The 57,671-nt window shown below is 38.9% G+C and carries 46 protein-coding genes, 1 tRNA gene and 2 pseudogenes (2 of these 49 only partly in view); 31 read left to right on the top strand and 18 right to left on the bottom strand.

Annotated features, from left to right (window positions below; translation table 11 throughout):
• From ABN099_RS12975 to aspA, 8 genes are all read right to left on the bottom strand, one after another.
• Positions 1-4,717 carry the 5' portion of a DNA repair ATPase gene (locus tag ABN099_RS12975; RefSeq protein WP_349464252.1) on the bottom strand. 218 nt of this gene lie to the left of the window's left edge, so the window shows 4,717 of its 4,935 coding nt (coding positions 1-4,717); the start codon lies at positions 4,715-4,717; its stop codon lies beyond the left edge, outside the window.
• 89 nt (positions 4,718-4,806) lie between these two features.
• Positions 4,807-7,002, bottom strand: a complete 2,196-nt coding sequence (locus ABN099_RS12980; protein ID WP_349464253.1) for a hypothetical protein — start codon at positions 7,000-7,002, stop codon at positions 4,807-4,809.
• Between the two features lie 85 nt (positions 7,003-7,087).
• Positions 7,088-7,723 carry a ubiquinone biosynthesis protein UbiH gene (locus tag ABN099_RS12985; RefSeq protein WP_349464255.1) on the bottom strand — a complete coding sequence of 212 codons (636 nt, stop codon included), beginning with the start codon at positions 7,721-7,723 and terminating at the stop codon, positions 7,088-7,090.
• A 306-nt stretch (positions 7,724-8,029) separates the two neighbouring features.
• Complete coding sequence (locus ABN099_RS12990; protein WP_349464257.1) at positions 8,030-8,674, bottom strand: CPBP family intramembrane glutamic endopeptidase; 645 nt, start codon at positions 8,672-8,674, stop codon at positions 8,030-8,032.
• A 241-nt stretch (positions 8,675-8,915) separates the two neighbouring features.
• Positions 8,916-8,991 (bottom strand) — tRNA-Phe (locus ABN099_RS12995).
• A gap of 296 nt (positions 8,992-9,287) precedes the next feature.
• Complete coding sequence (gene dicD, locus ABN099_RS13000) at positions 9,288-9,860, bottom strand: division control transcriptional repressor DicD (RefSeq protein ID WP_349464258.1); 573 nt, start codon at positions 9,858-9,860, stop codon at positions 9,288-9,290.
• A 233-nt stretch (positions 9,861-10,093) separates the two neighbouring features.
• The gene (locus tag ABN099_RS13005; RefSeq protein ID WP_349464259.1) at positions 10,094-11,419 is read right to left on the bottom strand and encodes an anaerobic C4-dicarboxylate transporter; all 1,326 of its coding nucleotides are present in this window, start codon (positions 11,417-11,419) and stop codon (positions 10,094-10,096) included.
• Positions 11,420-11,577: 158 nt separating this feature from the next.
• Entirely contained in the window at positions 11,578-13,002 is a 1,425-nt protein-coding gene (gene aspA / locus ABN099_RS13010; protein WP_349464260.1) for an aspartate ammonia-lyase, read from the bottom strand.
• A gap of 372 nt (positions 13,003-13,374) precedes the next feature.
• Between aspA and ABN099_RS13015 the strand changes: the two genes are divergently transcribed.
• The 7 genes from ABN099_RS13015 to ABN099_RS13045 all read left to right on the top strand — a co-directional run bounded on the left by ABN099_RS13015 (position 13,375) and on the right by ABN099_RS13045 (position 20,350).
• The gene (locus ABN099_RS13015) at positions 13,375-13,881 is read left to right on the top strand and encodes an FxsA family protein (protein WP_349464262.1); all 507 of its coding nucleotides are present in this window, start codon (positions 13,375-13,377) and stop codon (positions 13,879-13,881) included.
• Positions 13,882-14,050: 169 nt separating this feature from the next.
• A complete protein-coding gene (locus ABN099_RS13020; RefSeq protein ID WP_349464263.1) occupies positions 14,051-14,344 on the top strand; it encodes a co-chaperone GroES in 294 nt (97 codons plus the stop codon).
• Positions 14,345-14,396: 52 nt separating this feature from the next.
• On the top strand, positions 14,397-16,043 hold the full coding sequence (gene groL, locus ABN099_RS13025; RefSeq protein ID WP_349464264.1) for a chaperonin GroEL: 1,647 nt from the start codon (positions 14,397-14,399) through the stop codon (positions 16,041-16,043).
• Between the two features lie 335 nt (positions 16,044-16,378).
• The gene (abiEi, locus tag ABN099_RS13030) at positions 16,379-16,912 is read left to right on the top strand and encodes a type IV toxin-antitoxin system AbiEi family antitoxin (RefSeq protein WP_349464266.1); all 534 of its coding nucleotides are present in this window, start codon (positions 16,379-16,381) and stop codon (positions 16,910-16,912) included.
• On the top strand, positions 16,905-17,834 hold the full coding sequence (locus ABN099_RS13035) for a nucleotidyl transferase AbiEii/AbiGii toxin family protein (RefSeq protein ID WP_349464267.1): 930 nt from the start codon (positions 16,905-16,907) through the stop codon (positions 17,832-17,834). The genes abiEi and ABN099_RS13035 overlap by 8 nt, the downstream gene beginning before the upstream one ends.
• Positions 17,835-18,044: 210 nt before the next feature.
• A complete protein-coding gene (locus tag ABN099_RS13040) occupies positions 18,045-19,676 on the top strand; it encodes a Na+/H+ antiporter (RefSeq protein WP_349464268.1) in 1,632 nt (543 codons plus the stop codon).
• Between the two features lie 329 nt (positions 19,677-20,005).
• Entirely contained in the window at positions 20,006-20,350 is a 345-nt protein-coding gene (locus ABN099_RS13045; RefSeq protein WP_349464269.1) for a DUF4156 domain-containing protein, read from the top strand.
• A gap of 108 nt (positions 20,351-20,458) precedes the next feature.
• Here the strand turns inward: ABN099_RS13045 and epmB are convergent, their stop codons facing one another.
• Positions 20,459-21,487 carry an EF-P beta-lysylation protein EpmB gene (gene epmB / locus ABN099_RS13050; RefSeq protein WP_349464271.1) on the bottom strand — a complete coding sequence of 343 codons (1,029 nt, stop codon included), beginning with the start codon at positions 21,485-21,487 and terminating at the stop codon, positions 20,459-20,461.
• 44 nt (positions 21,488-21,531) lie between these two features.
• Here epmB and efp point away from each other — a divergent pair, with 44 nt between their 5' ends.
• From efp to hycI, 13 genes are all read left to right on the top strand, one after another.
• Positions 21,532-22,098, top strand: a complete 567-nt coding sequence (efp, locus tag ABN099_RS13055; RefSeq protein ID WP_349464272.1) for an elongation factor P — start codon at positions 21,532-21,534, stop codon at positions 22,096-22,098.
• A 730-nt stretch (positions 22,099-22,828) separates the two neighbouring features.
• Complete coding sequence (locus ABN099_RS13060) at positions 22,829-23,233, top strand: Spy/CpxP family protein refolding chaperone (RefSeq protein ID WP_349464274.1); 405 nt, start codon at positions 22,829-22,831, stop codon at positions 23,231-23,233.
• 516 nt (positions 23,234-23,749) lie between these two features.
• Positions 23,750-24,370 (top strand): 4Fe-4S dicluster domain-containing protein, encoded by a 621-nt coding sequence (locus ABN099_RS13065; protein WP_349464276.1) that lies wholly within the window; start codon positions 23,750-23,752, stop codon positions 24,368-24,370.
• A 1-nt stretch (position 24,371) separates the two neighbouring features.
• Positions 24,372-26,387, top strand: coding sequence for a hydrogenase 4 subunit B (gene hyfB, locus ABN099_RS13070; RefSeq protein ID WP_349464277.1), 2,016 nt, complete (start codon positions 24,372-24,374; stop codon positions 26,385-26,387).
• Positions 26,388-26,399: 12 nt separating this feature from the next.
• On the top strand, positions 26,400-27,350 hold the full coding sequence (locus tag ABN099_RS13075) for a respiratory chain complex I subunit 1 family protein (protein WP_349464279.1): 951 nt from the start codon (positions 26,400-26,402) through the stop codon (positions 27,348-27,350).
• A gap of 6 nt (positions 27,351-27,356) precedes the next feature.
• Positions 27,357-28,805, top strand: coding sequence for a hydrogenase 4 subunit D (locus ABN099_RS13080; RefSeq protein ID WP_349464280.1), 1,449 nt, complete (start codon positions 27,357-27,359; stop codon positions 28,803-28,805).
• A gap of 12 nt (positions 28,806-28,817) precedes the next feature.
• Positions 28,818-29,468: a hydrogenase 4 membrane subunit gene (hyfE, locus tag ABN099_RS13085; RefSeq protein ID WP_064721143.1), complete on the top strand. Its 651-nt coding sequence runs from the start codon at positions 28,818-28,820 to the stop codon at positions 29,466-29,468.
• A gap of 4 nt (positions 29,469-29,472) precedes the next feature.
• Positions 29,473-31,041, top strand: coding sequence for a hydrogenase 4 subunit F (locus tag ABN099_RS13090; RefSeq protein ID WP_349464281.1), 1,569 nt, complete (start codon positions 29,473-29,475; stop codon positions 31,039-31,041).
• Position 31,042: 1 nt separating this feature from the next.
• Positions 31,043-32,776, top strand: coding sequence for a hydrogenase large subunit (locus ABN099_RS13095; protein WP_349464282.1), 1,734 nt, complete (start codon positions 31,043-31,045; stop codon positions 32,774-32,776).
• Positions 32,777-32,787: 11 nt separating this feature from the next.
• Positions 32,788-33,342, top strand: coding sequence for a hydrogenase 4 subunit H (gene hyfH, locus ABN099_RS13100; RefSeq protein ID WP_349464283.1), 555 nt, complete (start codon positions 32,788-32,790; stop codon positions 33,340-33,342).
• Positions 33,339-34,121: an NADH-quinone oxidoreductase subunit B family protein gene (locus ABN099_RS13105; protein WP_349464284.1), complete on the top strand. Its 783-nt coding sequence runs from the start codon at positions 33,339-33,341 to the stop codon at positions 34,119-34,121. The genes hyfH and ABN099_RS13105 overlap by 4 nt, the downstream gene beginning before the upstream one ends.
• A complete protein-coding gene (locus ABN099_RS13110; protein ID WP_349464286.1) occupies positions 34,114-34,524 on the top strand; it encodes a formate hydrogenlyase maturation HycH family protein in 411 nt (136 codons plus the stop codon). The genes ABN099_RS13105 and ABN099_RS13110 overlap by 8 nt, the downstream gene beginning before the upstream one ends.
• Complete coding sequence (gene hycI / locus ABN099_RS13115; RefSeq protein WP_349464287.1) at positions 34,521-35,018, top strand: hydrogenase maturation peptidase HycI; 498 nt, start codon at positions 34,521-34,523, stop codon at positions 35,016-35,018. Before ABN099_RS13110 ends, hycI begins: the two co-directional genes overlap by 4 nt.
• Before the next feature lie 119 nt (positions 35,019-35,137).
• Here the strand turns inward: hycI and ABN099_RS13120 are convergent, their stop codons facing one another.
• Positions 35,138-35,503 carry a helix-turn-helix transcriptional regulator gene (locus tag ABN099_RS13120; RefSeq protein WP_349464288.1) on the bottom strand — a complete coding sequence of 122 codons (366 nt, stop codon included), beginning with the start codon at positions 35,501-35,503 and terminating at the stop codon, positions 35,138-35,140.
• On the bottom strand, positions 35,500-36,054 hold the full coding sequence (locus ABN099_RS13125; protein ID WP_349464289.1) for a hypothetical protein: 555 nt from the start codon (positions 36,052-36,054) through the stop codon (positions 35,500-35,502). Before ABN099_RS13125 ends, ABN099_RS13120 begins: the two co-directional genes overlap by 4 nt.
• Positions 36,055-36,453: 399 nt before the next feature.
• On the opposite strand from ABN099_RS13125, the gene ABN099_RS13130 reads away from it, so the two are divergent.
• The 6 genes from ABN099_RS13130 (at position 36,454) to ABN099_RS13155 (ending at position 42,677) form a co-directional block, all read left to right on the top strand.
• Positions 36,454-37,446 (top strand): glycosyltransferase, encoded by a 993-nt coding sequence (locus ABN099_RS13130; RefSeq protein ID WP_349464290.1) that lies wholly within the window; start codon positions 36,454-36,456, stop codon positions 37,444-37,446.
• A gap of 395 nt (positions 37,447-37,841) precedes the next feature.
• Positions 37,842-39,425, top strand: coding sequence for an ABC transporter substrate-binding protein (locus ABN099_RS13135; protein ID WP_349464292.1), 1,584 nt, complete (start codon positions 37,842-37,844; stop codon positions 39,423-39,425).
• Positions 39,410-40,393: an ABC transporter permease gene (locus ABN099_RS13140; protein WP_349464294.1), complete on the top strand. Its 984-nt coding sequence runs from the start codon at positions 39,410-39,412 to the stop codon at positions 40,391-40,393. Before ABN099_RS13135 ends, ABN099_RS13140 begins: the two co-directional genes overlap by 16 nt.
• Positions 40,390-41,202, top strand: a complete 813-nt coding sequence (locus ABN099_RS13145) for an ABC transporter permease (protein WP_349464295.1) — start codon at positions 40,390-40,392, stop codon at positions 41,200-41,202. Before ABN099_RS13140 ends, ABN099_RS13145 begins: the two co-directional genes overlap by 4 nt.
• Entirely contained in the window at positions 41,196-41,987 is a 792-nt protein-coding gene (locus tag ABN099_RS13150; RefSeq protein ID WP_349464296.1) for an ATP-binding cassette domain-containing protein, read from the top strand. Before ABN099_RS13145 ends, ABN099_RS13150 begins: the two co-directional genes overlap by 7 nt.
• 60 nt (positions 41,988-42,047) lie before the next feature.
• Positions 42,048-42,677, top strand: coding sequence for an ATP-binding cassette domain-containing protein (locus tag ABN099_RS13155; protein WP_349464297.1), 630 nt, complete (start codon positions 42,048-42,050; stop codon positions 42,675-42,677).
• Positions 42,678-42,816: 139 nt separating this feature from the next.
• Here the strand turns inward: ABN099_RS13155 and ABN099_RS13160 are convergent, their stop codons facing one another.
• The 4 genes and pseudogenes from ABN099_RS13160 to ABN099_RS13175 form a co-directional block, all read right to left on the bottom strand.
• The gene (locus ABN099_RS13160; protein ID WP_349464298.1) at positions 42,817-46,221 is read right to left on the bottom strand and encodes an autotransporter domain-containing protein; all 3,405 of its coding nucleotides are present in this window, start codon (positions 46,219-46,221) and stop codon (positions 42,817-42,819) included.
• Positions 46,222-46,371: 150 nt separating this feature from the next.
• On the bottom strand, positions 46,372-47,238 hold the full coding sequence (locus tag ABN099_RS13165; protein WP_349464300.1) for a YjjW family glycine radical enzyme activase: 867 nt from the start codon (positions 47,236-47,238) through the stop codon (positions 46,372-46,374).
• Positions 47,210-48,751, bottom strand: coding sequence for a YjjI family glycine radical enzyme (locus tag ABN099_RS13170; protein WP_349464302.1), 1,542 nt, complete (start codon positions 48,749-48,751; stop codon positions 47,210-47,212). The genes ABN099_RS13165 and ABN099_RS13170 overlap by 29 nt, the downstream gene beginning before the upstream one ends.
• Before the next feature lie 370 nt (positions 48,752-49,121).
• Positions 49,122-49,802 (bottom strand): annotated as a pseudogene (locus ABN099_RS13175) (YtjB family periplasmic protein); the annotation flags it as partial.
• Positions 49,803-49,911: 109 nt separating this feature from the next.
• Between ABN099_RS13175 and serB the strand changes: the two are divergent.
• From serB to ABN099_RS13195, 4 genes are all read left to right on the top strand, one after another.
• The gene (gene serB, locus ABN099_RS13180; RefSeq protein WP_349464303.1) at positions 49,912-50,889 is read left to right on the top strand and encodes a phosphoserine phosphatase; all 978 of its coding nucleotides are present in this window, start codon (positions 49,912-49,914) and stop codon (positions 50,887-50,889) included.
• A 42-nt stretch (positions 50,890-50,931) separates the two neighbouring features.
• Positions 50,932-52,323: a DNA repair protein RadA gene (gene radA / locus ABN099_RS13185; RefSeq protein WP_349464305.1), complete on the top strand. Its 1,392-nt coding sequence runs from the start codon at positions 50,932-50,934 to the stop codon at positions 52,321-52,323.
• A gap of 11 nt (positions 52,324-52,334) precedes the next feature.
• Positions 52,335-53,579, top strand: a complete 1,245-nt coding sequence (gene nadR, locus ABN099_RS13190) for a multifunctional transcriptional regulator/nicotinamide-nucleotide adenylyltransferase/ribosylnicotinamide kinase NadR (RefSeq protein ID WP_349464306.1) — start codon at positions 52,335-52,337, stop codon at positions 53,577-53,579.
• 315 nt (positions 53,580-53,894) lie between these two features.
• Positions 53,895-55,034 (top strand): YdcF family protein, encoded by a 1,140-nt coding sequence (locus ABN099_RS13195; protein WP_349464307.1) that lies wholly within the window; start codon positions 53,895-53,897, stop codon positions 55,032-55,034.
• An 87-nt stretch (positions 55,035-55,121) separates the two neighbouring features.
• On the opposite strand, the gene ABN099_RS13200 is transcribed toward ABN099_RS13195, so the two are convergent.
• The 3 genes and pseudogenes from ABN099_RS13200 to ABN099_RS13210 form a co-directional block, all read right to left on the bottom strand.
• A complete protein-coding gene (locus tag ABN099_RS13200; RefSeq protein WP_349464308.1) occupies positions 55,122-55,619 on the bottom strand; it encodes a type II toxin-antitoxin system YhaV family toxin in 498 nt (165 codons plus the stop codon).
• Between the two features lie 10 nt (positions 55,620-55,629).
• A complete protein-coding gene (locus tag ABN099_RS13205; RefSeq protein WP_349464309.1) occupies positions 55,630-55,965 on the bottom strand; it encodes a type II toxin-antitoxin system PrlF family antitoxin in 336 nt (111 codons plus the stop codon).
• Between the two features lie 239 nt (positions 55,966-56,204).
• Positions 56,205-56,384: pseudogene (locus tag ABN099_RS13210) on the bottom strand (hypothetical protein); the annotation flags it as partial.
• A gap of 239 nt (positions 56,385-56,623) precedes the next feature.
• On the opposite strand from ABN099_RS13210, the gene ABN099_RS13215 reads away from it, so the two are divergent.
• On the top strand, positions 56,624-57,671 hold the 5' portion of the coding sequence (locus ABN099_RS13215) for an alpha/beta hydrolase-fold protein (protein ID WP_349464310.1). It continues 515 nt past the right edge of the window; the window shows 1,048 of its 1,563 coding nt (coding positions 1-1,048); the start codon lies at positions 56,624-56,626; the stop codon falls past the right edge of the window.

The following is a 57,671-nucleotide window of genomic DNA, read 5'->3' on the forward strand; positions in this document are numbered from 1 at the left end:
GATAGTGATCGTCAAGCAGCCTTTCTAGCTCGTCATCATTCATAACGGAAGAGACTTTTTCACTTAACTTGTTCATATTACGGTAACTACCTTGTAAGCGAAATGCAGGCTCGGTACGATATTTATCTGATTGCGCAGCGCTGGCAATATATTGCTGATTCACTTTTAAGATAACATTGCGTAATGTAATTAAATGTTTAAGTACTAAAACAATCTCACTGATCTCTGCATCTGAATAAGGATAACTTAATGCATTTGTAGAAACAGACTTGCCCATGGCTTTATCAACTAAAAGATAGAGATCGTTTAAATCACGTAGTGCCAATGGTGCGAGAACGGGATTAGACGTTAAGCTATTTTCGATATAACTCAGCGCAAATGCGTCATCCATTCCACCTAATACTTCACCTAAATTATAGATATCCGCTCGGTTTGCTAACATATCTGGGATACGGAATACTTCACCAGATTCGGTATAAGGGTTACCCGCCATTACCACACAGAATTTTTTTCCACGCATATCATAGGTTTTGGTTTTTCCACGCCAAACCCCCTCAATACGTCTTGTACCATCGCATAATGAGATAAATTTTTGCAAAAATTCAGGGTGAGTATGTTGAATATCATCCACATACAGCATGACGTTATTACCCATTTCAAGTGCTAGATTGAGCTTCTCTAACTCTTGTCTTGCTGTCGCATTGGGGGCTTGTTCAGGATCAAGTGATAATACATTGTGCCCTAAAGCCGGCGCATTGATTTTCATAAAGATCAGCCCTAAACGTGCGGCGGCATACTCCATTAATGTGGTTTTACCGTAACCGGGTGGGGATATCATCAATAATAAACCCATTAAATCGGTACGTTTGCCTTCACCTAAGGCACCAATTTGTTTTGCCATATTGTCACCAATAATTGGCAAGTAAACATCATTAATCAGCTTGTTACGAACAAAAGAGCTTAATGGTTTGGCTTTAAATTCATGAAGTTTTAAACGAGCGCGTTGGTCAACAACGATTTTTTGGCGCAAAGTTTGATATTGACGAAATGCGGGAATAAAGGTTTTTCTCTGTCCCCGCATACGACTAAAGTAGTCATCTAAACTTAATGATAAAGATTGGTTTTTAATGGTTGGATGCTCACCTAATAGTCCATTTACGGTGAAATAGAGATCGGCTTCGCTATAACGTGCCGATGCCACTTTATCTAAAATAATAATGGCAATGGCACCCGGAATATAAGGGGTAAGGTGTGAGTATTGCGCTATTGAGCATAATCCTTGCAGCCAATTTTGGATTAATGCCCAACGTTGAGCATAACGAGTCGCTAAGTTCTGTTGTGAACGATTAAAATCAATCCACATATGAGCTTCTTCTAATCGACTTTGTAGTGCAATAACCAACTCTTTTGCATACTTACTGTAAACCAGCTCGATGGGGGTTCTTGCTAGAATAAAGCTAAGATATTCAGCTGCTTGAATTGGTGTATAAGGTTGGCATGATATAGGATTATCAATTAAAAATAAGCGAATATCCGCTTCTATTTCTGCTTGTAAATCAATTAACGCATCATCGTTATGGAAAAGCTGTTGGATATTTAGCGCTGTTCTGGCGCGTTCAGGCCAAAGTGCGGGATATTCATTATGTTGTGCATTTTCCCAGAAAATAGCCGCAATAGCGCGAGCTGCGGGGTTATAACGCAGAAGATCAGCGCTTTCTCCTGTTGGGATCAATTTTTTTAAGATAGCAATCGCATCGTGATCGTGGATCCCCTTTTCATAACCTTCTTTATAGCGTGGTGTAGCAAAATCACGTACCAGTTTTTCAAGCTTATCAGGCACAGCAAGTGCACTTTTTAAGATGTCATAAGTCAGAGAGTCTTGGCGTTTTGCTGCGGCATAAATAATGGAGTAAGCCAGATATTCTGCACGATAAACCGTATCCGATTCAGATTCGAGAGATGCATTCCAATAGGGTTTCAGTTGCTCTAGTTCAGCATTTTCTATTGGTTCTTGAAAATCAGTTCCTGTGAGATATAACCAAAGTTTTTCGTCTTTAGGTAAAATCGTAAGATCAAGCTCTTGTGTATTAACACTAAAGCGGTGGCGAGGTCCTAATTTAATGACATTTCCGTTATCTTCAAAGATATCGGTTTTATCACGTAATATGCGAATGGCTTGATCACGAGAAGATTTTAGTCGAGCATCAATATCATCTGCTTTTACGTTGTCATTGATTTCTCTTAATTTTTCAATGATCTCTCTTGTTTTTAATGCCAAAGGATCAGAGGCAAAAAAGGCGTTTAATTCATCTTGAGATTGAAGCCTTGCGGTTCTGCGTTGTAAATTTTCTAATAGACGATCCGCGGCGGTTAATAGGTTTTGAGCGCGGCGTTGACGTTCGTCGATCAACGTCTGTTTATGTGACTCGAAGGTCTCAACAAGTTCTTCGCGTTTAGTGAGAATATCATCTAAAAATTCATCGTAGTGACTAAACTGACTTTCAAGCTCTTCCAATTGAACCAGTAAGCGCGAAAGTTGATCATCACAGCGTTCAGGATCCGTTGCAAGAGAGAGCGCATTGGTGATCCCTTGGCTAAATAAGCGAAATTGCGCACCAAATTGTGCCACCGTTTCACCGCTACTTTGTGATTTTCTTTTTTGTTGTAAGCGTGCGCGTGATTGGTTTAATTGTGCATAAATTTGCGAAATCGCATCAATGATCTGAGTTTGCTGAGTCACATCATTAAAGGTTAGCGAAGTCATTAAGTTAGATAACATATCCAAATCAGCTGACATTTTTTCCATGTCATTCATTGGGGTATCTAATTGTGCACTGTTTTGCGCTTTCTCTATTAATTCTTCAAAAGAGACAAGTAGCGCTTTAAAGGGGTGTAACGCTTTTTCACTAGCAAGAAAAACGGCTGTGGCTTGTGAAACTCGTTGCTGTGCATCGGTAGTTTCCTGTTCCATTTCACTGAGTTTGGTTAAATCCATATAACGGAACTCACGTAGTGAAATCAGATGACCACGATGTGCATTTAATTGATTTAATCCTTCAACAAATTGTTGGATATCATTCCAACTATCAGGATGCGTTAAAGAAATTAACGATTTTTGCCGGCTAATGGCTTCGTTAATTGATTTTGCTGATTGCTGACGAATACTTTCAACTTTTTCATATTCATCAAGGACTAATTCGCTGGTTTGGGTTATCTCTTTAAGTAATTTTCCAATACCTAAACAGTGCTCATCGTTAAACCAGTAATAGAGATCTAACAGGCTTTTAGATTGTTGACTAAGTTGTTCATAGCGAGAGATAGAGACTTGGTTACCTTCTATCTCTTTTGCTACATGCAGTATTTCAGAGATCCCACGCACTAAATCCGCATTACCGATGCGCCCATAAAAACCATTACGAGGCGGCTGTTTATCTGCAAATTCTTCAGAATAAAACGGAGTTTGCCAAACTTGCATCGGATGAACGCGAGTTGCTTCTTCGCCTTCACCTTCAAATAGCACCATTTTTCCATCTTCAAACATGGCGTAACCATGTCCAACTAAAGGTACAGCTAGCTTGCGTTCAATCATATTGTAATTAAACAGTGCAAGACGACCTTGTGTTGGTGAATAGAAAACATATAGCACGTCTTCGCCATTAGGCGAGCGGCGTAAACGGCGAAAATACATACCTTCCATTGGTTGATCGAAGGTTTTATATTCACCATTTTGTAGGTAATAACCACCCGGAAAAATAATCCCATGATCTTCGGGTAGCTGTACACAAGCTTGCCCAATCGCATCAATGCGTTGGACGCTTTGCGTTAAGGTGTTATAAACCAAATAACGCCAGTTCTCTTCTCGATAAGGCAAGATTTTTAATAAAATTAAGCTGCCTGTTTGTGCATATTCAATCAGTGCATCATCAAGAGATTGGTTTTTATCAAGTACTGCTTCACGATAAATACCTAAACCGTCTTCAGTATTATTTTCACATTTAACGGTGAGATCGCCACCCGTGGTTTCAACAAAAACGGTATCAAGAATATTAATATGAGGAAAACGACCATTAACCGTATTTTCCCTTTGTGTTCTAAGCCAAGTGAAATCGTAAGCAGGTGGAAGGGCGATATCGCGTTCACCACGATTATCAATATATTCAATACGCTGCTTATCACTGGAAATAGCCCAACGAAAAACACGCACATCAGTAATACGAGCACCAATTTGAAAACTGGCAAGTAGCTTGCCATCTCGTTCTACTAATTGCAGTAACTGTGTATCTTTATAATAGGTGTAGAGCTCAGTGAAATCTTGAACAAAGCGGTTGTCACTTAAGAATGTGCCTTCATAAGCAACCGCTTCAACATCAAATTCACCCTCTGTTTCTATTAAACGATACAGTGAAAATACATCTTCAAGATGCGTTTCTCGTTTTAAACCAAGAAATACGTTATAACCAAAAAGCAGCCAATCGCCAACACGAACAATATCTCTTGCTTGGCAGTTATTTTCAGTACGAATACGAATGCGCCCAATGATATCCATCTGGCTTTGACCAAATTCATCTAAGCGATGTTGGTTTAATAACGCTGCCTGTTGATGAAGTTGCTGACCTTGCTCTGTTAGACGTTTGCGTAATATTTCATACGCACCACCTTGTGCAACGGCGCTGTCGAGTATTTCCTGTTCGCGATTCGTATCCTGAATATCAGACATGGTATAACGGATTTCCTTGGCTTAATCGATAAATATAATTAAAAGGCATATAACTAAGCCATATGCCTTTTGTATTCCTTTATTTAGAATTAGTCATCTGCTGATGGTTCAGGTTTTTCCGTCACATTTTTAGCAAGTTGACTGGCTCCTTTTGTTGCCATAAATCCATTAATCAAATCTTGAACTTCTGGATTATTTAACAGAGAAGCGATATCCATTTTCTTATCTTGTTTGGTGCGATTAATTAGCTTTTCAACATTCTCTTTGGCAAAGCTGCTTTTATCCATAAAGCCATCAACCGCTTTACCTAAACTGAGTGCTTTAGAGAAAGTATTAAAGAAACTGCCATCACCACCGACAATTTCAATATTAGTTTTGCTTAGTGCCGCCGCTAATACATCGGCTTGTTCACGAGCAATCTCTTTATTCGCGTCAATTGAAGCCATGGCTTGTTCAAATTCTTTCTCAAGACGCATACGGAACTCTTCATGAGAACGTGCGGTATCACTGAGGTGATCCATCGATTTGAATTTGTCAGTTAAACCATCGGCTTCGGCTTTCAGACGTTGGCGAATGACTTCTGCTTGCGCGGCACCTAATTGACCTTCACCTCGAGCTTGAGCGGCAAGTTTCTCTTCAAGAATTTTCGCATCCGCTAAACCTAATTTTTCTTTAGCGTTAGCTTGTTGTTCTTCACCACGCGCTTGAGCCATCAGTTTTTCTTCTAAAATTCTAGCTTCAGCAAAGCCTTGTTGTTGCTCTGCTTGGGCTTTAGCTTCCATTACTTGTGCTTCGGTTAAACCTTTCTCTTTTAAGCCACGCGCTTCTGCTAACAGTTTTTCAGCAGTAATATTGGCTAATACTAAACCTTCTTTCTCTTCGGCTTCAGCGGTTGCTTGGCGAACACGCGCTTGTGCTAAACCTAATGCAGCATGTTCCGCTTCGATACCTTCAGCTAGGCGTTTTTTCGCTTCGGCTTGTTTTGCTGAGGCTTCTAACTCTGCTTTTGCCATTGTGCTTATTTCTTCTGCTTTATGCTTGGCACTTGCTTCATCGGCTTCGGCTTTTTTCACTTGACGTACTAAAGATTCTTCTGCTTCAGCTTGCGCATTAATCACAGTGACCTGTTTCATACGTTCAGCTTCTGATATTTCACGTACTTCTTTAATGCGCTCTTCTTCTTGAGCAACCGTTTTTTCAACCGCAACACGTTCACGGATCACACTTGAAATATTTTTGCGCTCTTCTTCTAATGCTTTTTCTTTTTCAATACGTTGTAACTCTACTTCGCGCTCACGAGCGACAATCTCTAATTCACGTGCACGGCTTACTCGTTCTTCTTCAATAGCGACTGCTCGTGTGCGGTTTTGTTGTGCGACTTCCACTTCACGCATACGATTTTCTTCACGAATTTCAATTTCTTGCTGAGTCTGAATTCTTGCTTGTTCTGATTTCAAACGTTCTTCTTCTTGAACTCGTAACGTTTCAGATGTTTCACGAGCACGAATATTATCAATTTCACGTTTTTGGCGAGCTTCAGCATCCGCTTGTTGGCGTTCTAATGCCAAGCTCGCTTCGCGAGTTTCAACATTTTTTTTCTGAATTGCCAACTCTTGATCACGCTCTTTTTGGTTGGTTTCAATGTTATGAATCGCAGTGATTTCGGTTATTTTACGAATACCTTCAGAGTCAAAGATATTATTTGGATCAAGTGCCGATTTTGGTGTTTGTTCTAAATAGTCAATGGCGACATCTTCTAATGCATAGCCGTTTAGATCTTTACCAATCACATCAACAATGCGATCACGGAAATTTTGTCTGTCTTCGAAAAGTTTTGCTAAATCAAACTGTTTGCCCACAGTTTTGAGTGCTTCAGAAAATTTTGCGCTAAAGAGGGCGCTTACCGCTTGGTGATCTGAGGCGCGCTCAACACCAATGGCTTTGGCTACTTTTAACACATCCTCTGTGGTTTCATTAACCCGTAAATAGAAGGCGACCGTAATATCAGCACGTAAGTTATCCTGACAAATAAGGCCATCTTTACCTCGACGATCCACTTCTAAGGTTAAAAGAGAGATACGCATAAACTCTTTTTTATAGATAACCGGATAGACAAGCGCACCCGTAAAATGCACTTTGGGTTGTGATGACATGTCATTGACAATTAATGCCGTACCTTGTGGAACCTTAATATAAAATGCCTTAAACAGCCCAAATAACCCCAAAATGATGAGGATGATGCAGCCAATAATCGTTAAGAAAGGCATTATAAAAGCCAAATCCATACTTTGTTCTCCATAGGTTCAGACGATACCGTCATTTTTAATAGTGTTTGTCTGTTAGCTAAATATTATTTCATCGATATTGAGATCAACGACGAAATTCATCTTCCGTAACGACTTGATAACTGTGAGTTGCTGCGTCATAACTGATAATAATAACGCTATCACCTCGTTTAATATTTTCTGTTGCAGATGCTCTAATTTGTAAAATTAACCCTGCACCACCATCCTCTAGAATTGCTTCACCTCTGTTTTCTGTGACATATTCTGATCGCACTCGCGCTAATTTACCCACAAGCTGGTGAACCGATTTAGGTTTATTGCGAGAAATCAGTTTTTTACGAATCGGTTTTAAACATACCGCAGTAAGATTAAGAGAAATAAAAGAGATAATGATTAAGGCGATAAAACCAATTAAATAACGAATTAAATCAGTTTCAATAAAACGAATAACCCAATAGTTAGTGAAGTAACTGATAAACCAGCCAAATAGCGTAAAGAACGTTAAGATTATCGTAACAGGAATGCCGGCAAGACCTAATTTAGTTAACCAGCCTGCAACGCCAGTTGCATCTACATTGATATCTAACTCACTATCAATATTAAATAAATCGATATCTAATAATCCAAAAGCAGCACATAGCCAATAAAAAAGGATAATAATAAGTAAGGCACTAAAAATAATACTGGGAAAGGTTAGGCTGTTTTGAAAAAATAAATTCATACAAGGTGTTCCCTCAATGTAAAAATAGCGATTTCATTATCACATTAATAATATTTATCATATCTTAAGTTATTGATAAAACGTGTAGTTGGCGTCACGTTCTAGGGTTTATCGATATATTTTTATTCGCGCTAAACGTTAATATAAGTTATTTTGTGATGATTGAATAATATTACTTATTATCTTTTATAGTATCGGATCATTCCCTAAAGGTTAAAGACAAAATATTTAACTATTAGTTAGCCATAAATTAAAAGCTAATAAATATTTTCTATAAAGATAAATCTTTTTGTTATGTATAAAATTCTAAATTGTGCTAATGAGGGCAATGCTGTTGTATAGGCTGTGTAATACCATTGGCGCTATCAAAGACTGAGTATTTATTCTTACCTGACAAAAAATAATACCCACAATAAAAATAAGAATAAAGGTACTAATAGCGTGGTATTGCGTATGGATAGATGAAAACAGCAGTGATGAGACGATAATAGCAATCCACTTGCCTCTATTTCCATACCACATACCGGCATTAAGCAAGAAACCTCTAAATATTATCTCTTCAGTAATAGGTGCAAGGAAAATAAGCGAGAGGATAAAGAGAAAAAAAGCGAACCCTGAGATGTTATTGGTTAAATCTATCCACTCTTTTTCTTCTGCACCAAAAAATCCATTAATAAAGATTAGAGCAATAAGTGCGAGTAGCGGTGCGATTAACTTATTCCAATGAAAACAACCTAGTGGCATTAATTTGATATTTTTTTGATAAGCAAACCAAATGATAAGGCAGTAGGGGAGATAAATAAGAAAACTTATTAATGAAATCGCATAACTGGATTGTATAAAACCCATCACATTAGGAATAAATAAGATAATAAAAGGCGAAAGGAAATAGGCAATAAATGCCAATGCGCAGAGAAGAGAGTGAAAAGCGCGGTCTTTAGGAAATTCCATTTACACAACTCCTTTTGTGATAATTCGTGTTTCTTAGAGAAGATAATTGATATCTACGATTATAAACGGATATTTATCTACTTACTGAAAAATGACTAAGAATTTTATAATTACTGCCAGGGAATGTGTTATTGAGAGAAAAAGGAAGAGGTAAAAACAGAAGAGGGAGAAAACCGTTAAGCCAAGAATTTGTTGACTCAGAAAGCAAAAAACCAGCCATAAGGCTGGTTTTTCTAAATAGTGGTGCCCGGACTCGGAATCGAACCAAGGACACGGGGATTTTCAATCCCCTGCTCTACCGACTGAGCTATCCGGGCAACGAGGCGCATTAAACCGTATTCAGCGTGATGCGTCAACGTCTTTTTTATAAAAAATGCAAAAATGTGTTCGTTTGCTTTCTTTTTATTCTATCTGAGTTTAAATTTTCGTCATGCGTACTTTTTTACTGAAAAAAGTTTAAAAAACAATCAGTAACATTATTTGTTTTTTTTATCATTCCAACGAAGATTTTCTCTTTTTATGATATTCAAGATTCTCTTTTGGGCAGAAAATAGCAGAAAATAGGTGAATGAGAAAAAACAGTCACCTTTACTTTTTCTAGCGCGTTCTACTATTAGCTTAATGCCCCATTCTTGCGACATTGGGCAATCTTAAGAATATCTTCCGCTAATAATTTAGCAGTCTTAATGTCGTCAGCATGATGATTCACCATTAAACGACTTAGGCACCCTTCTAAGATGAGTTCCATCTGTTTGGCAACTAACTCATCATCTTCAATATCAAGTTGGCGCAGCAGCGTTCTGGAGTAATCAAAGGAGCTTTGCTTTTGTCGTTGGCTAAGTTGGTGGATTTGAGAGTGTTCATCAGGATATGCGCTACATGCTGCGACAAATAAACAGCCAGGAAATCGAGCCTTCTCAAGACGCATTGCTAATTGGTCATAACGAGCTAGCAGTTTTTGCTCTATTGTCAGATTTTCATCTAACATCACTTGGCGTTGCCAAATATCGATTTGTTGTCCGTGGTGGCGCAAGCAATCGAAAATTAGCGCGTCTCTATCTGGCCAGAAAGGGTGCAGTTGCTGTGGTGATAAATCCAACTCTTGAAGAAGTTCGGTTAAAGTTGCCGCCAAACCCAGCTGTTCGAGTTTGATAAGCACATGGTCTAATAACGCTTCACGTTGCACGAAAATCTCCTTAAATCACGTTATAGCAGAAACACCATAATTAGCAGATTTAACAGCAAAATGAAAGGCAGGCAAGTAAAAGATAAGGGAAGGTTGAAATCGTGCTCATCAGCAAATTTTATGGCGCTAAAATGAAAATACCCCATTCAATGAATGAGGTATTCTCTTTTTATTTTTGTGCGCTAAGCAATGAGCTGCCTAGCGCTTTTGCAATGTTTTATTTTTATATCAAACTACAAAATCATGCTGCCGAAGAGGAAACCAAAACCAACGGCTAATACCACACCAATAGTACCTGGGATAAAGAATGGGTGGTTGAAGACTAATTTACCAATACGAGTTGTACCTGTGTCATCCATTTGAACTGCCGCAACCAGTGTTGGGTAAGTTGGCAGAATGAACAGACCAGAAACTGCAGAGAAAGATGCGATAGCTGTTAATGGAGTAACACCTAAAGCCAGTGCCATTGGCATTAATGCTTTTGCTGTTGCAGCTTGTGAATATAACAGAGCAGAACAGAAGAAGAAGATAACCGCTAATAACCAAGGGTGACCAGTGATTAAATCACCAGCAGTCAGTTTGATCCAGTCAATGTTGCTTGAAACGAAAGTATCACCTAACCATGCAACACCCAGAATACAGATACATGCACTCATACCTGCTTTAAAGGTACTTGAGTTAAGGATGGTGTCAGTTTTTACTTTACAGAACACAGTAATCAGCGTTGCAACACTCAGCATGATGATAAGAATCGCGTTAGTGGTGTTCATTAACGGTTCTTTCACGATACCTAAGCTTGGGCTGTTGATGATGGCATAAGAAACAACACAAACAACACCCAGTAAGAATAACATTACAGATGCTTTAGCGCCTGGTAATGTTTCTCTACGCGCTTGGCTACCACGTAATTCAACCAGACCTTGTTCTAAACGCTCACGATAGACTGCATCATCAGACAGTTTTGAGTTAAATACCCAAGAGACGATGAATGACATCAGGACGATAGCAAGGAAAGTTGCTGGTAATAAGATAGACAGCAGCGTGATATAACTGACAGTGTGACCTTCGCCAACCATTGCTGGGTTTTCCATGACAGATGCCATGTAAACAACTGCAGCAGAGATAGGTGACGCAGTAATACCGATTTGAGCAGCAACAACACCTGTTGATAAAGGACGGCAAGGCTTGATACCTTGTTCTTTTGCAACTTCAGCGATAACTGGTAGTGTTGCTAAAGAAATATTACCTGTACCTGCAAATAGCGTTAAGAAATAAGTCACAATAGGCGCAAGAATTGTGATGTATTTTGGATTACGTCTTAACAGTTTTTCAGTTTGGCCAACTAAGTAATCCAAACCACCAGCAACCTGCATCGCAGAGATTGCGGCAATAACAGCCATAATGATGGAGATAACATCAAAAGGGATCGAACCAGGTTTAACACCAATGGCAGCTAAGACTAATACCCCTAAACCACCGGCAAACCCGATACCAATTCCCCCAAGTCTCGCACCGAGGAAAATGGCCAGCAGAACGATAATCAATTCTACGGCTAACATAGCGTTTACTCCTTGAGATAATTAAAAAAATGAGAAAGATAAGTTAAATTTTTGTTTTTACAATCAAGTAAAAAGGCACGTCCCTTAAAGAGTTCGTGCCTTACATTTTTAAGAGCTCATTCTTATGTTTAACAGTGTCATGTTATAAAACACAATTATTAATCATCGAAGCGTTTTGCTTTGTAAGCCGGGTTTTTTAAGTTCTCAACAGAGAAGATATCATCCAGTTGTTCTTCGGTTAATAAACCACGTTCTAGAACAACTTCACGTACACTCTTACCTGTTTCTGCACAAATCTTACCAACGATGTCGCCGTTATGGTGACCAATGAATGGGTTCAGATAAGTAACGATACCGATTGAGTTGAATACGAAGTGTTCACAGATTTCTTTATTCGCAGTGATACCATCAACACATTTTTCTACTAAGTTACGACATGCGTTGCTTAACAGAGAAATTGATTCGAACATTGCTTGACCAATTGCTGGTTCCATTACGTTTAATTGTAATTGACCTGCTTCAGCAGCCATTGTTACGCAAATGTCGTTACCAATGACTTTAAAGCAAGCTTGGTTAACAACTTCTGGAATTACTGGGTTTACTTTAGCTGGCATGATAGAAGAACCTGCTTGTAATTCTGGCAGATTGATTTCTTTCAGACCTGCACGAGGACCAGAAGAGAGTAAACGTAAGTCGTTACAGATTTTAGACATTTTCACAGCTAAACGTTTTAACGCGCCGTGAACCATGACATATGCACCACAGTCAGAAGTTGCTTCAATTAAGTCTTCTGCTGGAACACAAGCTAAACCAGTAACTTCTGCTAATTTTTCAACAGACAGTTTTTGGTAACCAGGTGCAGTATTCAGACCAGTACCGATAGCAGTTGCACCTAAGTTCATTTCTAACAGTAACTCAGCAGTGCGTTTTAGGTTTTTGACTTCTTCTTTCATTAATACAGAGAAAGCATGGAATTCTTGACCTAAAGTCATTGGTACAGCATCTTGTAATTGAGTACGACCCATTTTCAGGATGTCTTTGAACTCAACTGCTTTTCTATCGAAGCCTGCTTTCAGCAGTTCAATAGATTCAGTTAATTTAATAACAGAGTTATAAACAGCAACACGGAAGCCACAAGGATAAGCGTCGTTTGTTGATTGGCTCTTATTCACGTGGTCATTTGGATTCAGGTATTGGTATTCACCTTTTTGATGACCCATTAATTCCAGACCGATGTTTGCGATAACTTCATTGGTGTTCATATTTAATGAAGTACCAGCACCGCCTTGGAATACATCAACTGGGAATTGATCCATGTGTTTACCTGTTTCTAATACTACGTCACAGGCTTTGATAATCGTATCAGCGATTTCACGAGGAATAGTGTGAAGCTCTTTGTTTGCTAATGCAGCGGCTTTTTTCACCATTACCATACCACGAATGAATTCTGGAACATCATTGATTGTACGATCACTGATGTAGAAGTTTTCGATAGCACGTAAGGTGTGAACACCGTAGTAAGCATCAGCTGGAACTTCTCTTTTACCTAACAGGTCTTCTTCGATACGAGTTTTATTTGACATGAGAACCTTCTTATTAAAATTTTAACTGTCTAGTTATGCGCTTGTTAATAAAATATATCGTTAACGGTTAATAATGTAATATAACTTACCGTTTTGCTTGGTACTGGCACGATCATATTCGGGTTGTAAGCAAATACCTTTAAGCTGGATCACTTTATAAGTAAATAACGTTTAATTATTTTCTTTTTGTGATCTATCTCATGGATCCTGCTGTTATCGCTCTCTTTTTTATGCCCCTTGAAAAGGAGTATTATGCTCCCCATTATTATGTAGATAAACTGAGAAAAAGCGAGTCTGTGAATTACTACCTTAGAGATAGTTCACACTCCTTTCTATTAATAATATGAATCTTTTTTATAAAAGGAGAACCAAGTGCGTTGGCTCCCATTGATTGTTATTTGTCTTCTTATTTATGTAGAAGCGGTGATTTTTGTGCATGTCGCTTCATCGATTGGCGTACTCACAACATTATTCCTTGTGGTACTGACTTCTTGTGTCGGTATCTCGTTGGTTAAAAACCAAGGCGTAAAAAATATTGCCTCTATGCAACAAAAATTGGCGATGGGCGAAGTGCCTGCTGCTGAAATGGTAAAGAGTGTTTCGTTAGTATTAGCGGGTATTTTGTTGTTGATACCCGGCTTTTTTACTGACTTCCTTGGCTTACTTTTATTACTTCCACCGCTTCAATCGGTGTTGGTCACAAAGCTGATTTCGCGTTTCAAAATTTATACCCCAGGAACTGGGCAGAGTGGGTTCTCTTCAAGTCAGGGCGGAAGTACTTTTGAAGGGGAATTTCAGCGTAAAGAAGATAGCCCTAGTAACCAGCTGAATAATAAGGCTGATCAGCCGGATAACGACCATTATTCTGACAAAAAATAGTTGGCTTAAAGCATAATCGACTAAAAAGGGGAAAATTTGAAAAAAAAATACACTTCTCCCCTTGAAGTTTTACCGGATGCCCCCACCTGTATCGTCATGGTACTGGTTCATTTTAGGCACTGGTATCAACCTTAATCCTGATATGGACTTTTTTATAGGAGATCTATTAATGAAGATTCGTCCATTACATGACCGTGTTATTGTTAAACGTAAAGAAGTCGAAGCTAAATCAGCTGGTGGTATTGTTCTGACAGGCTCTGCGGCGGGTAAATCTACTCGTGGCGAAATCTTAGCTGTCGGCCACGGCCGTATTATGGAAAACGGCGACGTTAAACCACTGGATGTTAAAGTTGGCGATATCGTAATTTTTAACGACGGTTATGGCGTTAAAACAGAAAAAATTGATAACGAAGACGTGCTTATCATGTCTGAGAGTGACATTTTAGCAATTGTAGAAGAATAATTTTTCTCTTTTAAGATCTTCTTAAACTGAACAAATTCAAAGGAAATATACGATGGCAGCTAAAGACGTCAAATTCGGTGTAGATGCTCGTAATAAAATGTTACGTGGTGTTAATGTTCTTGCAGATGCAGTTAAAGTAACTTTAGGCCCTAAAGGTCGTAACGTTGTTTTAGATAAATCTTTCGGCTCACCAGTTATTACTAAAGATGGTGTTTCTGTCGCGCGTGAAATTGAACTCGAAGATAAATTCGAGAACATGGGCGCACAGATGGTGAAAGAAGTTGCTTCTAAAGCCAATGATGCGGCTGGTGATGGTACTACAACTGCAACAGTGTTAGCACAATCAATTATTGCCGAAGGTTTAAAAGCAGTTGCTGCTGGCATGAACCCGATGGATCTGAAACGCGGTATCGATAAAGCCGTTATTGCAGCAGTTGAAGAACTGAAAAACCTATCTGTTCCATGTTCAGATACTAAAGCTATCGCTCAAGTAGGTACAATTTCTGCAAATGCTGATGAAACCGTAGGTTCTTTAATCGCTCAAGCGATGGAGAAAGTAGGTAAAGAAGGCGTTATCACTGTTGAAGAAGGCACTGGTTTAGAAGATGAACTGGATGTCGTTGAAGGTATGCAATTCGACCGTGGTTATCTGTCTCCTTACTTCATCAATAAACCAGAAACAGGTACAGCAGAATTAGAAAACCCATTCATTCTGTTAGTTGATAAAAAAGTTTCTAATATCCGTGAATTGCTGCCTGTTTTAGAGGGTGTTGCTAAGGCAAACAAACCGCTACTTATTATTGCAGAAGATGTTGAAGGCGAAGCGCTGGCAACATTAGTTGTCAATAACATGCGTGGTATCGTAAAAGTTGCAGCGGTTAAAGCACCAGGTTTTGGTGATCGCCGTAAAGCAATGTTACAAGATATCGCAACCTTAACTAACGGTGCTGTGATTTCAGAAGAAATCGGCATGGAATTAGAAAAAGCAACGTTAGAAGATTTAGGTCAAGCAAAACGCGTTGTTATCAACAAAGACACCACAACCATTATCGATGGTTTAGGTGATCAAGTTGCAATCAGCGGCCGTGTGTCTCAAATTCGTCAACAAATCGAAGACGCAACTTCAGATTACGACCGTGAGAAATTACAAGAACGCGTAGCTAAATTAGCTGGCGGTGTTGCAGTTATTAAAGTGGGTGCTGCAACAGAAGTTGAAATGAAAGAAAAACGCGCTCGTGTTGATGATGCTCTGCATGCAACTCGTGCAGCAGTTGAAGAAGGCGTTGTTGCTGGTGGTGGTACTGCACTGGTACGTGTTGCTAACGCACTGCGTGAAATGACTGGCGATAACGAAGAACAAACTGTTGGTATTCGTGTTGCTCTGCGTGCTATGGAATCACCAATGCGCCAAATCGTTGCTAACGCAGGTGAAGAACCTTCTGTTGTTGTTAACAACGTGAAAGCGGGTAAAGGCAACTATGGCTATAACGCGGCAACAGATGCTTATGGCGATATGATTGACATGGGTATCTTGGATCCAACTAAAGTAACTCGTTCAGCACTGCAATTTGCTGCATCTATCGCAGGTCTGATGATCACGACAGAAGCGATGATCACTGATTCACCTAGAGACGACAAAATGGATTTAGGTGGCGCTGGTGGTATGGGCGGCATGGGTGGAATGGGCGGTATGATGTAATTCATCATATTTACCGTTTTACTAAAGAACCCGAGCTTAGGCTCGGGTTTTTTTGTGTCTAAATACAGTCAAGATTTAAAAATCACTATTGCAAATCAATGCTTAGCAGGTGAAGCTTCTCTAAAATTTATTAAAAAATAATTGATATATTCTCGTTAAATCTGATATCGGGTACGAGTTATTGCTTCTTGAACTTAAACCAGACCCTGCACACTATATCATTAGTATACATAACAACCCCTTTTTGGGGGTTTATTTGTAGATATAATTCACATATCATATCTTTAATGTACAAAACCATCCCTTATAAAGGGTGATTTCGTTAAGGTGATATTATGAATTTAATGACCGCTGTTAATACTTTTGAAAAATTTGCTAATCAAGGTAGAGATATTTTTCTTACCAGAGATTTAGAAATGCTCTTCCCTGATGAGTCCCAAAAGACACTGCAAAAATCGGTTAATCGGCTGATCTCGGCTAATGTGTTAAAGCGAGCATCAAAAGGTGTATACATCTATTCGCATGGCTCGTTAGGATCTTATCCTTTAGAGCGCTTAGCCGAAAATATTCGACGAGGCGATTACAACTACATCAGTCTTGAATCAGCATTGTCTCAGTATGGTGTTATTTCACAAATTCCCATCGATAGGTTAACCATTATGTCAACGGGGCGTTCAGGTGAATTTAAAACACCTTGGGGAGTTATTGAAGTTACTCATACGAAAAAGAAACCATCCGAAATTATCAATGCAACCATAAAAGGAAGAGGGCCGATGAGGATCGCGACGAAGGAAACTGCCGTCAAAGACTTGATAAGGGTTGGTAGAAACACACACCTCATTCAGCCAGAGGAACTTTACAATGACTGATCTCGTTGATTTTAACAAATTGGTTGATGATATTGTCATGCAAAAAGGCTATGTCTCCAATAGAGCTGTCGTAGAAAAGGAATTATTTCACTATGACATTATTTTTGCTTTGTCTTCGGCAGGTCTTTTAAGGAGCCTTACATTTCAAGGCGGTACATCACTCAGGCTTTGCTATAACTCAAACAGGTTTAGTGAAGATCTGGATTTTGCGGGTGGCCGTGATTTTTGTTCAGAGCAGATGCTTGAAATTAAAGGCTGCATTGAAAAGTATGTTGGTGAACGCTATGGATTAGAGGTTGTTGTTAAAGAACCTAAAGAACTGAGAAAGGAGCCCGAATACGCTGATGTTAAAATTGATAAATGGCAAATCTCAGTGACGACCAATCAGGGTAAAAATGATTTGCCGAAACAGAAAATCAAAATAGAAATAGCCAATATCCCAGCGTACACACAAAGTATAAAAACACTTGTTTCAAACTATGAGCAGCTACCAAGTGGATACTCTGATCTCATTCTTCGCGTGGAAGAACTCACTGAAATTATGGCTGATAAATTGGTATCTTTCCCAGCAACGACAAATCATATTCGATACCGAGATATGTGGGATTTGGTATGGTTACATCAGCAAGGTGCAAAACCTGATGCTGAATTGGTAATGAAAAAGATTGCTGATTATAAACTCAATGATGAATTTGAAGGGGCGTTACAGGAAAGGATTGGCGCTTTACCCTCTCTGGTGAAAAGCGCCAGATTTGAAGGTGAAATGAAACGCTTTTTACCTGTATCCGTAGTAGAGAGAACTATCAATCAGCCTGATTTTCTGATATTTCTACAAACAACTCTTCACGAATTGCTAACCGCTATCCAAACAGATATCTATGGTAGCAAAGATTCGAAATCAGAGAAAAAATTTGAAATGTAGATACTAATTTAAGCCTAGAGAATGAAGTGATCCCAATTACTGTGGTCACTTCGTAGGCTCGGTTTTTTTTATGCCATTTTCACTTCAGAATTATCAGATAATTCATTTTTTATATAATTAGATACAACTTATTTCTTTACAACTAGATCACAGATGGTTTTTACTGCACCCAATTAAAAATAAAATATTATATAAATTGGGGTATTCGCCATGTCCGTCGTCGCCATCGTGCTAATTTTCTTATTTGCAGTAATCGTGAGTGTGTTTATCTCTCGATTACTGTCAGAAAAAATTCCTTTGCCTATCATTCAGATAGCATTGGGTGCTGCGCTTTCTATTTTTGGTTTTGAGGTTGATTTTGATCCTCATCTCTTCCTACTTCTCTTTATTCCTCCTTTGCTATTTTTAGATGGCTGGCGGATCCCAAAAGAGGCACTATTCCAAGAAATTAAACCGATTATGTCTTTAGCAATAGGTTTAGTTGTGGTGACTGTTATCGGTATGGGCTTTTTTATTCACTGGCTTATTCCTTCTATTTCATTAGCCGTCGCCTTTGCATTAGCTGCAATTTTATCTCCGACAGATCCTGTTTCTGTCTCGGCAATGACCGTCAATTCACCACTGCCTTCACGTATGACGCATATTTTAGAAGGTGAATCGCTACTTAACGATGCCACAGGGTTAGTCTGCTTTAGTTTTGCTGTTGTGGCTGCATTAACAGGCTCGTTCTCTATTGTTTCTGCGGCTGGGCAATTCTTGTTAGTCGCATTAGGTGGTGTGGTAATTGGTTTGATTGTGGCTGGATTGATTGGGCGTTTAAATCAGTTTTTAGTTAAACGTACTGGTGAAGATCCGGCTATTCAGATCTTAATTAGTTTATTAATGCCGTTCTTTGCTTATTTAGTTGCTGAACATTTTCATGTATCAGGCATTTTAGCCGCAGTAGTTGCTGGTATTGCCATGCACTATGAAAAAATTGTCGGTCGTATGCAAGCGGCAACGCGAATGCAAAGTAAAGCGGTATGGGATACGGTTCAAGTCTCATTAAACGGTATGATTTTTATTTTGCTTGGTGAGCAATTACCGGGTATGTGGCGTTCTTTACCTGAAGTTACCGCATCAGCAGGTTCTACCAGCCCTTGGGGTGTTTTAGGTTATGTTGTAATCATCACTATTGGGCTTGCTATACTGCGTTTTGCGTGGGTATGGATCTCAATGTCATTAACGGTATTCCATAATCCAGAAAGGCGCTTGTCACGCCATCACATTCGTTTAATGGCAGTAATGGCAACCGCAGGTGTAAGAGGTGCTATCACTTTAGCGGGTATCTTAACGTTGCCATTATTAATGTCTGATGGTTCACCTTTCCCTAATCGACAATTGGCTATTTTTATCGCCATGGGTGTCATTCTCTGTTCATTGCTGATTGCCACTTTTGCATTGCCTATCTTAACCAAAGGGTTATCAGAAGATTTACCTTATGAAGATGATGAGATCCGCACGCGTTTGGCATTAAATGAAGCCGCGATTGCGCATATTAATGAGCTAATGAATCAACCTTGTGAAGACTTAGACGAGATGTCACTGCGTATAGAAGCAGGTACACATCTGCTCGAAATTTATAATCGTCGTCTTGATAATGAAGATGATGCACAAGTCGGGGCGCTTGATCTAAAAAGATTGTTTAGCATGGAACGCCAATTATCACGTAGTGCATTAAAAACAGAGCGAGAGGCATTGCAGCAATTGCGCAAATCCAGACATATTAATGAGCATGTTTATCATCGCTTACGCCATGAGCTCGATTTAAAAGAAGAAGCATTAAACCATCATTTAAAGTAGTGTTTTTTTAACGCCGTTAATGCCTTCAGAGAGGGAAAACTTACCTGAAGGCTTTTATAAAATGCACAAATAATGTGCTCATACTCGCACTGTATAGCTTGATAAGCTATCTGGGCATTTTAAAAGTATAAAAGCGGTGTAGAATACCAGCAATATTGCTTTGTCTATCTCAAAGCTGAATCTGTAAGTTTAAATAAGCTTAAAGCAAAAATATTTTACTCAGACTGCTGACTAAGGTTAGATGGTGATGATTTATTTTTGCGCACTAGAGGGATGACAAGGTATATTGTTGTCATTACTGAATTGACACTCAAATAAATGAGGGAATCATGCGAATTAAATTGTTATTGGGAGCCACTGCCGCTTTATTGTTAGCAGGGTGTTCTGCGACAAATACGTTGACCACTGCGGGCTCACAGGTACAAATCACTGATACGCAACCAGGCAGTGAATGCCAGTTATTAGGAACGGTTACCGGTGTTCAAAATAACTGGTTATCAGGTTCCCGCTCTGAAAGCCAATCTCTGCGTGGTGCTGCTAACGATTTACGTAACAGAGCTGCTGAGATGGGTGGTAATGTTATTTTTAATGCTGGCACTGGTGCTGGAAGCATTGTTGATAGTTTTGCGCCATTAGATAGCAAAATGAGTGGACAAGTTTATAAGTGCCAGTAATGGGCATTAACGAATTGCCTATTTGCTCATTCGCAAATAAAAATAAAAAGCTGTAGCATAATAATTGCTACAGCTTTTTTTGTTTCTGTTAGCGCTAAGCGATAAACGTTATTGCTGACGCAAGCCTAAATCTAATAGTGTTTTACTTGGCTCTCCGCCAATTTCACGGGTTAACTTGGGCACCATATAACCTGAAACCAAGCTCATTAGCGTTTTGATTATCTCTCTGGCTTCTATATCAGATACCATAAAATGAGCCGCGCCCTGTACTTTATCTAATACATGAAGGTAATAGGGCATAACACCCGCATCAAATAGTGCGCGACTTAAATCAGCAAGAGTATGTGCATTATCGTTAACGCCACGCAATAAAACACCTTGGTTTAAGAGTGTCACGTTGGCATTTTTTAGCTTTAAGCAGGCATCTCTTAATGCATCATCAATTTCATTGGCGTGATTAATATGCAATACCATCAATGCTTGTAATCGCGAACTCTGCAATCTATCGCATAGTGTTTGAGTTATACGAGAAGGGATAACGACAGGCAAACGAGAATGAATGCGCAGGCGTTTTATATGAGGTATTGCTTCTAATTGTGTTATTAACCAATCTAACTCGTCATCTTTTGCCATAAGAGGATCGCCTCCTGAGAAGATGATTTCATCGAGTTTTACGTTATTTTTGATATACTCTATTGCCTTTTGCCAGTTTGCTTTGTTTCCTTTGTTATCTTCATAAGGAAAATGACGTCGAAAACAGTAGCGGCAATTAACAGCGCAGCCACCTTTGACCAGAAGCAATGCACGATTCTGATATTTATGTAATAAACCCGGTACCGCATTTTGTTGCTCATCTAACGGATCTGTAGAAAATCCCGGTGTTAGGGTAAATTCAGCATTTGCAGTTAATACTTGTAAAAGTAGTGGATCGTTAGGATCACCTTTTTTCATGCGTGCAACGAATTCACGGGGAACCCGTAAAGGAAAAAGCCGTCGCGCTTGAGCTCCTTTTTGGAGATCATCGTGATGTTCCAACGCTAAAAGTTGGAGTAATTCAACAGGATCACTGATTGCCTGCGCGAGTTGAGTTAACCAGACTTCTCTGGTGGGGTGATTATGAGTTACAATGTGTGCCATTTTTTGGCTATGCCATTTTAAATTAAAAAAGTTAGAGGATATTCATGGCTTCTTATAATACCAACGATTTTCGTTCAGGTCTTAAAATCATGTTAGATGGCGAGCCTGCTGTCATTACTGAATGTGAATTTGTTAAACCAGGTAAAGGTCAGGCATTTGCTCGTGTGCGTCTGCGTAAACTGATTTCTAACAAATTACTGGAAAAAACATTTAAATCTACTGACTCTGCTGACGGTGCAGATGTCATGGATATCAACTTAACTTACCTGTACAACGACGGTGAGTTCTGGCATTTCATGAACAACGAAACTTTCGAGCAGTTAGCTGCAGACGAAAAAGCAGTTGGCGAAAATGCTAAATGGCTGATCGACCAAGCAGAGTGTATCGTAACACTGTGGGATAATCGCCCAATTTCTGTTACTCCACCAAACTTTGTTGAGTTAGAAATTGTTGATACCGATCCGGGTCTGAAAGGTGATACCGCAGGTACTGGTGGTAAACCAGCAACCTTAAGCACAGGCGCTGTGGTTAAAGTTCCCCTGTTTGTACAAATCGGTGAAGTGATTAAAGTTGATACTCGTTCAGGCGAATATGTATCACGCGTAAAATAATCAAATTATTATTTTACCGAACGCAGAACTGATGCGTAATAAATAAATTACCGCAAATAAAAAAGAAATATTTGCGGTTTTTTTATTTTCTTAATCATATATATTGATGTAATAAACGATTTTTCTTTCTAAAATATTGAGTAATTTGTATTACCACGACATATTATTTTTGTTATATTATTTACCTCTTAAATATCTCTGTTTTATTCCCGCTTAATGCCAAAATAGAATGAATGATGCCAGATTGGAATTGGCAAAAAATAACCATTTTTCTAAAATGTAGTGGTAGGTTGTTTTGGTAAAGATAGCCCACAGCAATATTTATTTTATGAGTTATTTTGATTTCCTTTAAGAGATATTTATAGAGTATAGATAAAACTGTAATCCTGTAATATTATTGATATTTATTTTATATTTTGTTGTACTAGGGAAACCCTTTCCAATATAAACATTTACTCTGAAATATCTCTTTTATTTTTTATTTTGTTTTATTTTTAATTAGAAAAATCAGCATTTAGCTCTACGTCTTTTATTCTGTTTTTATCCATAACTAAATATTAATTAAAATACTTTTTATATTCTTTATTATTAAGTAGTATTTTTTCATTAATGTATTTTCCGCATTTTTAGATAACAAAAAAAAGCGATACTTATAAATAATTTATGACTCGTATTTAATTGGCAATAGCGCCTTTATTTCGATGTCAAAAAAAATTTATAAGGTTATATAATGAAAAAATTATCACTCATCGCACTTGTTGTGACTTCATTCCTCGGTTTTTCAATGTCAGCTCAAGCGGTTGATTCAGCACCTCAACCCTCTCAAGATCCTGTTGTTCAACACTTAAAACTTAGCCCTGAACAAGTAACTAAAATTAACTCGCTTCATTCACAAATGACCGAAAACCTTGGGAAAATTAGCTTCCAAGAGGTTAAAAAAGGGGCATTAGTGGATGCTGTTCGTGCAGATAAATGGGATGAGAAAGCAATTAATGAGCAATTAACAGCGGTAAGTAAAGTTGAAACTCAAGTGCGTTATTATCGTGTGAAATATTATTTTGACCTTAACCAAGTGCTGACTGCTGAGCAGCGTGAAATCATTCGTAATGATTTAATTCAAGCTATTAGTGAGTAATTAATCTTTAACTTTACCTCCAAAAGGCACTTCCGCTGACGCACTTGTGCGCGATCCAGCAATTTGTTACATATACGGCGGGATGTCACTGCTGGGGATCCTTCACCTGAATCACAAAGTGCGAAGGTGAGGGAGGATGTCAAAATATTTGATTTATTTCTCTCTTATCAAAAATCGAAATATCGCTAAATTACCTATATTTTATAATGTGTAATTTAGCTTTTTTTGTTTATTTTTCCTTATTTTTTTATCTGCTGTTGTGCTGTTTTTTTACGTCACTGTTGTGTCATTTCTCGTGACGACACTTTTTTATACCCCTTGTTGCTGTCAACGTCATAACTGTCGATTCGTCATTCATCGCTATTCTTTTTATTTATAACGAATATCTATTGAATTATAACTACATGATTTTAATGGGAAATAAATTCAATCCTCTTTTGGCACGAAAAATGCTTTATTTAAAGAAAAATTGACGACAGCGTTGCTGTTAACCGTTTTTCTCGGAGGATGTGGCGAATGAATCGCTTTGTAATTGCAGAGCCACAACGATGCATAGGGTGTAATACCTGTATGGCAGCTTGTTCAGAAGTTCACCAAGCTGTGGGTTTACAGGCGCATCCGCGTCTTACAGTGGTAAAAGTGGAGGATCAAACAGCCCCGATGCTTTGTCGGCACTGTGAGGATGCTCCTTGTGCTCGCGTGTGCCCAGTCAATGCCATCACTCATGAAGATAATGCCATCTTTCTTAATGAGAGTCTGTGTATTGGCTGTAAGTTATGTGGTCTTGTTTGTCCATTTGGTGCAATTACGCCATCGGGCAGTAAACCCGTTAATTTACCGGCTGTTTTTGATCATTATGTACCGGAAGAGATGCTGGCAGATGTCCCCGCTAGCTTACCAACAGCAAATCCATTTCTTGCATGGAATGTCGGTGTTCGCGCTATCGCTGTGAAATGTGATTTATGTAGTTTCTCTGATGATGGCCCTGCTTGTGTAAAAGTCTGTCCAACAGATGCTCTGCATTTAGTTGAAGAAGATAGCCTAGAAGAGCAGGTGAAAGCACGTCGTTTAGGAACCGCAATGGCACCTATGGCGAGCCTCGACTCTTTATCTACTTTGACACAGGAGCGGAAGTAATATGGAACCTCTTCAGTTACTGCTGTGGTCAGTCATCCTGTATGTTGTTGGTGGCGTTATTGCACTGTTTCTAAAAAAACAGGAAGGGTTGGCAATCCTTATTTCAGGTATCAGCGCGATAATCGGTGGTGTACTGGGTATCTTCAGTGCGTTACCTGTTATTTTAAACGGTGAAACCGTAAGTTTTACTGCTGCTGGTCCTTTTGAATTTGCAGCATTTGTTGTGCGTATGGATATGCTTGGCGCCTTTATGGTGTTTGTCATTTCTCTACTTGTCAGCGTGTGTGCGCTTTATTCACTTGCTTATGTGCAAGAATATAAAGGTCGTGGCGCTTGGAGCATGGGATTCTTTATGAATCTGTTTATTGCTTCAATGGTTGGCTTAGTGGTGATGGATAATGCCTTCTACTTTATTATTCTGTTTGAAATGATGTCACTGGCATCTTGGTTCTTAGTTATTGCTGACCAAGATGATGAATCTATTCATGCGGGTCTACTCTACTTCTTTATCGCTCACGCAGGCTCCGTGCTTATCATGATAGCCTTCTTCTTGATGTGGCGTGAAAGTGGTAGCCTCGATTTCGATTCATTCCGTCAACTCTCGCTTTCTCCTGCAATGGCTTCTGTGGTGTTCTTACTGGCTTTCTTTGGTTTCGGTGCCAAAGCCGGTATGTTGCCATTACATAGCTGGTTACCAAAAGCTCACCCCGCAGCACCTTCTCATGCATCGGCATTAATGTCAGGTGTGATGGTGAAAATTGGTATCTTCGGGATAATCAAAGTAGGTATCGATTTACTGGGTGCTACTGAGATGTGGTGGGGAATTGTCGTCCTTGCATTTGGTGCAGTTTCTTCTGTACTGGGCGTTATGTACGCGTTAGCAGAGCACGATTTAAAACGCTTACTTGCATGGCACACCGTTGAAAATATCGGCATCATCTTAATGGGTGTCGGCGTTGGTATGGTGGGTATTGCGACTAATCATCCTGTTATTGCGGCACTTGGTCTATTAGGTGCGTTATACCACTTATTGAACCACGCCGTATTTAAAGGCTTATTGTTCCTTGGTGCTGGTGCAATTATTAACCAAATTCATACCCGTGATATGGATAAAATGGGTGGTTTGGCAAAACTGATGCCTTATACCGCAACTGCCTTCTTAATTGGTTGTATGGCAATTTCTGCGCTACCGCCGTTGAATGGTTTTGTCAGTGAATGGTATACCTATCAATCACTCTTCTCGATGAGTTACGAAGGTAACTTCGTTATGCGCTTAAGTGGTCCTATCGCTATTATCATGTTAGCAATCACTGGTGCGCTTGCTGCGATGTGTTTCGTGAAAGTGTATGGCGTAAGCTTCTGTGGTGGTCCTCGTAGTGAACAAGCGACCAAAGCAAAAGAAGTGCCTCTGCCAATGACTATTGCGATGGGATTATTAGCACTCTTTTGTATCGTGCTAGGTGTGGGTGCTTCATTTATTGCACCGATTATTGCCAATATCGCCATGTCATTAAGTGAAACCAGTGCATTAACTGTAACTCAAGGCGCACTGCTTGTTCCTGATGCGGCATCTCAAGCCATGTTCTCTCCTGCATTAACATTTATTTTATTAATTGCCTTACCACTTATTCCATTCCTGATTTACCTCGGCATAAAAGGCGGTCAGCCTGCATTTCGCCGTAAAGGTAACCCTTGGGCTTGTGGTTATAACTGGGAAAAAGACATGGCAGTGTCAGCAGGTGGCTTTACTCAAGCATTACGTAGCATGTTCGCACCACTTTATCGCATGCGTAAACAGCTTGATCCATCTCCATTGCTGTCTCGTGGTTTTAATAAAACACAGCTCGGTGCTGAAAAGGTCGAACCATTCTGGGATGAACGCATTATTTATCCTTTGGTTCGTGGTATCCAACGTTTTGCTAAACGTATCCAATGCCTTCAAGGCGGGGATTTCAGACTCTATTGTCTGTACGTTGTGGCGGCGCTGGTCATCTTGCTTTTAGTCATCGCAGCGTAAGGAGAGGGACTTATGACTTTCCAAGAAGCACCAACGTTCATGATGGGGATTTTTGCTCTTATTCAAGCACTATTTTTGCTCGCAATAACCCCGTTATGTACAGGTATATCTCGCCAAATTCGCGCCAAGATGCACTCTCGTCAAGGCCCTGGCGTTTTGCAAGATTATCGAGATATCTTTAAGTTACTTAAACGTCAATCTGTGGCTCCGGAGCAATCTGGCGTTATTTTCCAAATAATGCCTTATGTGTTGCTAGGTAGCATGCTGGTGGTAGCTATGGCACTGCCAGTGTTTACCTCCACTTCACTGTTTGGTGGCGCTGCTGACTTAATCGCCCTGATCTATCTGTTTGCTCTGTTTCGCTTCTTCTTCTCTTTATCTGGATTGGATTCAGGAAGTCCATTTGCAGGTATTGGTGCAAGTCGTGAATTAACACTGGGTGTATTAGTAGAACCTATCCTAGTGCTGTCACTAATTGTTGTTGCCTTAATCGTTGGGTCAACCAACGTAGGCACAATTAGTGCGACATTAGCGCAAGGGTGGATATCACCAACAGCAACATTATTAGCGCTATTAGCTTGTGCTTTCGCTTCATTTATTGAAATGGGCAAAATGCCATTTGATGTAGCAGAAGCTGAACAAGAGTTACAAGAAGGACCATTAACTGAATATTCAGGTTCTGGTTTCGCCTTGGTTAAACTCGGTATTGGCTTAAAACAAGTGGTTATTGCAGAGCTTTTCCTTGCTGTCTTTATTCCTTTTGGTAAAGCGAGTGAGTTTACTTTTATTGCAATAATTATTGCGCTGGTTCTGATGGCAGTGAAATTGTTGGTTGTGTTTGTATTGGCGTCATTGGTGGAAAACAGTTTAGCGCGTGGTCGCTTCTTACTGACTCACCATGTGACTTGGCTAGGATTCGGTGTTGCGGCACTGGCTCTTGTTTTCTATTTAACCGGTCTATAAGGAGCGATGATTACAATGGAAAATATAGCTCTTGCGACCTTACTCATCCCATTTGCGGGGGCGTTGATTACGTCCTTAATGCCAAATCGGATGGCGAAGTGGTTATGTACACTGTTCGCACTGCTCGCAACACTCGGTACGGTTTTCCTTGGCTGGCAGTTTCTTGCTGAAGGTAAAGTTGATACCACAATTACGCTAGTACAGTATGGTGATGTTGCGCTCTTTGGTTTCACCATCGACCGTGTGAGTACCTTAATTGCGTTTGCCGTTGTGTTCTTAGGATTACTGGTGAGTTTCTACTCAACAGGCTATCTGACTAGCGGTAACCGTGAACATCCACATGATGGTACTCGTCGCTATTACGCATTCTTATTAATCTTTATCGGTGCAATGGCGGGATTAGTGCTTTCTTCGACTATTCTTGGTCAACTCCTGTTTTTTGAAATCACAGGGGGATGTTCTTGGGGATTAATCGGTTACTACCAATCTGATAAATCACTGCGTTCAGCAATGAAAGCGCTGTTGATTACCCATGTTGCTTCTATCGGGCTTTATCTTGCTGCCGCAACTCTGTTTGTTAGCACAGGAAGCTTTGAATTAACCGCAATTGCAACACTTGATGAACCAACAAAATTGATTGTTTTTGGTGGCATCCTGTTTGCTGCTTGGGGTAAATCAGCACAGTTACCATTACAAGCATGGTTACCTGATGCAATGGAAGCACCTACTCCTGTGAGTGCTTACTTACACGCAGCATCAATGGTGAAAGTTGGGGTATATATCTTTGCTCGTGCCATTCTTTCTGGCGGTGAGGTGCCTCATATCATTGGTTGGGTCGGTATTACCATGGCAGTCATTACGCTGATTTATGGCTTTATGATGTATCTGCCACAAAAAGATATGAAACGTCTGCTGGCGTGGTCAACCATTACACAGCTCTCTTATATCTTCCTTGCTTTATCTATCTCTATCTTTGGACCTCGTGAAGCATTTGATGGTGGTGTTGCTTATATCTTCAACCATGCCTTTGCAAAAAGCTTGTTCTTCTTAGTTGCTGGTGCACTGAGTTATAGCTGTGGTACGCGTATGTTGCCGCGCTTAAGAGGGTTAATTAATAAGTATCCATTACTGGGCGTCGGCTTTTGTGTCGCTGCATTAGCGATAGCAGGTGTTCCACCTCTTAATGGTTTCTTTAGTAAATTCCCAATCTTTGCTGCTGGTTTTGAATTATCGAGCGTTTTCTGGGTAATGACACCAATTATGGTGCTGGTACTGATTGAATCTGTTGCGAGTTTCACTTGGTTTATCTACTGGTTTGGTCGTGTTGTTCCTGGCAAACCAAGTAATGAAGTGGCAGAAGGACAACCTGTTCCTATCGCGATGCAAATTGTGATTGGTGTGCTGATTGTGATGTCTTTCTGTTCCAGTGTTATCGCAGTCACTTGGCTAGGATAAGGGAGATAAATCATGACTGGAGCACTTATCGTAAATAATTTGGCGGGGTTAATGATGATAACCTCGCTGTTGGTCATCGGCGCGAAAAAGCCGATAGCCTCCTGTTGGTTTTATGCACTGCAATCTTTTGTTTTGGTAATGATTTTTGTCACCTTAGCAAACACGTTAGATGCACATCAACTAACACTCTGGGCAATTACTGCCTTCTTTACCAAAGTTCTGCTAGTACCACTGATTATGGGATTTGCATTTCGTAAATTGTCAGATCCTAGTGCAAACGTCAGCGTGATTAGCCCTGCGTTGTTGATGTTACTGGCAGCGGTTATCGTTATTTTATGCTGGTTTGTGGTTGAGCCAATTCAAATCCCAATGGTTGTTGATTTGAAACCTGCGTTAGCAGTTTCATTAGGACACTTTATGTTAGGTCTGCTGTGTATCGTGACTCAACGTAATATCCTAAAACAAGCCTTTGGTTACTGTTTGATGGAAAACGGCTCTCACTTAACGTTGGCACTATTAGCGTGGCGAGCACCTGAACTTGTGGAAATCGGTATCGCAACAGACGCAATTTTTGCGGTGATTGTGATGGCAGTACTGGCTCGTAAGATTTACCGCACGCTCAACACACTGAACGTGGATCAACTGACCGCGCTGAAGGGGTGAGGAGATGAACCAAACAACCATGTTAACAATTTTAATGTTTGCACCGCTGGTATTTTCGATACTGGCATTTCTAAGCCCGTTATTAAAAGCTGGCGCTCGTCCTGTCGTGACTGGCATTCATGCGATAGGTATTACAGTGCTGTTAATTGCAGCACTGGGTACTGTGGCTGATGTAATGACTCATGGCGAGATATTGACGGCGGCAAATTGGGTTCATGTTGATAGCTTAGGTGCATTGTTCCTTGTCATTTTGGGCGTCATCGGCTTTTTAACTGGGCTTTATTCAATTGGCTATATGAATCATGAAGTCGATGAGGGTGAAATCTCTGTTCGTACTTTGTGTAACTATTATGGTTTCTTCCACCTCTTTTTATTCACAATGTTATTAGCTATCACGAGTAATAACTTGATCCTGATGTGGGCAGCGATTGAAGCAACAACATTAAGTTCTGCATTCTTAGTGGGAATTTATGGTCAACGCTCTTCTTTAGAAGCTGCATGGAAATATATCATTATCTGTAGTGTGGGTGTGGCATTCGGTCTTTTTGGTACTATTTTGGTTTATGCTAATGCCGCAAGCTTTATGCCAGATCCTGATCAGGCTATCTTCTGGACTGAAGTACTGAAATATACTGATCAACTTGATCCAACATTAATGCATTTAGCCTTTGTCTTTATCTTAATCGGATTTGGTACAAAAACAGGTCTATTCCCAATGCATGCATGGTTACCAGATGCACACAGTGAAGCGCCAAGTCCGGTGAGTGCGCTGTTATCTGCTGTTTTACTTAACTGTGCTCTGCTCATTATCATTCGTTACTACATCATTATTGATGCTGCAATTGGTACTGATTTCACCCGTAATTTACTGCTGATTTTCGGTTTCCTTTCTGTGGCTATCGCGGCGTTCTTTATTCTTATTCAGCGCGATATGAAACGTCTTTTAGCCTACTCCAGTGTGGAAAATATGGGGTTAATTGCCGTGGCGTTAGGTATTGGTGGACCAATTGGTATTCTTGCTGCTTTATTCCATACTTTAAATCATAGCTTAGCGAAAGCATTACTGTTTTGCGGCTCAGGTAACGTGCTACTGAAATACGGCACAAGAGACTTAGATGTCGTTAAAGGTATGTTTAAAGTGATGCCATTTAGTGCCGCATTATTTGCTGGTGGTGCGTTAGCGTTAGGAGGCATGCCGCCTTTCAACGTCTTTATCAGTGAATTTATGGTGGTGGTTGCGGGCTTAGCCGCAGGGCATATTGGTTTAACTATCCTATTATTATTGTTATTAACCGTGGTATTAGGTGGATTAGTTCGCATGGTCGCAAAAACGGTATTTGGTAAAAAACCTGATGCTGTTGCGAAAGGTGAGCTGGGTATTTTAACCACATTACCGATGGTCATTCTGATTGCACTCATGTTGTTAATGGGTACACACATTCCTAAGCCAGTCAGTGAATTACTGGAAAACGCGGCCAATATAGTGATGAATATCGATAAAAGCGAATCACCAACTTATACCTGGCCACAGGCTTTAATCAGCAATCAATCAACATCGGTTCAGGAGATGTAACGTGAGCTATCAAAATTATGTCAGTAGAAAAGAAGGAAAAGAACTCGGAGCGGGTTATGTTGCTAAAGTCCGAGAGAAATTTCCATCCGCCGTTCTTGATGAAGAGCGCCAAACCGCTGATCAATTGACGATAACAGTAAAAACGGAATCACTACCTGAAGTGGTGGAGTACCTGTATTACGGTTTAGGTGGTTGGTTACCTGTACTATTTGGTAACGATGAACGTAGTTTAAATGGTGATTATGCTGTTTATTATGCGTTATCAATGGAAGAGGGTGAAAAATGTTGGGTGGTAGTAAAAGCCCATGTTAGCCCGATAACCTTAGAATTTCCGTCTGTTACACCACGCGTTCCTGCTGCGGTTTGGGGCGAGCGCGAAATTCGTGATATGTATGGTCTTATTCCTGTTGGCTTACCGGATGAACGTCGTTTAGTTCTGCCGGATGATTGGCCTGATGAAATGTATCCACTGCGTAAAGATGCGATGGATTATCGTCAGCGCCCAGCACCGACAACAGAAATAGAAACTTATCCATTTATTAATGATGGTAAGAAAGATGCGCGTGTTGTGCCTATTGGACCTATGCACATCACTTCTGACGAACCAGGACACTTCCGCTTATTTGTTGATGGTGAAAACATTGTCGATGCGGATTACCGTATGTTCTATGTTCACCGTGGTATGGAAAAACTGGCTGAAACCCGCATGGGTTATAACGAAGTGACTTTCTTATCTGACCGTGTTTGTGGTATTTGCGGCTTTACTCACAGCGTGGCATATGTCACATCTGTTGAGAATGCACTAGGCATTGAAGTGCCTCGCCGTGCTCATACCATTAGAACCATCTTATTAGAAGTTGAACGTCTTCACAGCCACTTACTTAATATTGGGTTAGCAAGCCACTTCACTGGTTTTGATACCGGTTTTATGCAGTTTTTCCGCATCCGTGAAAAATCAATGCAAATTGCAGAAATGCTAACAGGTGCACGTAAAACCTATGGCCTGAATTTAATTGGTGGTATTCGCCGCGATATCTTAAAAGATCAACGCCTTAAAACCATCATGTTAATCAGAGAGATGCGTCGCGAAGTGACGGAACTAGTCGATATTCTTTTATCTACCCCAAATATGGAACAGCGTACAGTGGGTGTGGGTATTTTAGATAGAAAAGTTGCTCGTGACTTTAGCCCAGTAGGTCCAATGATAAGAGCCAGTGGTTTTAAACGCGACGTTCGTTTTGACCACCCATTTGCCGATTATGGCAACCTTCCATTAACGCTCTTTAGTTATGAAGGTGGTGATGTATTCTCACGTGTTATGGTTCGTATTAAAGAAGTACTTGATTCATTATCAATGATTGAATACGCGTTAGATAACTTGCCTGAAGGACCATTATTAACGGAAGGCTTTACTTATCAACCTTATAAATTTGCGCTTGGCTTTACTGAAGCACCACGTGGTGAAGATGTGCACTGGAGTATGTTGGGTGATAACCAAAAACTCTTCCGCTGGCGTTGTCGTGCTGCGACTTATGCTAACTGGCCAGTATTACGTTATATGCTGCAAGGAAATACCGTTTCTGATGCGCCATTAATTATTGGTAGCCTCGACCCTTGCTATTCCTGTACTGACAGGGTAACGCTCGTTGATGTGAAAAAACGTAAATCAAAAACAGTTTCTTATAAAGAAATTGAACGTTATAGCATCGAACGTAAAAATTCGCCGCTCAAGTGAGGGAATGAACGATGTTAAAATTGTTTAAAACCATTATTAAAACAGGCGAAGCAACGACAAAATATCCATTTAAGCCGCTGGATTTACCTGATGGTTTCAGAGGAAAGCCTGAGTACGATGCTCAGCAGTGTATTGTTTGTGGTGCATGCACCGCAGCCTGTCCTGCTAATGCATTAACGATGGAAAATAATCTGGAAACAGGTGAGCGTTACTGGCAACTGTTTATCGGTCGGTGTATCTACTGTGGTCGCTGTGAAGAAGTTTGCCCAACAAGAGCGATTGTTTTATCAGATATGTTTGAAACGGCAGTGACTCAAAAATCGGATCTCTATATTAAAGGGACCTTTAAATTATTGAGTTGTCGTGAATGTCATCAGCCATTTACGCCAAAAAAATCTGTCGATTATGCTATGGCGCTATTAGTGCACTCTGGCTGGGATGAAAAAACGGTGGAATCTATGCGTCCACAATTTGAAACCTGTCCTGACTGTAAGCGTAAACATAATCTGTTATCCGATGGCCAAGAGAATCTAAGTATGGGCAATATCGGGGGTGCAAAAAAATGAGTCTTCCAGAAATTCCCGTTAATCATCATGTTAGTCAACCCATCACATTAAGTGATCAGGTGAAGAAGCTAAAACAGACACTGTTGAAAGATATTCAACGTTCAGCTTATGTATACCGTGTTGACTGTGGCGGCTGTAATGGTTGTGAAATTGAAATTTTCTCAGCGATTACCCCTGTTTTTGATGCTGAACGTTTTGGTATCAAAGTCGTCGCCTCGCCTCGTCATGCTGATATTTTATTATTTACAGGTGCGGTAACACGTCAAATGCGTGTTCCTGCATTACGTGCTTATGAATCAGCACCCGATCCAAAAATTTGTATCTCTTATGGTGCATGTGGTTGTGGTGGCGGTATTTTCCATGATCTTTACTGCGTATGGGGTGGTAGTGAATCTATCGTTCCTATCGATGTTTGGATCCCAGGTTGTCCTCCAACACCCGCTGCAACTATCTATGGTTTTGCAGTTGCATTAGGTTTGCTTGATCAAAAACTAAAAGGTGTTTCACACACTGAAATAGAAAATGAGCAAGCATCACTTATTCTGCCTTCAATTCCATTAGATGCACGAGTGATGATTGAACGCGAAGCGCGTCGTCTTGCCGGTTATTATCAAGGAAGACAAATAAGCGACCATTTCCTCACGCTACTTGATGGCGCGACAGTACAGGAAGTGAGTGGTAGAGTGGATGAATGGTTACGCCAAGCTAACGATCCTCGGTTATCTGAGATTGTGAAACGGCTTGTTCATTCATTAAGTCAAGGAGGTGTTCATGTCTGATGACGCGAATGTCTATTTTTGGTCATTAAGACAAAAGTTTGTTGATAGCGACGATGATGTACCAGCAGAAGCACAGCAAGTTATGTATTACTCGCTGGCGATAGGTCACCACGTTGGCATGATTGACTGCTTAAAGACAGAGTTAGTGTGCCCACTTGAAAAATATAAAGCATGGATTGCGCTTCTTCCTGAAGGCGAAGCAAAACGAAAAATGCAAGGATTGCTGACTTTTGGTGAGATAAATATTAACTCTGAGCACACCCATTTATTGGCACTGGCATTTGATCCTATCACTAAAAATGAAGATCCAATTTTTAGCGAATGGAGCCAAAAGTTAATTAATTTGTTGGGTGAAATTGTTGTTGAACCTGCTATTTATTTAATTGTGAAGAGAAAACCATGAGTAAACAGATGACAGCACCCAAGGTGGTATTAACCGTTGGAAATAGCATGATGGGAGACGATGGTGCAGGTCCATTATTAGCGGAGTTAATGGAAGCTAATCCTATTGAAGGATGGATCGTTATTAATGGCGGAAGTGCACCAGAGAATGTCTCTTATCAAGTGCGGGAGCTACAACCCCAGTGTGTTGTCATTGTTGATGCGGCTGATATTGGTTTAAAACCGGGCGAAATCAGAGTAATAGACCCTGATTATATTGCGGAGATGTTCATTATGAGCACCCACAATATGCCGCTAAATTTTCTGATTGATCAATTAAAAGATGATATTCCAGATATTACTTTTCTAGGAATACAGCCTGATTTAGTTGGATTTTATTATCCAATGAGTGAAGCCGTAAAAAATGCGGTAGATGAAGTTTATCAAGGCATCAAATCATGGCGAGTAGATTACTTTCCAGAACTTGAAGTTTGTGATGAAGAAGATAGTGAATAAATAAAAGCAGTACAGGTATCCACCTATAAAAATAGAAACATCCGCTTTTGCGGATGTTTTGCTTTAATGAGTAATATAAGTGTCATTAACTGTGAAAATGGATAATAACGTAACTTATATTACTCATTATTGAGATTGTGTTCTTTTAGTAATGAAAATAAAATATGAGGAGAGGACGGAACTAACCCAACTTTTAAACCAAATGGTTTGAATATTTTATTAATGATATCTGTAGAACAATTACCTTTATCATTCTCAATTTCAGATAATGTTTTACGTGAAACATTAATGAGTTTTGCATAACTATCTTGATTTAATCCTAATATTCTTATTCTTAGCGTTTTTAATGCTTCTCCTTGAGTTATTTCTCCAAACAATAAACGAGTCATAATTTGATTAATAACTTTTTTTCTCTCGGTCGTTGCAACGAATTGATGCGTTTTAGATGCCCTTACAGGGGGAGTAGTGATTTGAATTTTATTCATGACAATATTCCCCAGCGTTCTAACTTATTAGGTATAAAATCAAAACCAAATGTAGGCATGGTTAGAATTTGTTCTGGTACACCTCTAACCTTTAACCTCTCTTTTAAAGTGAGCAGTTGTAATGCTGTTTCTTTTAAAGCTGGTGGTTCAGGTAATGATTCTTTTACACGTAAATTCCCAATAGGTGAAATAGTACCAGAACGAAGTAATTTATAATTTTGTTGTTCGACAGTGAGTCCAGCAAGATCAAGATATTGGATCCAATATCTTCGGCTGGCTCCACTAGGAACAATATCATCTAGAAATTTAAGCCAACCGGGTGAACCATAATCATCAAAATAGAGTTCTACAGGATGATTTAAAGAAACAGCATAATGGTCGTCTCGGAATAGGTAATCTATTGCGTAATCTGCTTCATAGACTAATTCGGTGATCGGATAGGTAATATCATACTTGCTTGCATATAATGCGCGATCATGATCAGGAAAATGAATAATAGCAATATCTCTCCACTCCTGGTTAATAAATGCTTGTAATGTTATTTTCTCCATAATAATTACCCCACTAGCTAATGAGTGATATTTTACTCATTAAACCATAAAAATGGATAATAACGTAACTTATATTACTCATTTCTAAATGCACCTATCGCTAATAACCGCTTTTTCCCACGCTAACCTTAATTTTTCCTTTCGTCATTTCCCTAACTGTTTTTACTACTTAATCCTTCTTTGATTATTCTACTGAATGAATTAACTATAGTTATTGATATTTGTAGCGTTTTTTATTGTTATTTAACAGAAAAGTGTGTTTTTTGTCTGAAGATAAAATTAAGACATAGCAAGATTAGCTTCATTATCTAAGCCGTAAGTTTGCTATCCTTATCGCAAATAATTTAATAACGGTGTTTATTTATCCGGATTATACAAAAAAGAATAAAAAGGTTGGTTATGTCTTCTTCTATGCCTCAATTAAGTATTGTTGTTGCTGTTTATAATGGCGAAAAATTTTTACACCAATTTTTCAGCTGCTTACAAGCACAAAAGCTAGAATATTGGGAGCTAATACTTGTTGATGATGGCTCTACAGACCGTTCCCTTGAAATACTTTATAAATGGAAAGATAAATTTCCCGCTGTTACTATTTTAACTCAAAAAAATCAGGGCGTTTCCGTTGCGCGTAATACAGGGTTTGATATTGCTAAAGGGGAATATGTTGCATTTCCTGATATCGACGATGTTATTAATGAGAAAATGTATCCTCGGTTGCTTGAAATTGCTCAACATGGAAACTTAGATGTAGCAACCTGTAATGGAAATTATATATACGATAATGGACGTCCTTCTCGACCTATTTTCCCTTCTAATCGACTGAGTTCTACAGGTATAGTCACAGGGCCTCAATGGCTTAAAATTGCGTTAGAATCTAAAAAATTCCTACATGTCACTTGGTTAAATATTTATCGTCGAGAATTTTTATTAGCGCATGGTTACCGATTTGAACCCGGCTTACATCATCAAGATATTCCATGGACAACAGAAGTGTTACTCACCGCGGAGCGTGTCGAATATATTGATGAACGTTATTATGACTATTTGATTCATGCAAACTCTGTTTCACATACAACGCCTGATGACCATATTCATGCTAGAACAATATATAACTACATGAAAATTTTAGAGATGTTAAACGACATTAATCAAAAACATAAAGATATCGCTAAAAATATTAATGCATGTTACTGGCAAATTGCGAAAGAAGGTTTAGGTATTATTCATTCTATTGATTGTATTCAATCCATTGAAATAAAAAGGCAAATGGTACAAGAGTTATTTGAGCGTGGTATTTGGGCACTAATTTGGCAGAACGCGAAGGATTTTAGATTACGTTGGCGCTTAGGGCGGCGCTATTTTAAATTAAAAAAGATCCTCAATGATAAATAGAAATAGGTGCATTTAGCACCTGTTTTTTTATTTTAAAATAAGCAGAAAGGAAATATATTAATTGAGTTGCGTAAAAATAACATTTTATTCTCTTTTCTGCTCACTAATAAGAAGCAGTGTGAATTATATAACTTATTTACGAGAAAAATAATGTGCCCTAGTTAGAAGTTTGCCATAATGAGGTGTGTTGCTTAATAAAAGTTTATGTAAAATCAATAAAGTGCCTAATATTATTCGAGTCTTTGAATGAAAAACTTTATGATGTTGGCGAATAATTCCTTAGTCTGCACTCGTTGTTGCAGTACGTCATAATAACAATCATTATCTTATTTCAGCCTCTTCTTTTATTGATAGAGACTGGTGGTAAGTCGTATCTAAAAAATCGGAGAATATTTATGTCTATTCGGTTTGGTTGGCGGCAATCATTAGTTGCATTAACTTGCTTAGCCGCTTTTAGCACACCTTTTGCAGTATCTGCACAAACATTAAAATTAGCAATTGGTGAAGAGCCAACAGAAGGATTTGATCCAATGTTAGGCTGGAGTCATGGCAGCTATTTATTACTTCATAGCCCATTGTTAAAACAAAATGCGGATCTGACTTGGTATAGCAATATGCTAAGTGACTATCAGCCAAGTGAAGATGGTAAAACGTGGAAACTTACCCTAAAACCAGATTTAAAATTTTCTGATGGATTGCCATTAACGGCAAAAGACATTGTTTTCACTTATAACAATGCAGCGGCAAGTGGCGGTAAAGTTGATATGGGTAATTTCCTCACTGCAAAAGCAGATGATGATTTACACGTTACCATCACACTAAAAGCACCACAAAGTACCTTTGTTAACGTATTAGGTTCACTGGGTATTGTTTCTGCTGATAAATATGATGAAAAAACCTATGCACAAAAACCAATAGGTGCAGGTCCTTATCGCATGGTGAGTTTCCAACCAGGGCAGCAACTTATTGTAGAAGCTAACCCTTATTATGCTGGACAGAAAAACGATTTTGAAAAGCTGGTTTTTGTCTTCCTTGATGAAGATGCTGCTTTTGCCGCAGCGCAAAGTGGACAACTAGGTATTGTTCGTATTCCTCCTGCAACCGCAGCAATAGCGAAAAATTTACCTAACATCAAATTATGGGAACGTCCTAGTGTTGAAAATCGTGGGATTGTTTTTCCAATGGTGAAATCCGGTGAAAAAAATGAATTAGGCTATGATATTGGTAATGATATCACCGCAGATGTTGCTATTCGTAAAGCGATTAACTATGCCCTTGATCGTAAATTATTAGCAGAACAAGTTCTTGATGGTTATGCGATCCCTGCTTATACCGGTGTAAAAGGGTTGCCTTGGGATCAAACTGAAGCGGCATTTAAAGACGGTGATGTTGAAAAGGCAAAACAAATTCTTGAAGATGCCGGTTGGAAGTTAAATAAAAACGGTATCCGTGAAAAAGAGGGTTTAGAAGCTAAATTGACCCTGTGGTATACCAGTGGTGATGCGACTCGCCGTGATTTAGCCGAATCTATCCGTGCTTTAGTCCAGCCATTAGGCATTCAGATGGACCTTAAATCAGGGAGTTGGGATACCGTAGAGCGCTATATGCACTCAAATCCTACTCTATTTGGTTGGGGTAGCCTTGATCCTATGGAGCTATATCACCACTACAGCACCAATGCAGCGGGTGTCGGTTATTACAATCCGGGTTATTATAAAAACCCTGAGGTTGAAAAACATCTTCAAGCCGCACTCGATGCTCATACATGGCAAGAAGCCGTTCCGCATTGGAAAGCTGTAGAGTGGGATGGTAAAAACGGTGTTGGTGTAAAAGGTGATGCTGCTTGGGCTTGGTTAATGAATGTCCAACATACTTATCTCACTAACCCTTGCGTAGATTTAGGCACTGGTACACCTGAAATTCATGGTTCATGGTCATTATTAAATAGTGTAGATACTTGGAAGTGGACTTGTCAGTAATACGTCAAAGTGCAGGATTTTTCCTGCGACTCTTATGCCTGCTGTTGGTGACAACAGCGGGTGTTTTTATTTTATTAAGTTTTTCACCTATCGATCCAATTAAGGCGTATATCGGGAGTGATTTGCTCAATGTACCGCCAGAGCAATATCCCCTGATTGCAGCGCGTTGGGGATTAGACCAACCCTTATGGATGCGATTTTGGTTTTGGTTTAGCCAAATTATTCAGGGAGATTTTGGTTACTCGATGCTTTATAACACACCCGTTATTGATGTTATAAAAGAGCGTGCTGGACCTTCCTTTATTTTGTTATTTTCAGCATGGATTTTTTCTGGTGTGGTGGGTGTGTTTATGGGATTAGTTGCTGGGCGTTATCTTAATCGTCTGCCAGATAAAATAATCTCAACTCTCTCTTACCTTTTAGCGTCATTACCCACGTTTTGGGTCGGCTTATTACTATTATCACTATTTTCTGTCACCTTACATTGGGCACCGATTTGCTGTGCTTGGCCCATGGGCAGTAGCTCAGAAGCTGCAACCTTTAGCCAGCGCTTCTCTCACCTTATTTTACCGATGATAGCGCTTGGACTATTAGGAACCGGAAATATTGCACTTCATACTCGCGCTAAAGTTGCTGAGGTGATGGGCAGTGAATTTATTCATTTTGCTAAAGCACAAGGTGATAAAGGTTGGGCTATGATGATATTTCATGTTCTACGTCATGCCATTACACCTGCACTTTGCTTACAGTTTGCATCAATTGGTGAACTTCTTGGTGGTTCATTACTCGCTGAAAAAGTATTTGCTTATCCCGGCTTAGGACAAGCAACTGTTGATGCTGGGTTACGGGGTGATATTCCACTGTTAATGGGCATTGTGGTTTTCAGTACTATCTTGATTTTTATTGGTAATAGTATTTCTAACTCGCTATTACGACGTATTAATAAAGGAATTTTGCGAGACTCATGATTTACGATCCTAATAAGCCTCTATTGCGACTTTTATTGGTAACCCTCGCCTTGATTGGGTTAGTTGCTTATGGATTTTCTGTTTCTCATACTGATATCGCAATGGATTTTTTGGCAAGAAATCAGGCTCCTTCTGATCAATATTGGTTTGGTACTGATAATCTTGGTCGTTCGCTTTGGTTACGTTGTTTTCAGGGCATGCTAAGTAGTTTAAATATTGGTGTCACCAGTGCCGTTGTGAGTGGCACTATCGCACTGATTTTTGCCGGTATCTCTTCCATCAATCGCTATTGTGATTTTCTGGTTAGAGGCGTTGTTGATGCACTGTTAGCACTACCTCACTTATTACTGCTGATATTGATCTGTTTTACATTAGGTGGTGGGCAACAAGGGGTAATATGGGCTGTGGCGTTAACACATTGGCCTAAGCTTGCACTGATTTTACGTGGCGAAATCCAACGTGTTCGTGAAGCCGATTACGTTATGTTATCGCGTCGTATTGGTAACACTCCTTTTGAATGTATAAAAAAACACTATATTCCAATGTTATTGCCACAGTGGATTGTGGGTACTTTGCTGATGTTTCCACATGCTGTATTACATAGTGCTGCACTGAGTTTTTTAGGTTTCGGGCAAGCGGCTCATGAACCTTCTTTGGGTCTGTTACTTGCGGATGCGCTGCGCTATTTAAGTACTGGCTCTTGGTGGATGGTGGTATTCCCGGGGTTAATTTTAATGTGTCTAGTACTGATATTTGATCAATTTGCTAAGGCTATGCAACAGCTTTGGTTAAGAGGTGCAGGATGTTAAGTTTTGAACAGCTTTCCATTGATATTGCACAATTTCGTTGGTTAGGAAAACGAAGTTGGCAGCCATTGCTAAAATCAATATCACTCGATATTAAACCCGGAAAAATGCTGGCATTAGTGGGAGGGAGTGGTGAAGGGAAAAGCTTGTTGCTACAAAGTGCATTAGGGCTTTTACCTGCTAATATGCGTGTTCGTGGCGCAATTAAATTAAATGGTCACACCTTAACAGAGAGAGAGCTTATTGCTTATCGTGGCAATACCTTTTGCTATATTCCACAAGGTGTATCAGCATTAAACCCATTGATTTGTATTGGTGAGCAACTCAGTCGTTCTGCGCGTTTAAGTGGTGCTGATGTGACTACTGACGATATTGCCGAGCAGCTGGGTCTTTATCATCTCTCTAGCTCATTAGTAACAACGTATCCTGCAAAACTTTCAGGCGGCATGGCAAAGCGTATTTTGGCATGTAATGCGACATTATCTAATGCACAATATATTTTGGCAGATGAGATAACATCATGGCTTGATGATGAACATGCAAGTTTGCTTTTAGGTCATTTGCGCGAATTATGTAACCAAGGTAAATCCGTGTTATGGGTAACTCATGATCTCGCTTTAGCTGCACGCTTTGCTGATACAATTGCGGTGTTAAATCAAGGTGAATTAAATGAGATTGTTCCTGCTGTCTCACTTCACCATTATGAGGGAAGCGAGTGGCTTAAAACCTTGTGGAATGCTTTACCGGAGCAACAATTTTTGCAGCAGCATGAAACATCATTAAGTTAGTTGTTGATCTGCCTTATTTTTGAACATACCAAGAAATACGTTATTACTGGAGTTATTCCTATGGCACTTTTAGAGCTACAACAATTATCTGTGAAGCAAGCAGGTAAGCTGTTATGGCAAGATCTCTCGTTCTCGTTAGAAGCAGGAGAGAGACTAGGAATATCAGCACCTAGTGGTACAGGAAAAACCACATTAGGTCGAGTATTAGCGCAGTGGCAAGCACCAACAAGTGGCACTATTCTTTTTAATCAACAACCGTTACCCAGTAAAGGTTATTGCCCAATTCAATTAGTCCCTCAACATCCTGACAAATGTTTTAATCCTTTTCGTTCAACAGGGGATAGTGTACGTGATGCGTGGTGTCCTGATAAAAGTTGGCTTGAAAAACTTAAAATAAAATCAGAGTGGTTATCACGTAGACCTAATGAATTATCGGGTGGAGAATTAGCTCGAATTGCATTATTACGGGCATTAGATCCACGTACCCAAATTTTAATCGCTGATGAAGTTACCGCGCAATTAGATGCCAAAATTCAAGCTGAGATTTGGCAAGTATTAATAGATGAAAGCCAGCAGCGTCCGTTAAGTTTGATTATTTTTAGTCACAATAAAGCACTATTAGAAAAAGTGTCCACTACAGTTTGGTGGGTTGATAAAGACAAAGATATTTCTAAAATAATCAATCAATAGAATTCTTATTGTATTAATTGAAGCTGTAGTAGTTAAAACTGTAGTAGTTAAAAAGATCGTAAAAAAAAGCCTCCTATATGTTTAATATAGGAAGCCGAATATTACATCCATATCATGCCCTACACATGATAATAAGGAATTAAAAACGATAGGTGTAGTTGATGCCTAATTGTATATCGTGATAACGATAAGTTGTCATTTCCCAATTTGCTGATGTTGATAATGAGGACTGTTTATCAAGTTGATAAGTTAATCCCATATTTGCAAATGGTCGTAGTTTTAACTGTTTTTTATCTCCTGCATACTCAATATTTTGCTGACCTAAATAATCAATCTGACTACGAAAATCGCGCTGTTTTTGCGATAACTGCCAGAACATACCTGCTTTTGTATTAAGAGTAAGTGATGGATTTAATAAATAGTCCATGCCTATACCTAATTTAGCGGAAAGAGCCTGTTGTTTTAATTTGTCATAATGAGCAATAAATTCAGCACCTTGGGTTTCACTATAAGCAGAGCGAGAAACCTCATTAAAGGTGATACCAGCAAAAGGTGTTAGTGTTAAATGTTTTGTCGCTGAATAGGGATAATAACCTTGTAGTTCAACATAATAACCAGAAAGTTTAGCTTTGCCTTTACCTGCTTCTGTATTTTCTAATCGCTCACGTTCAATAGAGACTTTGCGATTTAAATAAGCGCCTTTTAGCGATAAATGTAATGCGTTGGTATTTAACTCTTTATTTAAAGAGGGAATTAAATCAAGACTAAAACCAATTAAAGGTAATGGATATCCTTGGTGTTTATAGCCTTTAGGTAGTGATGAATAAACATCAGTATCAATAGCTAAACCAACAACCAGTGGAATATGATTAATATCAAAACGATAAGCGCCACTTAAACCAGTTTGTGTCGCATTCGCTTTATTTAGGTGCTGATAGTGAGTAAATCCGCTAATACAGGCTTTTTCTGACCCTACATTACAGGTTGCTGAAGCAAGATAACGTAACTGACCTTGTTGTTGATTGATAAGTTTATAACCATTTTCAGCGGCTAATTGCATAGAACGGTAAGTATTTTCGATATCAATTGGTTTGCTGATAGTGACTGACGGTTTATTTTTTTCTTTCTCTTTTGCTCGTAGTTCCAATTCATCGTCTACAGGGATCAGCTCTTTGGCTTTTGCATCGGCTTCTGCTTTAGCTTTGGCATCAGCTTCTGCTTTAGCTTTTTCTTCAGCTATACGCTGAGCTTCTTTGGCTTCTGCTTTAGCTTTTGCATCGGCTTCTGCTTTAGCTTTCTCTTCTGCTATACGCTGAGCTTCTTTGGCTTCAGCTTTGGCTTTTGCATCGGCTTCTGCTTTAGCTTTGGCATCCGCTTCTGCTTTGGCTTTCTCTTCAGCTATACGCTGAGCTTCTTTGGCATCTGCTTTGGCTTTTGCATCGGCTTCTGCTTTGGCTTTCTCTTCAGCTATACGCTGAGCTTCTTTTGCATCCGCTTCTGCTTTGGCTTTCTCTTCAGCTATACGCTGAGCTTCTTTGGCATCTGCTTTAACTTTTGCATCGGCTTCTGCTTTGGCTTTCTCTTCAGCTATACGCTGAGCTTCTTTGGCATCTGCTTTAGCTTTTGCATCGGCTTCTGCTTTGGCTTTCTCTTCAGCTATACGCTGAGCTTCTTTGGCATCTGCTTTAACTTTTGCATCGGCTTCTGCTTTGGCTTTCTCTTCTGCTAAACGTTGTTTCTCTTTGGCTTCTTCTTGCTTAGAGGCAGCTTGTAGTTCTGTAAGTGCCTTTTGTACTTCGCCGTATTGAGCCTCAATAAATTTTAAGTTTTGACTTTCTTGCATATTATCAAAGTTTGTAAGGCTTTGTTTTATTTTATTATTTTCGTTTGTATAACGAGTTATGTCATCTTTATATTGCTCATAAATATGCGCGTTTTTACTGTAATAACCATCTTCGTCTTTATCTAAAAGAGGCTCCATTACCTCTTGTTTCTGTGTTATTTCCCTTATTTTTTCTTCATTTCCTTGTTGTTGCGTTATTAAACTCTCTTTTAATTTTTCGAGATTATTTTTTTCTTTATCGAATTGAATTTTTAATCTATTAGATAACTCTGTGGTTAAACCAATATCATTTTTAGCAATAGTTAGCGCATTTTCTATATTTATTTTTTCATTATTTCTATCTTGATTTAGATTATCATCACTATTTAACTTCCAAGCGACAAGCTTCCAGTTGTTCTTTTTATCATTTGCAGAACCAAAAATGACCTGTCCATCGGCAGAAATAGATAATGCCTCTGATTCATCACCATCTTGCATATTATCAAGAGCAGATATCTGATCTTGATCTCTATAGTAAATAAATGCTTGTCTTAAATAATAAGAGTTTGAATATTTATTATCTATATATTTATTTCTTTTCGCTTGGTTTTCTGACCAACCAACAATAATGTTACCGTCATCAGAAATATCAGTTGCCTCTGAATTTGTTTTAAACTCAAATGATGCGCTAGGTTGATATAATGGTTTAATATCCGTAATTCTAGTATCTGACGGGTGATAGAAAAATGCCTGACGATTAAGTATTTTTTTATTATTATCCCAAGAGTCGTACCAACCAACAAAAATATTATTTTTTGAAATTTTATTTATTTTTGATGAACCATATAATGAATTATTTATTGAGATTAATTTTTCATTTTCGTTATCATAAATAAATGCAAGCGTCGTGTTCTGTAAATCTTTATCTCTATAATAAGTACCGTATAAGTACTTGCCATCGAAAGAGCTACTTACAATTGTTGGTTTTTTATCTATGATGTCGTTAATGAAATCTAATTTTTTAAATGTATTAAATCTCTCTTTTTCTTTATGATTATTTAATTCACTATTTTCAATATTACCTAATAATATTGTTTTTTTTGTTTTATGGTCATATAGGGTATATGCCATTCTATTATATGGTGTATATCCACCATGCTTAACTCTTAATGCAGGGTAAGTCTCTGGATCATAATCAGAATAAAGGCTAAATCTTCCGTCTTGTGTCGTAAAAAAATAGTCATCTCTGTCATAGGTGATATCATCGTTGTGATCGAACTTATATGCTTTTTTTGTAATGGTATCATAAATAAAAAATACGTTATTCTTAGCTTTGCTATCAGAATGGACACCTAGTGCTACAGCATAACGACCATTATCTGATAATGAAATAAAGTTAACTTTATTAAAATCTTTAACTGCTAATGCACTAAAACTTACTCCGGAATTATAGCTTATTGTATGGTTGTTATTATTTGAAGTAATAACAATAGTTGAATGTTTTGATGTTAGTATATTTGGCTTTTCTCGATTATTGAGAGAACCATGATGATGCTTACTATTTGGATATTCATTTAAATTTTGAGCATCATATCTTGTAAATAAGAAATTAATAGGATCAGTTTCTTTTATTTCATCTGGAGATTTTGCATGACCAAATGAAGAGTTAATTATTAATGATATAATGATTGAAAGCTTTATCTTTGGCGTGTTTATAGGCATTTATTATGATTCCACTATTATTGGCAGGCTTTTAGGAGATTAATTCGATAATATTTTTCTGTCAATACAAATGGGTTTTATTTTAAAATGCTTAGAGTATTATATTTGTTGTTATTTTAAATGATGATGCTTAGTTTAAGTAAATAATTATTAGGAATACACTTCCGGGAGTTTTATATTGCTTACTTTTCTTTTAACTAGTTCTTTTTTAAGTAAATAAATATTATTTTTTTGTGCGGGTTGCCACTCTTTTGCTTCGCCATATACACCATGATTATGAAATGTATTAATTCTAATAAGAATGGATTCACCAAGTGAATTAATAAACTTAGAAAGTAAATCGATATTCTCTAAATAATCTGTTTTTTCGGGAATATATAAAAGGCGTAATTCTGTAAGTAAATTATTATTAGCTAACCATTTGATTGATTCTTTAATTCGTTGATTACCACGCCCCGTTAAATAGAGGTGCGACTCTTCACTCCAACTTTTTAAATCGATCATAGCACCATCCATATAAGGAGCTATTTTTTGCCAGCCATTAATAGAAAGTGTGCCATTACTATCAATTAAACAAGTAAGGTGTTTAAGATCAGCGCTCTCTTTTATCGCTTTAAAGTAATTAATCAGAAAAGGGAGTTGTAAGGTTGATTCACCGCCACTTACCGTTACACCATTAATAAATGCTGCATATTTGCGGGTAATTGCGATAAGTTCGTCAACAGTGTAAGTCAATGTCATGGGGCTTGATTGGCGAGGACAGTGTTGAATACAAGTATCACATTGTTCGCAACTGCTGCTATTCCAACTGATTATCCCATTTTGTAATGAAAGTGCTTGTTGTGGGCAAGTCAGAATGCAGTCACCGCAATTGTCACAAATCCCCATGGTATAAGGATTGTGACAATTTTTGCAGCGCAGATTACACCCTTGCAAAAAGATGGCTAGGCGATTGCCCGGACCATCTACACAAGAGAAGGGCAGTATTTTATTTATCGAAACGCATCTGCTGTTCATGACTGATAACTCGTGGTTTACGTTCAGCAATATGGCAGTTTGCTGTAGCTTCATCACCTAACCAAGTGGTGTTTAAACGCGAGCCTTCTTGTTTATATTTTTTTAAGTCAGATAAACGAACCATATAGCCTGTAACGCGCACTAAATCGTTGCCACCTACGTTAGCAGTAAATTCTCTTAATCCTGAAGAGAATGCCCCTAAACAGAGTTGCATTAAGGCATCTGGATTCTGTTTAATCGTTTCGTCAACGGTTAAAATATCGCTAATACCAGAAGTATAAAACGCATGGTGTGGTGCTACAGTCATTAAATGCGTGACAGGATCAGGCTCTTTGCCATAAGGAATACGTGTTGCTGGCGTTGTGCCAATATCAGAACTAATACCAGATTGAGCATGAAGCATTGCACGCTGTTTCCAGCCATATTTTACCGGTGTATCAGCAACGAATTGTGCCAATTTTTCACTAATAATATAGCTGAGTTTATTCGCTGATTCGTTATCGCCATAAGCGGCATTTTTACCTTCTTTTTCAAGTAATAGCGCAACCGCTTCTGCCATGCCATAAATACCAAACATTGGGGCAAAACGATCAGCGCAGATCAACCCCTCTTCTACTAAGAAGCTTTGTTGAAAGAAGTTAGATTTTTCGTAGAGGAATTCACAACGTGCGTCGATAATCTCTATCTGTTTTTGCATATAAAACGGCAATACGTTTTCAAGAAAATCTTGGCTGTTTTGGCTACGATTAGCCACTTCTTTAAGGTTAATACGCACTAACGTACTACCACCCCCACTTTGTGGCAGAGAGTTGTAGCAACTCACAATGCCATATTCATCTTTACCAAAGACGGCATCTTGCAAAGTACCATTGGCAATATGGGGTTTACTGCTGTGGCAAATATTGGTAATTGCTTGATGCAGTAAATCAGACGGTGTCGAATTGGCGTCATAAATAAAGGTGAGGTTAGGCGCAACTTGTTGAAGTTCTACATCCACTTTTAAAATTAATCGGGTGATGATGGAATCTTCAGGACCAATATTGGCATGCATAAAGGCATCAGGTAGCGTTCTATCAAGATATTGCCAAAAGCGTTTTAATTTAGGGTAAAGCTGTTCTTGCGTTAATTTACCTACATAGGGTAGTAAAATTTTATCAATACGACCTAAGTAAACCGGCATAGAGGTCACTGAAGGAACATGATGATAAAGGATCGTTAGCATATTCAGTGCATCATCAAAATCTTGTGCTGGCTCAAGCTCTAAATAGTGAGATCCTTGTGCTAAAAACTTCGCATAATCAGGCAATACATAACGAGGTTTATAAGGAGCATGACCTTCATACATATCGCAAATAACCCGTTCATCTAATGCGTGAGCTGCATCTTTAGAAAGTGAAGGATAAGGCAGCATATTTTCAGCTTCTAGCGCGAGAAAATGGCGTTTTTGTTCAGGGGAAAGGGTTGGATTTTTTACGATTTGTTGACAACGTTGAATAACAGATTGTTCAGTCATAACCACCTCGGTACTTAAAGAACGAGAAAAAGATCTAAAGCTTATCTTTTTAGGTTAATGATTCGATAAGAGCATTACTGTGATATTAAACAAATCCCCTTTGAAGATTAAGGCAATAGCACGAAAAGACTCACTTTTTTACTCGAACATATATCCGATAGTATTTTTTAAAATAAACAAAGAGCTAATTAAAAGTTGATTTAATTCAATTAACTAGCTCTTATAAGTTTAAATAATGTCTTTATGGTTTGTTTTTTTCGAGAGTATCGTCTTTCTCAAGGTCATCGCTGATATCTTGTTTATCGCTATTATCAACTGCCCGTTCAGCATCATCATTTTCTACATTAATGGACTCTTTTATATCACTGTTACTTTTATCTTCGCTTTTTTCTGCGTTATTTTCATCTTTCTCTTCATCATTATCGTCAGAGCGAGAAGGTAAATTCGCTGTGAGCAAATAAGGCGATTGTTGCCAATGCACTGGCGTGAGTTGTAGTAGGTTATGAGATAATAAAAAGCCGATAGCCAACGCCACAAGTAACATCACCCGTAATAAATTGGTGGTGTTATCAACTTGGCTTGATTCAGTGACCAACTGATGCGTATCTAGAGTGAGCCGGAGAAACCCTTTTGGTTTATCTTTACCCGGCACAGGAACAACCAGTTGATGATTAAATGAACCACCGCTTTTCTGCCCTGTAAGGGCTAATCGCTCTTTTACAGTGACATCTTCACCACTATGGGCTATTTGTGTACCGTCTTCTAAATAGAGACTGGCATCAAGTACCCGACTATCATGAGTAAGATGATTTAAATTAGCCATAATGAGGGGATTTACGTTATCTTTGCTGCTGTCATCCATATAATTGGATAAAGAGAACGCAACTTGTTCTGCCAGCGTTTTAGCAAGCTCTTCAAACTGGGTAATACGGGCATGTTGATTAGCACGGCTAAAATAAGACGCGCCTTGCATAAGAAATGCCAACAATGCGATACAAATCAGTATAATCGCCGTTTTTTGTAGTTTGAATTTTAGTTTGTCTTTAAGCATGTTCATCCTTTTGCGTAAGCAAGTATATGCATGTTGCCAGATGAGCCAGAGATAGAATAGGCTGAATAACGATTATTTTGTTCAGACAGGGGAAAACAGGAGAATAAGTATGTCAAATAGTCTGACCTATTGCTATTTACCAGATGAAATCCGTAAATGGCCGGGACTGCCGTTATCATTGAGTGGCGAAGAGGTAATGCCACTGGATTATCGTGCTGGCGATAGCGGTTGGTTACTTTATGGTCGTGAACTCGATAAAAAAAGAATTAGTGAGTTCCAACATAAACTCGGCGTAGCGATAGTGGTGGTCTCTTCATGGCGTATTGATGATTACCAAGTGGTTCGTATTGCTGGAAGCTTAACGCGTCGTATCCGTCGTTTATCGGATGAATGTGGCTTAGACGTGGTACCACTGGGCGAAATTCCTCGTTTACGTTCTCCAGGATTATTAGTGATGGATATGGACTCAACGGCAATTCAGATTGAGTGTATTGATGAAATTGCTCGGCTTGCTGGTGTTGGCGATAAAGTGGCTGAGATCACTGAACGCGCAATGCAAGGAGAAATGGATTTTAGTGAAAGCTTAAAGCTAAGAGTTGCTCAACTTGAAGGCGCAGATGCGGCTATTTTACAAAAAGTGATGGAAGATTTACCACTTATGCCGGGTTTAACCAGCTTAGTACGTAAACTTCAAGCGATGGATTGGCATATCGCAATAGCATCGGGTGGTTTTACTTATTTTGCTGATAATTTAAAACAGAAATTACGCTTAGTCGCGGCGGTTGCTAACCAACTTGAAATTAAAGATGGTAAGTTAACTGGTAAAGTAAAAGGCACAATTGTTGATGCTAAATACAAAGCTCAAGTATTAGCGCGATTGGCAAAAGATTTAGAGATCCCAATAGAACAAACTATTGCTATTGGCGATGGCGCAAACGATTTAAAAATGATCAGAAAAGCAGGGCTTGGTATTGCTTATCATGCAAAACCCAAAGTTTATGCACAGGCAAAAGTCGCTATTCGTCATGCTGATTTGATGGGTGTGATGTGTATTTTAAGTGGTGGTTTAAAGCACGAAGAACGCTAAGTTTTTCTAGTATAAGTAATAGGTTATAAATGGGAGAGAAGTGTGGCAAAAGCAGCAAAAAGAGCCTTTGTATGTAACGAATGTGGTGCAGATTATCCTCGCTGGCAAGGGCAGTGCTCTGCGTGTAATGCGTGGAATACAATTACGGAAATACGTCTTGCTGCTGCCCCTTCTTCTCGTAATGAGCGCTTTAGTGGATTTGCAGGTGATGCAAAAGGGGTAAGTCGAGTACAAAAGCTTTCTGAAATTAGTTTAGAAGCGTTACCGCGCTTCTCAACAGGATTTAAAGAGTTTGACCGTGTATTAGGCGGTGGTGTTGTACCCGGTAGTGCTATCTTAATTGGCGGTAGTCCTGGCGCAGGTAAAAGTACACTATTGCTACAGACCATGTGTCGTTTGGCGACTGAAATGAAAACGCTCTATGTCACGGGTGAAGAGTCATTACAGCAAGTCGCAATGCGAGCACATCGTTTAGGTTTACCCACAGCAGAACTCAATATGCTGTCTGAAACCAGCATTGAACAGATCTGTTTAATCGCATCACAAGAACAACCAAAATTAATCGTGATCGATTCGATTCAAGTTATGCATATGGCTGATATCCAATCATCCCCCGGAAGTGTTGCCCAAGTACGAGAAACGGCGGCTTATCTAACTCGTTTTGCTAAAACTAATGATATCGCCATTATTATGGTCGGGCATGTGACGAAAGATGGCACCTTAGCAGGACCCAAAGTGTTAGAGCACTGCATTGACTGTTCTGTCATGCTAGATGGTGAAACAGACTCACGTTTTAGAACACTGCGTAGTCATAAAAACCGTTTTGGTGCGGTAAATGAGTTGGGTGTTTTTGCCATGACAGAACAAGGTTTACGTGAAGTCAGTAACCCTTCTGCTATCTTTTTAAGTCGTGGCGATGAAGTGACATCAGGCAGTTCAGTTATGGTGGTGTGGGAAGGTACAAGACCTTTATTGGTGGAGATACAGGCGTTAGTTGACCACTCGATGTTATCAAATCCTCGCCGTGTTGCTGTTGGTCTAGAGCAAAATAGATTGGCGATATTATTAGCTGTATTACATCGCCATGGCGGATTACAAATGTCTGACCAAGACGTTTTTGTCAATGTAGTTGGTGGTGTAAAAGTGACGGAGACGAGTGCGGATTTAGCTCTGTTATCCTCTTTAGTCTCTAGTTTTCGTAATCGTCCTTTACCGCGAGATGTCGTGATTTTTGGTGAGGTTGGATTAGCGGGTGAAATTCGTCCTGTACCAAGTGGACAAGAGCGCATAGCCGAAGCAGCAAAACATGGTTTTAAACGCGCTATTGTTCCTCAAGCTAATATGCCAAAGAAAAATCCTCCTGATATGAAAGTGTATGGAGTAAAAAAACTATCAGATGCGCTATCTGTACTTGACGATTTAGAAGATAACTAAAGGAGCAAAAAATGGGATCTTTTGATTATATCAAACAGGCTATTAGAAAAAATGGTTATACCTTACAGCAAGTTGCTGATGAAAGTGATATGACGAAAGGTTATCTTAGCCAACTTATAAATAATAAAATTAAGAGTCCCAGCGCGCAAAAAATGTCAGCATTACACCAGTTTTTAGGATTGGAATATCCGGTTAAAAAGAAAACGATTGGTGTGATTTTTGGTAAGTTTTATCCTCTTCATACTGGGCATATTTATCTTATTCAAAGGGCGTGTAGCCAAGTTGATGAACTACACGTTATTTTGTGCCACGACGATCCACGCGATAAAGAGCTATTTATTAATAGTGCGATGTCACAACAACCGACGGTGAGTGATAGGCTGCGTTGGTTATTACAAACCTTTAAATACCAAAAGAATATTCGTATTCATGAATTTGATGAACATGGTATTGAACCACAGCCAGATGGTTGGGAAGTGTGGAGTGAAGGTATAACAGGGTTCTTACGTGAAAAGCAGATAACACCCGATTTTATCTATACCAGTGAGCGTGATGATGCCAATCAATACAAGGCGTTTTTAGGTATTGAAACTGTCTTGGTTGATCCTGAACGCTCGTTTATGAATATTAGTGGTCGTCAAATTCGACAAGCACCTTTTAAATATTGGGAATATATCCCAACAGAGGTAAAACCTTTCTTTGTGCGTACTGTTGCTATTTTAGGTGGCGAATCTAGCGGAAAATCAACTTTAGTCAATAAGTTAGCAAATATCTTTAATACGACCAGTGCATGGGAATATGGTCGTGATTACGTATTTTCGCATTTAGGTGGCGATGAAATGGCGCTGCAATATTCTGACTACGATAAAATTGCATTAGGACAAGCGCAATATATTGATTTTGCAGTTAAATATGCCAATAAAGTGGCATTTATCGATACGGATTTTGTTACCACACAAGCATTCTGTTTACGCTATGAAGGCAAAGAACACCCTTTTGTTCAGGCACTTATTGACGAATATCGTTTTGATTTGGTGATTTTGCTAGAAAATAACACACCTTGGGTTGCGGATGGATTGCGTAGCCTTGGCAGTGAAAAAGATCGTCGCCGTTTTCAAACGCTGTTAATGGAAATGCTCGATAAAAACAGTATCGAATATATCAAAGTAAACTCCCCTGATTATGACGAACGGTTTTTAAGTTGCGTTGAATTAGTCAGAGAACTATTAATGATGCAATCAAAGCATATTGAATAATATCATGATTAAAAAACGCCATTAAGTGGCGTTTTTATTTAAGGCTCATCATAAATTCCCTATCAAAATTAAATACCTTACCAAAAGAGAAAAATAGATAAAAAGAGCTGTAGAGTAAGCTATCTACGTAATAATGCTATTTTTCTCAATAAGGTGAAAAAGGTTACTGAAAATTAATTCTGGATCTCTATTATAGATACTAGGTATAGATTGATCTGTGTGTATTTCTTTTGCCATAGGTGTGAGGATCCACACTCTTTCTCTTTATGTTATTAGGTGAAGATATAGAATATTTTTCGTAAAAAGGACAAGAAAATGGCACAACCTTCCCGTGTTTCGCTTCATATCAAGAAAACTGTAATTTCATTGGCGATAGCTGCTTTAGGCTTTACTGCATCATCAAATGCGCTGGCATATCAAAAAGTCCACCAGCCAGATAATAGCTATCAGCAATATGTTTCTCAGCGCCAAACCGTTGATATCTTAATTCAAGATGCTTTAGAAGCCTTTAAGTCTCCAGCACGTGTTTCTGATGCTGGTTTTACGGGAAAATTGCCGTCCAATATGGAAATTGTGGCGCAAAAATTACAGCAAGCTTATAAGTTAGAACCTTATCGCTTAGACCTGCTTTTTAGTGCCGCAAGTGCCTATATCTATAACAACGAAATAGAACGCGCGGTGACTATTTATAAACAGATTTTAGAAGCCGCACCTGATGATATTGATGCACTAATTTACGTCACCTCATGGACTCGTTTTGAAGGTAAAGATAAAGAGAGTGAAGCTTATTTCACTAAACTAAACTCGTTAAATCCCGCTAAAGCGGATGAAATAAAACGTTTCTTTGCTGAGATAGACCGTGTTAGTAAAATGCCATTAAGCGATAAATTAACCCCTGCTGATTTAGCTAAGCTAAATAAAACCAAAGAGAATAATGCCATTGTGACATTGGGTTATGCATTAAATCCCGATGGCACAATGAACAAGATTTTAGTTGAGCGCTTAAATAAAACCTTAGAAGTGGCTAAACAATTACCAGAAGCCATGATTGTGGTCACGGGTGGTGTACCTAAAGCACATCAAACCGAAGGTAAATTAATGGCAGATTGGTTGGTGAAAAATGGTATTCCAGCTGAACGTATTTTCCAAGATAACTATGCGCGTACCACTGTTGAAAATGCACTGTTTAGTCGTTATGCCTTAACAAAACACCGTATTAAAACCGCAGTAATTATTAGTTCTGGTAGCCATGTCCGTCGTGCTGATGCCATCTTTACATTAGCAAGCTGGCAAAGTGGTCCCAGTGATATCACTTACTTAACCGTTGTCGCACCGGATAAACCATTAGCCGAATTGCAAAAGATCAGTAAATCAGACTTACAAGGTATCTATCGTGATGGATTAAAAGCACTAGGCTTATGGAGTTTCCGCAGTTATCCATTAGAAGAGCGTTGATTTTTTATTACGTTTTTTAATCGTGAAGAAAGCCTGAATATATTATTCAGGCTTTTTTGAGGTTGGTATAAGGTGTTTTGATGAAACCTAATGATTGAAAAGATCTTGAATTGAGTGAGTATCTAACGCTGTTGTTGTCATAGATGCTTCTTTTAATAATGTTTGCCAATCATTTGGTGGTTTTCCTGCTTTTAGTTTTGATGAAAATATTTTATATGCATCACTTTTAGAATCGTAAGCACGCAGTGTATTAAAATCATTAACCCAACCAATAACGATGATTTTATGTTCCTCGCTGCATCGAAAAAATAAACGAAACTGTTGTAAGAACTTAGCTCTAAACCAATGTTTATTATTAGGTCCTAATGTGTTTCCTTGATGAAATATAGGATCGAGCGGATTTTTAGCTATACGTTCTTCTATTACTTTTTTGATTGCTGTCAGTAGCTTGGTTGCGTTTTTTTTCTTATACCCATTGGGATCTGATATCTTGAGCTTTTTTACTGTCGTCACTAATTCAGTAATTTGTTCTAAAAAGCATTGGTGGAAAAATATTTTCCAACCATTAATTTCTAAAGTATTCATACCACCTCTGCTAGTCGATAAGTGGTGCGTCTAAATCAACGTCAACTCCAGCAGTAAGTTCTTTTACCTCTTCCCATAATGCAGTTGGCACTGGCTTGATATGTTGTGGATTTTTTTCCATATCCTTTTGAAGGAAAGAGAGAAATTCAGATATAACAGGATCATCTGGTTCTTTTTCTTGTCTAGACATGATGACTTTACCCCCTGGTAATAGAGAATATTCGATCAATTCTCCTGGTTTTAGGTGTAAGGCATCACGAATTGCTGCGGGAATAGTGGTTTGACTACGTTCAGTAAGTCGAGACTCAGCACGTAGAGACACATCCTCAATATTTAAATGGATCATTTTGTTTCTCCTTAACTTCATCCATGATCGGGTTAGGTTTTTTTAAACCATCAAGGATTTGCAAGTCAGAGTATTGTAATGCAAATGCATTGTGCAATGCAAATGCATTGTATAGGATTGCAACAAGATAATTTAAAATGATGGACTAACAGCACTAGGATTGTGGAGTTTCCGCAGTTATCCATTAGAAGAGCGTTAATGGGAGCGTTTTAACGTTAATTAACTCAGAAAGAAAATCTCCTCAATAACAAAAATGATTGACGCTCTTTTTCTCTTTCTTGTAACTCAAGTTGCCTTTCTTCGGCTGTTTGTACAAAAAGCTCCGCTTGACCATTTTTTGTAATATAAACACCGCCTTGAAATAATTCTGGATTACCAAGCCCTTCTCGGGCTAGTTTCTGCGACATTGTTATAGACATAGTAATTACCTTCATTTAATTGCTATTTATATGCAAAACGGGACATAAATAGCGAACTCCTGATAAAAATCTACGTTATCTTGATTTTGCTACTACATAGGAAGTGATAACAGACATCATATTATTTTTTTCTGAGATGTTAAATTTATTATAAATTTGTACACGTTTAATTTTTATTGAATTGATAACCATTATCATTACTATTGTTTCTCACAATAGTTAATAATGAGAATAATAAAGTGAGAACGCCTCTGATGATATGTGCATTGATCGCCTCTTTTCCTGTCTTTTCAAACTGCTTACCTCTAATTGATGGAGAAACAGTAAAAGGGCAGTTTGATAATCACCAAACCCACTGCTTTACGCTAAATCTAACCAAAGAGCGTTATGTCGATTTAAATGTAGAAGGAATACAAAACCTACGTTTAGAAAAACAAGATGGCACTCATATTCGTAATCTATTAAAAGATGTTCCTGCTGATGGGCAACAAAAAGTGCGCTTTTTATTACCTGAAACTGCTCTCTATCAATTAATTGCACAAGGTGAGGTGGGAAAGGCGTGGCAACTCACTTTGACCACACAGCCTTATAATCCATTAGAAAAAAATGCAAGTATTGCAGCAAGCAGCCCACGATTACAGGCGTTAGAGCAAGAGTTGAGTGATAAGACCGTTCAGGTATTTTGGCAGCAAATGCGCCAACAAGGCACACCACTCATAGAGCCTTATGATAAGGATAAAAAGTTAGTCACCTTTTTATGGCGAGGGGCTAAATCAAATGTGTATTTACTGGGGTCACCTGATGGTAATCACGATCCTTTAACACATTTAGCCAATAGTGATATTTGGTATCGTAGTTATATCGTGCCTAACGATACATTAATGCAATATAAATTAGCGCCAGATATTCCGGTTATTGAAGGTGCTACAGGATTCGAACAACGCCGCGCGATTTTAACCACAGCACAAGCTGATCCTTTAAATCCACAAGCATCACCTCAACAATCAACCGATGTTTATAACCACTTTTCTTTACTCTCGTTAAATACACAAAGAGAGTGCCAATTGCCTGATATTTTGCAGCGAACAATGACAGGCAAAACAGAGATTGTTCGTTTTCACAGTGAGATCTTAAATAATGATCGTGAAATTGCACTTTATCTGCCAGCTGAAAAAATGGAAACACCACGGATCCTCGTATTATTTGATGGTCAAACTTACCGTCGCCAATACGGTATTGATCGGTTTTTTGATAAGCAGATCGAGGAAGGTAAATTGACACCCATGA

Source organism: Proteus hauseri (assembly GCF_040139125.1).
GTDB classification, from domain to species: Bacteria; Pseudomonadota; Gammaproteobacteria; order Enterobacterales; family Enterobacteriaceae; genus Proteus; species Proteus hauseri_B.

Coding starts and splice junctions, on each gene's coding strand:
- ABN099_RS12980 (WP_349464253.1), bottom strand. CDS start 7,002: ATGGATTTGGCTTTTATAATGCCTTTCTTAACGATTATTGGCTGCATC.
- ABN099_RS12985 (WP_349464255.1), bottom strand. CDS start 7,723: ATGAATTTATTTTTTCAAAACAGCCTAACCTTTCCCAGTATTATTTTT.
- ABN099_RS12990 (WP_349464257.1), bottom strand. CDS start 8,674: ATGGAATTTCCTAAAGACCGCGCTTTTCACTCTCTTCTCTGCGCATTG.
- ABN099_RS13005 (WP_349464259.1), bottom strand. CDS start 11,419: ATGTTAGCCGTAGAATTGATTATCGTTCTGCTGGCCATTTTCCTCGGT.
- aspA (WP_349464260.1), bottom strand. CDS start 13,002: ATGTCAAATAAAACTCGTATCGAAGAAGACCTGTTAGGTAAAAGAGAA.
- ABN099_RS13020 (WP_349464263.1), top strand. CDS start 14,051: ATGAAGATTCGTCCATTACATGACCGTGTTATTGTTAAACGTAAAGAA.
- groL (WP_349464264.1), top strand. CDS start 14,397: ATGGCAGCTAAAGACGTCAAATTCGGTGTAGATGCTCGTAATAAAATG.
- abiEi (WP_349464266.1), top strand. CDS start 16,379: ATGAATTTAATGACCGCTGTTAATACTTTTGAAAAATTTGCTAATCAA.
- ABN099_RS13035 (WP_349464267.1), top strand. CDS start 16,905: ATGACTGATCTCGTTGATTTTAACAAATTGGTTGATGATATTGTCATG.
- ABN099_RS13040 (WP_349464268.1), top strand. CDS start 18,045: ATGTCCGTCGTCGCCATCGTGCTAATTTTCTTATTTGCAGTAATCGTG.
- ABN099_RS13045 (WP_349464269.1), top strand. CDS start 20,006: ATGCGAATTAAATTGTTATTGGGAGCCACTGCCGCTTTATTGTTAGCA.
- epmB (WP_349464271.1), bottom strand. CDS start 21,487: ATGGCACACATTGTAACTCATAATCACCCCACCAGAGAAGTCTGGTTA.
- efp (WP_349464272.1), top strand. CDS start 21,532: ATGGCTTCTTATAATACCAACGATTTTCGTTCAGGTCTTAAAATCATG.
- ABN099_RS13060 (WP_349464274.1), top strand. CDS start 22,829: ATGAAAAAATTATCACTCATCGCACTTGTTGTGACTTCATTCCTCGGT.
- ABN099_RS13065 (WP_349464276.1), top strand. CDS start 23,750: ATGAATCGCTTTGTAATTGCAGAGCCACAACGATGCATAGGGTGTAAT.
- hyfB (WP_349464277.1), top strand. CDS start 24,372: ATGGAACCTCTTCAGTTACTGCTGTGGTCAGTCATCCTGTATGTTGTT.
- ABN099_RS13075 (WP_349464279.1), top strand. CDS start 26,400: ATGACTTTCCAAGAAGCACCAACGTTCATGATGGGGATTTTTGCTCTT.
- ABN099_RS13080 (WP_349464280.1), top strand. CDS start 27,357: ATGATTACAATGGAAAATATAGCTCTTGCGACCTTACTCATCCCATTT.
- hyfE (WP_064721143.1), top strand. CDS start 28,818: ATGACTGGAGCACTTATCGTAAATAATTTGGCGGGGTTAATGATGATA.
- ABN099_RS13090 (WP_349464281.1), top strand. CDS start 29,473: ATGAACCAAACAACCATGTTAACAATTTTAATGTTTGCACCGCTGGTA.
- hyfH (WP_349464283.1), top strand. CDS start 32,788: ATGTTAAAATTGTTTAAAACCATTATTAAAACAGGCGAAGCAACGACA.
- ABN099_RS13105 (WP_349464284.1), top strand. CDS start 33,339: ATGAGTCTTCCAGAAATTCCCGTTAATCATCATGTTAGTCAACCCATC.
- ABN099_RS13110 (WP_349464286.1), top strand. CDS start 34,114: ATGTCTGATGACGCGAATGTCTATTTTTGGTCATTAAGACAAAAGTTT.
- hycI (WP_349464287.1), top strand. CDS start 34,521: ATGAGTAAACAGATGACAGCACCCAAGGTGGTATTAACCGTTGGAAAT.
- ABN099_RS13120 (WP_349464288.1), bottom strand. CDS start 35,503: ATGAATAAAATTCAAATCACTACTCCCCCTGTAAGGGCATCTAAAACG.
- ABN099_RS13125 (WP_349464289.1), bottom strand. CDS start 36,054: ATGGAGAAAATAACATTACAAGCATTTATTAACCAGGAGTGGAGAGAT.
- ABN099_RS13130 (WP_349464290.1), top strand. CDS start 36,454: ATGTCTTCTTCTATGCCTCAATTAAGTATTGTTGTTGCTGTTTATAAT.
- ABN099_RS13135 (WP_349464292.1), top strand. CDS start 37,842: ATGTCTATTCGGTTTGGTTGGCGGCAATCATTAGTTGCATTAACTTGC.
- ABN099_RS13145 (WP_349464295.1), top strand. CDS start 40,390: ATGATTTACGATCCTAATAAGCCTCTATTGCGACTTTTATTGGTAACC.
- ABN099_RS13150 (WP_349464296.1), top strand. CDS start 41,196: ATGTTAAGTTTTGAACAGCTTTCCATTGATATTGCACAATTTCGTTGG.
- ABN099_RS13155 (WP_349464297.1), top strand. CDS start 42,048: ATGGCACTTTTAGAGCTACAACAATTATCTGTGAAGCAAGCAGGTAAG.
- ABN099_RS13160 (WP_349464298.1), bottom strand. CDS start 46,221: ATGCCTATAAACACGCCAAAGATAAAGCTTTCAATCATTATATCATTA.
- ABN099_RS13165 (WP_349464300.1), bottom strand. CDS start 47,238: ATGAACAGCAGATGCGTTTCGATAAATAAAATACTGCCCTTCTCTTGT.
- ABN099_RS13170 (WP_349464302.1), bottom strand. CDS start 48,751: ATGACTGAACAATCTGTTATTCAACGTTGTCAACAAATCGTAAAAAAT.
- serB (WP_349464303.1), top strand. CDS start 49,912: ATGTCAAATAGTCTGACCTATTGCTATTTACCAGATGAAATCCGTAAA.
- nadR (WP_349464306.1), top strand. CDS start 52,335: ATGGGATCTTTTGATTATATCAAACAGGCTATTAGAAAAAATGGTTAT.
- ABN099_RS13195 (WP_349464307.1), top strand. CDS start 53,895: ATGGCACAACCTTCCCGTGTTTCGCTTCATATCAAGAAAACTGTAATT.
- ABN099_RS13200 (WP_349464308.1), bottom strand. CDS start 55,619: ATGAATACTTTAGAAATTAATGGTTGGAAAATATTTTTCCACCAATGC.
- ABN099_RS13205 (WP_349464309.1), bottom strand. CDS start 55,965: ATGATCCATTTAAATATTGAGGATGTGTCTCTACGTGCTGAGTCTCGA.